This is a genomic window from Pseudomonas sp. TMW 2.1634 (assembly GCF_001703595.1).
GTDB classification, from domain to species: Bacteria; Pseudomonadota; Gammaproteobacteria; order Pseudomonadales; family Pseudomonadaceae; genus Aquipseudomonas; species Aquipseudomonas fragi.
This window is the reverse complement of sequence record NZ_CP016849.1, coordinates 1,198,811-1,256,481: the sequence shown is the minus strand read 5'-3', so window position 1 is coordinate 1,256,481 and position 57,671 is coordinate 1,198,811. Positions and strand designations below refer to the sequence as shown.

The following is a 57,671-nucleotide window of genomic DNA, read 5'->3' as shown; positions in this document are numbered from 1 at the left end:
ACCCAAGTACTGAGGGCTGACAACAAAAAGGTCATCCGGCTTTGCGAGAAAAAAAGCGATCCCGGTCGGGGGGCAACAATGGCCCTGGTGAACCAGCTCGTCAGATATCCCGACCGGGAATTGGAGTTACGGGTTTGCGAGCGCCTTGCCGATAGCCGTAGCTGGATTTCCCGGCACGTATTGGCTAAACAGCCCTCAGACAGCATCATCCTGATCGATCGCTGGTACCCGTCTGATGCCGCGTTTCGCCGGCTAACCCCGTTTGCAGAGATTCTGCAGTTGAACATCGATCGCAACGTGCAAGTCCCGGACCTGCATGTCGGGGTGGTCACGGCCCCTGAAATATCATGGGCGAGGGCCGCGGCACGGTCACGTGGGTTGGGCAGTACGGTGATGCATAAGCTGGAGGAACATGTCGCTTCTACTCAGGCGTTCGAACGGGCGATCACCGATCACGACTGGGTTTTATGCCGCAATGAAGGAACCGTTGAAGAAGCAACGATGCAGGTGATTTCGCAGATTTATCGGGTGCTGCGATGCCCCGCAGGCGAAGTTTGCAGCGCCGCGGTTGATACGGCCGGGATGGCCGTTGCACGGAGCTGAGCCGGCCTCATGGGTTGGCGAGGCCGGTTTTCACCGCAAAGCGACTATTTACAGTTGCCTGCCTTTCGATATCCCGCCGCCTGAGCCTCTGATTCAGAGCCGAACGCTATCTGGTTTTTCGCGGACACCTGAGCATAACCAGGGCACCCCGTAGACAGGTGGTAGATCTGGCTCTTGCGGTTGCCCTTGATCGTAGCTACGCCACTCGCACTCGCCAGGGTTGGCTGCACGGGTACACGTTGAGGATCAAGCGCAATGGCACTGACGACCCCGTCACCCACCGCCTTGTACCCTTGGCTCCACCGACGCTCGCCCGTTACGAAAGGATTGGAGTGCCCCATGACGGCTGCAATGCGCCGATCTCGCTCTTTCTCCCAGGGCGACACCGGGTATTGCTTGTCCCAGGCCATCAGTAGCTGTTGCTGCTGGCGAGACATACTCAGCCGGTATCTGTCGAACATGTAAAAGGTGGTTCTGGCGACCAGCCCCTTGACCTCGTCACGCGGCTCCGCAGCCCGCTGAGCAAAATCAACCCGTGTCTTGCATTGCCCATACTGTGGCGCGACCCCGCTGGCCATGCCGTAGTTGAAATTACTGCGATCGCCGTTCACCTCGCCAACAGAGGGGTAGAGGTTGAACAGATCGGCTTCCATCGCCCGGAACACGGGATCATCATCCACGCACTGTTTTCGCCCGCCGTTCTGCCAGCATTGGCGTTGGTTACCGAAAGTCCAGGCAGGAACGATGTGCTCCCATTCTGTACGTTGCGCGCGGCTTTGTTGTTTCCTGGTTTGATAGCCGCAAGATTCGGCATCGATTCGGCCACCTGACTTGCCTACCCATGTCCATTTGCAGCCGCAATACAGCTCACCCGTAGCACTGTTGGCCTGGTCGAGATAGATCTTCTGCTTTGCGATGACCTTGGCTTCGGAAAATGTCGATGGAGGGCTTGAAAAGGCAGGGGTAATGACCGCGAGGGACAGCGCTACTACAGCAAGCAGTTTTTTCATTGGACAGCTTAAGTGTTTGAGAGAAAACACATTATACGCACGACTACATGGCCACCGATGGACAACGAGAGGGCCTGGATGCGCTGTCCGGGCTATTGTGCAGAAGCGCCCGGCCACGGCCGGGCGCCATTTGATTCACCCCGTGTGGTGGCTCTTGGCAAGACCGTAGACGCAGGGGTTGAGCCCTTCGAAGCGCGCTTTTAACTGCAGCGCCAGATACAGCGAATAATGCCGTGACTGATGCAGGTTGCCACCGTGGAACCAGAGGTTTGCCTGCTGCGTGGGCTTCCACATGTTGCGCAGTTCGCCCTCGTACGGGCCGGGATCATTCGTGGTTCCAGACCCCAGGCCCCAGCAGCGCCCGACCTTGTCCGCTACTTCCCGGGAAATCAGCTTCGCCGCCCAACCATTCATTGAGCCGTAGCCCGTGGCGTAGACGATCAGGTCTGCCGGCAGTCGACTGCCATCGGTGAGTACGACGGCATCGGCTTCGATACATTCGACGCCAAGGCCAGGTGCGCTTTTGAGCTTGATCGTACCGTTAGCAATCAGCTCGCTGGCGCCGACATCGATGTAGTACCCGGAACCACGGCGTACATACTTCATGAAAAGCCCGGACTCGTCGTCACCGAAGTCGAGCATAAAGCCTGCCTTGGCCAGGCGCTCGTAGAAGTCCTTGTCACGTTCCTTGATCGCGGCAAAGATGGGTTGATGAAAGCCTGGCATCACCTTGTAAGGGATCGAGGCAAACAGCATGTCGGCCTTGTCCGTGGTCAAACCCGATTCCAGGGCATCTTCCGAGTAGAGCCCGCCGAACACCAGTTCCATCAAACTGTCGGAACGCACGATATGGGTGCTGGAGCGTTGCACCATCGTCACCTCGGCGCCGTTCTCCACCAGGTCGGCGCAGATGTCGTGAGCCGAATTGTTCGCGCCGATCACCACCGCGCGCTTGCCGCTCCAGGCGTCACCACCGGGATGGCGGCTGGAATGATACTGCTGGCCATTGAAAACCTCGGCTCCCGGATAACTTGGCACATTGGGTACGCCAGACATGCCGGTGGCGAGAATCAACTGGGTCGGTTGTAACGTCACACGTTCGCCATCACGCAGCACTTCAACCGTCCAGGTGCCGCTTTGCTCGTCAAAGCTGGCGCTGACGCATTCGGTACGCGGCCAATAATTGAGCTCCATGACTTTGCTGTACATTTCCAGCCAGTCGCCAATCTGGTCTTTAGGGGTGAAGACCGGCCAGTGATCGGGGAAGGGCAGGTAAGGCATATGGTCGTACCAGACCGGGTCGTGCAGGCACAGCGACTTGTAGCGCCCGCGCCATTGATCGCCAGGCCGGTCAGCCTTGTCGACGATCAGGGTGGGTACGCCCATTCGCTTGAGCCGCGCAGCAAGTCCCAGCCCCCCTTGGCCGCCGCCCACGATCAGGCAATAGGGTTGCGTGGAGATACCCAGCGTTGCTTCTTCATCACGTCGACGCTCCTGCCAGTTGCGTTTGTCAGCGTGGGCGTGACCATGACTGGCACCCATCGGGCGACGGCGACCGCTGGGTTCTTCAAACCCCTTGAGTTCCCGCATGGTGGTCAGCAGCGTCCAGCACAGGCCATCCTTCAGGCGTACATAGCCTTTACCTCGCGCCGCTTGTGTTTCCAGGCTGATCCAGCCTTCGAGCACACCGTTATTGAGCGTCGCTTCGCCTTCCACTTGCCACCGTTCAGGGCGCGTCTGGTCGAGGCGTGTTTCGAGCATCTCGCGGATGGCAGGCTTGCCTTCCAGGGTCAGCAGGTTCCAGCTGAACAGCAGCAGGTCACGCCAGTGACACTCGCTGGCGAACAATTCCAGCGTAGCGTCCAGATCACGTTGGGCAAGACGCTCGTTGAGGCTTTCGACCCAGGCCGCAAGCTGAGCCGTTGGCGTGTGCAGAGGTGTTTCGACAGCGATGTTCATGGGGTTTCTCCCGATCTTGTTGTTTTGGTAACAACCAGACCAGAGCAAGGCCCGGGCCATCTTTGTCAAAGTCCCGTTGCAGAGCGGCGGCTGCTGTACTGCTCAGGCCCGGACGCGAATCTGTGTCACGTTTTTGGAAAGGGCGGATGACAGAGTGTCACCCGGTACGAAAAGCGCCCGTTGCGAGCTTTTGATATAAGCTGCAAACAGCCCCGTATCCTGACCGTAACGGAGAACAAGAATAATGAAACCGGCCTTGATCAACGCCCATGCACAACAAGTGCTACAAGCCGTGCAGGGCACTATCGCCAGCCACAGCCCCGATGCTGACCTGGCCATCACCCGATCCTGGCGCCGCTGCCTGGATCAGCATCAGCTCGACCCTGCCAGTCGCCGCGCACCCAACGTGCTTGAGCATCCACGCTTGCAGGACCACCGTGCGCCCCTGGAACACATCATCGCTGGCGCTCATTGGCAGATGGGCAACCTGCACCAGCAACTCGGCCGTGATGGCCACGTTGTGCTCCTCACCGATGCCCGCGGCGTAGCAATCGACAGTGTGTTCAACGAAACCGAGCGAGCGCAGCTTCAGCGTTCCGGGTTGTGGCTCGGATCGGTATGGAGTGAAGAATATGAAGGCACCAATGGGGTCGGCACCTGCCTGGTCGAGCGACAGCACGTCACCATCCGCCGTGATGAACATTTCCGTGGCAAGCACGTCGGTCTAACCTGTTCGGCGAGCCCGATATTTGATGCCAGTGGAGAGTTGCTGGCCGTGCTTAACCTCTCTTCTGTGCGGGATGACCTCAGTCTTCAGCAACACTTCCAGGCCGTGGCATTGACCAACCTGTCAGCCCGGCTGATTGAGAGCTGTTTTTTCCTGGGCCAGGATCCGCAGCGCTATTTGCTGCGTTTTCATCCTGAAGCTGGCTTCGTCGGACTGCTGGGTGAAGGGCTGCTCAGTTTCGACGAGAGTGCCCGTATCTGTTCAATCAATCATGCTGCGCTGGATCTGCTGGGCCTCAGCCGTGACCAGGTGGTTGGGCAATCCCTGACCATGCTGCTGGAAACACCCGTCGATCAGTTGATGAGCCAGGCCAGCGCCCAGTCGAGTGTCTGTTGGCCCATGCGCCTGGTAGACGGACGCCTGCTCTACGCACAATTGCGCGAACCCACGCAGCCGGTGCCTTTGGTCACGCCACCAGCGCCCATGATCAACGACGTGCACGTGTGCCTGGAAGACCCGCGCCTGCAACGCGGCTTCACCCGTGCATTACGTGTTCTGGAACATGACGTACCGGTGTTTTTACAAGGCGAAACCGGTACCGGCAAAGAAGCTTTTGCGGCAGCGCTGCACCGAGCCAGCTGCAGGGCGAAGCAGCCGTTTGTGGCGATCAACTGCGCGGCCATTCCGGAAACGCTGATCGAGAGCGAGTTGTTCGGCTATCGCGGCGGCAGCTTCACCGGCGCACGCAAGGACGGGATGATCGGCAAACTGGAGCAGGCCGATGGCGGCATCCTGTTTCTCGATGAGATCGCCGACATGCCACTGGCGTTACAGACTCGCCTGCTGCGAGTGCTGGAGGAACGCCAGGTGGTGCCGCTCGGTGGCGCGACGGCACGTCCGCTTGACCTGCGCCTTATCAGTGCCAGTCACCAGGATCTGCATGCCTGTGTGGCCGAAGGGCGTTTTCGCGAAGATCTTTTTTATCGCATTGCCGGGTTCACCGTGCAGCTACCGCCGTTGCGCGACCGATCAGACAAGGGCCGTTTGCTTGACCTTCTGCTGCTCGAAGAGAGCAAAGGTTCAAAAATTCGGCTGGAGGCGGGCGTCAGGGAACGCCTGCTGAAACAACCCTGGCCGGGCAATATCCGGCAACTGCGTACATGCCTGCGCACGCTGGTCGCCTTGTCGCTGGAGGGGCGTGTCACTCAAGACGACTTGACGGAGTTGCTGCCAGCAGTACCCGCGACAGTCGCATTGGCCGAAGACCCACTTGGTGTATCCGAACGGCAGACGCTGCTGGCGTTGATCGAGGCAGAGCATTGGCATATCGCCCATGTGGCCGCGCGCCTGGGGATTAGCCGCAATACGCTCTATCGCAAACTGCGCCACCACGGTATTTCACGGCCCGGTTGAAGCCGCGTGACAGTGCCGCGCTGCCAAGGAATGTGCGCTTTTCGATCAGTGTTTTTAATTCGATCTATAGTCTCTGTTCCTGAAAATGCTTACGGAACGCTCGATATGAGGCTTAAATCGGCCAGGGCCAATGCGCGTTTTACACCCTGTCATCCTGTTGAACCTGAAGTACATGACCTGTGCACCTGTAGCTCGCCGGCTATACAGGATTTCCACGCCAGAATGATGCACGATCTGTCTCGACGTGACGTTTATGGCGGTATCAAACCCAAAGCTGCGCAGCTTTCTCAAGTGCGCCCATCGAGTACTTCAGGGCAAGGTACCAACGCTGAATTCAACGCGAGTACGCTGTTGCTCAAGAATCTTCGCTTGTTCAACGGCAGCGCTGTGCTCGACGATAGCCTCTGCATCCTGATCAAGGATGGCGTGATCGACTCACTGCTCCCCGCCCATACAGAGGTTGCAGGCGCCGTGGTTATCGATTGCGGGCGAAGGGTGGTGATGCCGGGGTTGATCGATGCCCATTGGCACACTACGTTAGCGGGCATCACGCAACTTGACGCCATGAGTGCAGACCCGGGCTATATCCATTTAATCGCCGCCCGCGAAGCAGAAAGCACCTTGATGCGCGGCTTTACCACGGTACGCGACCCTGGAGGACCTTCGTTTGCATTGAAGCGTGCCATTGATGAGGGCGTTATTGCAGGGCCCCGCATTTATCCTTCCGGCGCCATGATTTCACAGACCTCTGGCCACGGTGATTTCAGGATGCGATCAGAGATTCCCCGCGGCTCACTCAGGCCGCTGAGCGTGACTGAGCAACTGGGGGCTGCAGCCATAGCCGATGGCGATGCCGAGGTGCTCAGGCGGGCCAGGGAGCAGCTTATGCTCGGGGCATCACAGCTGAAACTGATGGCCGGGGGCGGCGTCGCGTCGACTTATGATCATCTCGATAGCACCCAGTTTCTGGAGTCGGAATTAAGAATGGCGGTTGAAGCCGCTGCCGATTGGGGCACCTATGTGATGGTGCATGCGTATACGCCCAGAAGTATCCAGCGTGCCATTCGCGCCGGGGTGAAATCGATCGAGCACGGTCAACTGGCTGATGAAGACACCGTGCGCATGATGGCCGACAACGATATCTGGTGGAGTCTTCAACCTTTTCTGCAAGATGAAGACGCCAATGTTTACCCAGATCCTGTACGGCGTGAGCGCCAGCGCGTGGTGGCTGAGGGCACCGCGAGAGCTTATGAGTTTGCTCAGCGCTTCAATATAAAAACGGCCTGGGGGACTGATGTTTTATTTAATCCGCAAAAGACATCCACTCAGGGAAGACAGCTTGCAAAGCTGACCCGGTTTTACCCCGCACACGACGTCGTGAACATGGCGACAAAAATGAATGGAGAACTGTTGGGGCTGTCGGGAGCCCGCAATCCATATCCCGGTAAAATTGGCCGGATAGAACCAGGCGCATTGGCCGATCTGTTGGTTGTCGAGGGTGACCCCACGGTAAGCCTGGCGTTTCTGGAGACCCCGGATGCAACCATCAGCCTGATCATGAAAGGCGGGAAAATATTCAAGAAGCAGTTCTAATTATCAGCAGCTGCAGGCAATAGCGGCGCGACGCCGGCGCACAGGTGACTCACGGTCCTTGAATAACAGCGTTGGTTGTTGCACGTATTCAAGAAATCTGTGGTCGTACATAGTCAGGAAACTGCAACCAGCCTAATCAGAGAGAGCCTTCATGATCACACTTCACCACCTCAACGCGTCCCGATCGCTGCGTATTCTTTGGCTTCTCGAAGAAATGGGAGAGCCTTACACCCTGGTTCGCTATCAGCGCGATCCTGCCACTCGTCTTGCTCCGGCTTCACTGAAAAACATTCACCCGCTGGGCAAGTCACCGGTGATTGAGCTGGACGGGCAGGTGCTGGTTGAATCCGGCGCCATTGTCGAATACCTGATCCGCCGGTTTGCGCCCCGGCTGGAACCCGCGTTCAGCTCACCGGATTACCTTCAATACCTGCAATGGATTCACTTTGCAGAAAGCTCGGCGATGGTGCCGGTGCTACTCAAGCTGTTCACCCAGTTTGAGTCCAATGCAGGGACTCAGCTCAAGTTCCTGGACGGCTACACCCGGACTGAGTTTGATAAAGTCCTGGGGTATCTGGACAGTGCGCTTGTGAACAAAACCTTTATTGTCGGGGACACATTGTCAGGGGCTGACTTTATGCTGGCCTTTGTTGCCATCACGGTGGTCGAGCAGATGAAGTGCGGGGCACAGTACCCGCATCTGCAGGCTTACCTGCAACGTCTGGCTGAACTGGACAGCTGGAAGCGAGCATTGAAGCTTGAGCGTGAACTCGACGAATAGCCAGGGGCTGGGAGTAGAAGCACTGGCCCAGGCAGGCACGCAGATGTAACGCAGACACCTTGGCATCTGCGCACGTCATTGTGTGGTCTTGGCCGATCCCGCTCAGTTACGCAAGGTTCAACCCAGTGAGCGGTCAGACAACTGGCCATCCACCAGGCGGTGAAGGCCCAGAGGGTTGGCGTTTTTCAATGCGTCAGGCAACAGGTTGTCGGGGTAGTTCTGCAAGCACACCGGGCGCAGGAAACGATCGATCGCCAGGGTGCCCACGGAAGTGCCCCTGGCATCGGAGGTGGCCGGGTAGGGTCCGCCGTGGACCATCGAGTCGCAGACTTCCACGCCGGTCGGGTAACCATTGAGCAATATGCGTCCGACTTTCTGCTCCAGCAGCGCAGTCAATTCGCCGAACTGTTCAATGTCAGTCACTTCGCCGATCAAGGTGGCCGTCAGTTGGCCATGCAAGCTGTTTATCGCGGCACTGAGCTGAGCCTGATCCTCAACTTCAACCACCACGGTGCTTGGCCCGAAGACTTCTTCCTGCAACACCTTATCCCCTGCGAGCAACAGGCTGACATCAGCCTTGAACAGCTGCGGCCATGCCTGGTTGCCCTGCTGGGCCTGCCCGGCCACGCGCTGGATAGCGTCATGGGCAAGCAGCTTGTCCAGGCCCTGGCCGTAGCTGCGCAAGGTGCCGGGGTTAAGCATGGTCTGCGCGGGTTGCTCACTGATTTGCCCGGCCAACTGTTCAATAAAGGTCGTGAACGCAGCCGAGCGCAGGCCAATGACCAGCCCCGGATTGGTACAGAACTGCCCGCAACCCTGCACAACCGAGGCGCACAGTTCCCGGGCGATGCTGGCGCCGCGTACCACAAGAGCCTGGGGCAGGACGATCACCGGGTTGATGCTGGACATCTCGGCAAAGACAGGAATTGGCCGGGGGCGTGCCGCTGCCATGTCACACAACGCGCGGCCGCCCTTGAGCGAGCCGGTAAAGCCGACGGCATGAATTGCCGGGTGCTTGACCAGCGCCTCACCCACGCCAGCGCCGTAGATCATGTTAAAGACACCGGCGGGCATGCCGGTGCGTTCGGCGGCACGCAGCAAGGCATCGGCGACCCATTCTGCAGTAGCCATGTGCCCGCTATGGGCCTTGAACACGACCGGGCAGCCGGCTGCCAGTGCCGAGGCGGTGTCACCGCCCGCTGTGGAGAACGCCAAAGGAAAGTTGCTGGCGCCAAACACCGCCACCGGCCCCAGGCCAATGCGGTACTGACGCAAGTCGGGACGAGGCAGGGAAGTGCGATCCGGCAGGGCCTGATCGATGCGTGCACCATAAAAATCACCACGGCGCAGCACCTTGGCGAACAGGCGCATTTGTCCGCTGGTGCGCCCGCGCTCACCCACAATACGACCCGCAGGCAATGCCGTTTCCCGGCAGACAACCGCCACGAAGTCATCGCCCAGGGCATCCAGCTCATCGGCGATTGCATCCAGGAAGCTGGCGCGGCGCTCCGCACTCAATCCGCGGTAAGCCGGGTATGCCGACGCCGCAGCCGTGGCGGCATGGTCAACTTCCTCGGCGGTGGCCTGGTGAAAGTCGTAGGCGAGGGCCTCGCCGGTGCTGGCGTCGACACTCTTGACGATGACGTTGCCCAGGGCGCTGCGTTGGCCACCGATGTAGTTGTGACCGAGAATCTGAGTCATTGGGGGTCTCCTTTAAAGTGTGCCCATGCCGCCGGGCGCGAACACCCCATCGACCGGGGTGATACCGTTGATCAAAGGCGCGCCGAACTCGGCCTGGCTGATTTCGAAGCGATCCCCCGGTTGTGTGCGAATGCCGTCGGCGAACGACAAGGTCGCCGTGCCGAAAAAGTGGATATGCACATCACCCGGGCGCAGGAACTGGCTGTACTTGAAGTGATGGTATTCAAGGTTTTCCAGGCTGTGGCACATGTTGGCTTCGCCACTCAAGAACTCGTTGTCCCACAGCACCTCGCCATCGCGCAGGATCCGGCTGCGGCCCGACAAATGCTGGGGCAATGCACCGACCCGCAGTTCCGGACCAAACGAGCAGCTGCGCAATTTGGAATGTGCCAGATACAGGTAGTTTTTGCGTTCCATCACGTGATCGGAGAATTCATTGCCTACCGCGAACCCCAGCCGATAGGGTTTTGCATCATGGCCGATGACATACAGGCCGCCGATTTCCGGCTCCTCGCCTGCGTCCTCGGCAAAGGGTGGCAGCGGGAATGCAGCGCCAGGCCGTACGACGATGCTGCCGTCGCCCTTGTAGAACCATTCCGGTTGCACCCCCGCGTGACCGGCGGCGGGCTTTCCGCCTTCCACTCCCCATTTGAAAATTCGCATGGTGTCGGTCAGCGCCGCTTCGTCACCGGCCTGCTGGTGCATTTTATCTCGCGCAGACGCGCTGCCCAGGTGGGTCAGGCCCGTACCGCTAATCAGCATATGGGCCGGGTCCGGGTGATCCAGAGGGGGCAGGATGCGCAACTCGGCCAACAACGCCGGATAGTCATGGGTAAGGCCCAGGCCGTGCTGGTCGACCTGCTGTGCCAGGCTCACACCCGCTTCGATGGCCGCGAGGGCCAATTCACGCACGCTGTTGGCTCCCGGCACTTCATGTACCAGGTCACCGTCTACCAGGCCGACGCGGCGCTCGCCGGTGTTGAGTTCAAATTGTACTAAACGCATATCGGGTGTCCCTTGATTAAAGATGGGTCGCCGCGCGGGCGCTGGCGGCAAATTCGCTCGACTGGAGCACGTGTTTACGCTCGAGGGTGCGATACACCACGAACGTCAGGAAGAGCCCGAACAGCATCACCCCGCTCAGGAAGTACAAGCCCGAGGCCAGGTTGCCGGTGTATTCCTTGAGCGCACCGATCACAAACGGTCCGATGTAGCCACCCAGGTTGCCCACGGAGTTGATCAGGGCAATGCCGGCGGCGGCACTGGCACCGGCGAAGAAGCGTCCCGGCAATGTCCAGAAGATGGCGGTACAGGAAAACAGCGAGAACGCCACCAGGCTCAAGGCCGCCAGTTGCAGCATCGGCACCGTCAGCCAGGCGCTGAAGAACAGCCCGATGGCGCCCAGCACATAGAGCACAGCCAAGTGGCCATAGCGATCATTGAGGCGGTCGGAACTGCGAGGGATGATGAGCAAGCCGATAATGCCAAAGACATAGGGCACCGAAGACACGAACCCGGTGCTCAAGTCACTGCCGCCAAACTGTTTGATCAACGTTGGCAGCCACAGCCCCAGCCCGTAAATACTCAGGGTGACGGGCAGGTAGAACAGCGCAAGCAGCAATACGCGCTTGTCTTTCAGAGCATGCAACGGGTTGCCATGACGGGTCTGGCCGTAGGCCTGCAAGTCCTTTTCCAGCTCGCCTTGCAGCCAGTCCTTTTCAGCCTGGTCCATCCACTTGACCTGTTGCGGGCCGTCCGGCAAGTAACGCAGTACGGGCCAGGTCAACAGAATGGCGGGCATGCCGATCACAATAAACAGCCATTGCCAGCCATGCAGGCCAAGGATGCCATCCATGCCAAGCAAGCCGCCGGACACGGGCCCGGTGATCATCATGGCGATAGGTTGCGACAGGATAAACAGGCCCAGGATCTTGCCGCGATGGCGGACCGGGAACCATTGGGTGATGTAGTACAGCACGCCAGGAAAGAATCCCGCTTCGGCGACCCCCAACAGGAAACGCATGACATAGAAGCTGTGCGGCCCCTGCACAAAAGCCATGCCAATGGTGATGGCGCCCCAGGTGACCATGATCCGGGCAAACCAGCGCCGGGCGCCGAAACGCTCGAGCATCAGGTTGCTGGGGATTTCCATCAGGAAGTAGCCAATGAAAAACAGGCCAGCGCCCAGGCCATAGGCGGCATCGCCAATGCCGATATCCGCGCCCATGTGCAGCTTGGCAAAGCCCACCGCGGAACGATCTACATAAGCAATCAGGTACAGCAGGATCAGGAAGGGAATGAGTTTAAGCGTAATGCGACGAATAAGCCGGAGTTCCTGGCTCATGAGACGGTCTCCCATTGTTTTTGTTATGGCACCTCTGGAGTGGCCTCAAGCGGGTTATCGCCAGGATCAGCTCTCAGTGAAAACGACTATATAGTATTACTATTTAACCAACAACACTTCCACATTGGCTTTTTTAAGGCTAATTTAGCGGCACGGAAACCAATTAGTCATACAATAAGAGCCCGTTATCATGTCAGACAAATTTCCTCCCCTGCGTTCTGCCCAATGGTTTGGCAGCGCTGATAAAAACGGTTTCATGTACCGCAGCTGGATGAAGAACCAGGGCATTGCCGATCATCAGTTCCAGGGCAAACCCATCATCGGTATCTGCAACACCTGGTCGGAACTGACGCCTTGCAATGCGCACTTTCGGACCATCGCCGAGCACGTCAAACGCGGTGTGATCGAGGCCGGTGGTTTCCCGGTCGAGTTCCCGGTGTTTTCCAACGGCGAATCCAATCTGCGACCTACCGCCATGCTGACGCGCAATCTGGCGAGCATGGATGTGGAAGAAGCGATTCGCGGTAACCCGATCGATGGGGTAGTGCTGTTGACCGGTTGCGACAAAACCACCCCGGCGCTGTTGATGGGCGCGGCCAGCTGTGATGTCCCGGCCATTGTGGTCACCGGTGGGCCGATGCTGAACGGCAAGCACAAAGGCAAGGACATCGGTGCCGGCACCATCGTCTGGCAGATGCACGAGTCTTACAAAGCCGGCACCATCAGCCTCGACGAATTCCTCTCGGCCGAGGCCGGCATGTCGCGCTCGGCCGGTACCTGCAACACGATGGGTACGGCCTCGACCATGGCCTGTATGGCTGAAGCCCTTGGGACCTCGCTGCCCCATAACGCGGCCATCCCGGCGGTGGATTCGCGCCGCTATGTGCTGGCCCATATGTCGGGCATGCGCGCCGTCGAGATGGTCCGCGAGGATTTGCGCCTGTCCAAAGTGTTGACCCGGGAAGCCTTTGAAAATGCGATCAGGGTCAATGCCGCCATTGGCGGTTCGACCAACGCCGTGATTCACCTCAAGGCCATCGCCGGGCGGATCGGTGTGGACCTGGAGCTGGATGATTGGACCCGCATAGGGCAGGGCACACCGACTCTGGTGGACTTGCAGCCGTCGGGTCGTTTCCTGATGGAAGAGTTCTACTATGCCGGGGGCCTGCCGGCCGTGTTGCGGCGCCTGGGTGAGAACGGCCTGATACCCAATCCACACGCGTTGACCGTCAACGGCAAGAGTTTGTGGGATAACGTTAAAAACTCACCGATCTATGGTGACGACGAAGTTATCCGCGCAATCGATAACCCGCTGGTCGCCGACGGCGGTATCTGTGTATTGCGCGGCAACCTGGCGCCTCTGGGCGCGGTACTCAAGCCATCCGCTGCGACCCCGGCCCTGATGAAGCATCGCGGACAGGCCGTGGTATTCGAGAACTTCGACATGTACAAGGCCCGCATCAATGACCCTGAGCTGGCAGTCACTGCCGACTCGATTCTGGTGATGAAGAACTGTGGGCCAAAGGGTTACCCGGGCATGGCCGAAGTGGGCAACATGGGCCTGCCCGCCAAGCTGCTGGCTCAGGGCGTGACCGATATGGTGCGTATTTCCGATGCCCGCATGAGCGGCACGGCGTACGGCACAGTGGTGCTGCATGTGGCACCGGAAGCCGCGGCCGGCGGGCCACTGGCGGCTGTGCAGGAAGGTGACTGGATTGAACTGGACTGCGCCACTGGACGCCTGCACCTGGATATCTCCGAGGCCGAACTGACCGCACGCCTGGCCGATATCGAGCCACCAAAAAACCTGTTGATTGGCGGCTATCGCCAGCTCTACATCGACCATGTCATGCAGGCTGACCAAGGCTGCGATTTCGATTTCCTGGTGGGCTGCCGAGGATCGCAAGTACCCCGTCATTCCCACTGAGTGGCGACACTGGCCAAGCGCACCCGCCATGACAATCATAGCGGGCGCGATTCAACCCGCGCCTGCTATGATCCGCGCTTTCAACCGAAAGGATCGACCTGCGCCCCATGGATTATCGTCAGCCCTCCGACCGCAAAAGCATGCACACGCGCATCGTTCAGGAACTCGGCCTGCAGATTGTCTCCGGGCGTTTCAAACCCGATGACAAACTGCCTGCCGAAGCCTTGCTCTGCGCCGAATATGCGGTCAGCCGCCCGGTATTGCGCGAAGCCACCCGGGTGCTGGTTGCCAAAGGCCTGGTGTACTCCAAGCCGCGCGTGGGCACCGTGGTCAAGCCACGCCGCGAGTGGCACATGCTCGACCCTGATGTGTTGCACTGGTTGCTGCAGGCCTCGCCCCAAAATGAATTTTTTGGCTTGCTGACCACCGTGCGCAGCATTATTGAGCCCGCCGTGGCTGCGCTCGCAGCCCAGCATGCAACAGCAGAAGATGTGGCATCGATCCATGAAGCCTACCAACGCATGGAAAGTGCCTCCAGCCCTGAAGAGCTGCTGCAACCCGACCTGGACTTTCACAGCCGGATTGCCGACGCAACCCATAACGACTTGCTGGCCAACTTGTGCAACATGCTGTCATTGGCCTTGCGCGAAGCCATGAAACACTCCAACCGTCGACCCAACCTGCACGAACTTGCTCTGCCACGGCACAAGGCAATCTTGACCGCGATCGAAAGCCGCGACGCTTTGGGCGCGCGTCAGGCCACACTGGTACAGCTCGAAGACGCGCGCATGGCGCTGGATGTGGTACTGAGCCAAGGGTGAGGGCGGTTGATTTGCCCCGCCAGCATTTGACCGAGGCATAGAGGGCGGGCAGGGCGCGGCCTGGGCCCAGTATGGATCGTCCCGGTTGATACCTGCGACTTCACAAAGCTTCACATTTGCACGGCGGGAAAGGGCGGGGATATGGGTTAGCATCGCGGCGCTGCCTAGGGGCGCAAGCGTGCTGACAGCAACGGCTTAAAATGCCTGACAAGCGTTTTAAAGCCGGGATCCCGGTTAAAAGGTCTCTTTATTGTGCGTACAGGCAAGTCAAACCGTTGGTTAGTCCTCATGTCGGTCATTCTGGCTTTTATGCCGATTGTCCTGGATTACACCATTCTTCATGTCGCGGTTCCGTCACTGACCCTTGCTTTGCAAGCAACGGGTACCGAGATTCTGTGGATCATCGACATCTACCCGTTGTTGATGGCCAGCCTGCTGATTCCCATGGGCACGCTTGCGGACAGGGTGGGCCATCGCCGAATGCTGCTGGCCGGGCTAGTTATCTTTTGCGCAGGCTCCGTACTGGCGGCCTTTTCTCCCAATGTCGCAGCGTTGATCGGGGCACGGGCGTTCATGGCATTTGGCGGCGCCATGATCATGCCCAGTGTCCTCGCGATTATTCGACAGACGTTTGAAGACCAGAGCGATCAAGCCGTAGCGCTGGGTATCTGGGGTGCTGTTGCCTCCACCGGAGCCGCCATCGGGCCCTTGGTAGGGGGCGCATTGCTCGAGCATTTCTGGTGGGGAGCGGTCTTCCTGATTAATGTGCCCGTGATGCTGCTGGTCATCCCCTTGGTGATCGCCTGGATACCGCGACGCAGTGTGGTCGGCGATGGAAACTGGACCATCGGCCAGTCCGTGATTCTGATCCTGGGTGTCATGGCAAGTGTCTACGCCCTTAAATCGGGTTTCAAAACCAACAGCTCTCATTTCGTAACCGGTGCCTGTTTTGTATTCGGAGCACTGATGCTGGTGTGGTTTGTACGCAAGCAACGTCATACCTTGACCCCGATGCTTGACCTGAGCCTTTTTGCCATTCCGGCGGTCAGCACGGGTATCGTCATGGCGCTGGTCACCATGGGTGCGCTTGCCGGGTTCGAATTGCTGCTGGCTCAAGAACTGCAGTTCGTCATGGGCCGTACCCCCCTGGAGGCCGGTATTTTCATGATGCCACTGATGATTGCAGCTGCAATCGGTGGGCCTCTGGCAGGCGTTATCCTGCGGGCGATTGGCCTGAGGTGGGTTGCGAGTTGCTCGTTGCTGGTGTCCGCTGCAAGCCTGGTCGGATTGGCCCAAATACACCTGGGCAGCGCCGGGGTGGCCGTTATTGTGATGCTGGTGGCTCTGGGTCTTTCCCTCAGCATTGGCTTGACCGCCTCGTCGGTGGCGATCATGAACAGTATTCCAATGGAGAAGGCGGGCTCGGCCGGAGCCCTTGAGGCCACCAGTTACGACCTTGGCACCGGATTGGGCATAACCGTTTTCGGTATTCTGCTCGTATCCACTTATGAAAAATCCATACAGCTGCCTGACGGCATTCCAACTGCCATTGCCGAGACAGCCGTGCGGTCTATTGGTGAAACGATGATTGCGGCAAAAGCACTGGGAGGCATACAAGGCCAGCAGCTTGCTGCAGCGGGGCAAAAGGCGTTTAGTGCCTCCCACAGCATGGTTTTACTGACGGCGGCTGCACTGGTCGGCGCATTGAGCCTGTTGGTCTGGTTTGTGTTGAGGCATCACAAAAGCAAATCGGGTGCAGTGAGTTCAGATTTCGAATGAACGTTAATCCAGGTTTTATTCCATTGGTTTAATCGCTCAAGGATGAGCGTCGTCAACGCACTATGAACATGAAGGGCATGGCCCGTGACAGAGTGGACATCAGAAGCAGATTTTTCGAATCAGCGCATTAAGATGCTCAAGGGCATTCCAGGATAATTCACGATTTAACATAATATACATTATGCGTAATAACGTATTACCGTATCAGGGCCAGTGGAGGTCAGATTTCAAGGCGTCGAATCGCGCTTCAGGTCAATCCTGAATCTTTCGCAAACCCTACCGAACAATTCGCCCATTCTGTACCGATCCCTGATTGATTGCGTTACGGCATAATCACCACCTTCGTACTGCACCCGCCACAATGGAATGACAAATGATCAGAGCATTTGAACAGCACGACATGGAGCGTGTTTTGGAAATCTGGCTAAGCGCATCGATCAAGGCCCATGACTTTATCGACGCGGCTTACTGGCAATCCCATACAGCCACGATGCGTGATGTTTATATCCCTGCATCAGAGACCTATGTGCTCGAAGACCCATCCGGCGTCCTGGGATTTTGCTCCTTGCTGGGCAATCAACTGGCCGCGCTGTTTGTTGACCCGGCCCATCAAGGCAAAGGTCTGGGCAAGCAGTTGCTTGAGCACGCGAAAAACCTTCGTGGCGAGCTGACCCTTGCGGTTTATAAAGAGAATGCGCCCAGCCTGGCCTTTTATCACTCACAGGGCTTTGCGGTGCTGCGCGAGCAAGTTGACGCGCAGACAGGCCATGCTGAATACCTGATGGCGTTAAGTAATTGATCCTCCCACAGCCTTTGCTGACAGCCATCGAGACCCTGTATTTGCCCGCAGCATTGGCGTATCCGGCTGATTACTCGGTAGAGAGTGCCGCCCGGGAATATGGCGGTGTGCGCTTTACCCTTGCAGGTCGCAAAGTCGTCTTCAGGGTCGCCAAAGTCACGCCAACCAAGGTCGGCCAGTTCGTCACCCTGTGGAAACGGCCCTGTCCAGGCGGTGAAATTACGCCGCTGGATAGCGCGGATGATATCGATTTCGTGGTGGTTCATGTGGCTACTGAAGGACAATGTGGGCAGTTCATTTTTGATCGTGAGACCTTGTTGTCGCGCGGTGTCTTTGCCATAAATGGTCGCGGCGGCAAGCGCGCATTACGGGTTTATCCGCCCTGGAGCAGGCCTTCAGCCCGCCAGGCCGTGCAGTCTCAAAGATGGCAAACCGAGTGTTTTGTGGCGGTCACTCCCTGTGAACCGGCCTCAATAGTCCGTATTCGCGACCTTTTCCACTGCGTGTAATCTTGGGTTATATGCATTTTTGATATAACTAAACTAAAGAACTATTTAGTAGAGTTATAATTAGGGGCTTTTCTGTGTGCTGATTCTCACCCTGCACACTGGCCAAAGCCATGCCCTGCCCATTGCGGCTTGCCTGTGCTCGACGACATTGCTAGTGTCGGGCCATGACTTCTTATCGCCTTACCTCGACCACTACCACCACGACCGCTGAATGCGGAGCGTGCGAAGTGTCGTGAGCCGATGGCAAACGAATTTCAAAGGCCCGCCAGCGATGGACAGGGCCTTTTTTTATGCCCTTGCCTCGCTGGTTCTCACGCAAGGAGATGCACCCATGTACGCCCTCTTGGTTCTTGATATGCAGGTTGGACTTGTTCACGGCCCGGACCGCCCCTGGCGCGGCCCTGAGTTGCTGGAAACCGTTAATGCCCTGCTGCACAAGGCGCGCAGTGCCGGTGCGGGAATTTTTCTGGCTAGGCATATCGGCCCCGTTGGCTCGCCCATTGAGCCAGGCAGCCCGTTGACCCTGCTCGCACCGGAACTGATGTTGCTGGGCAGTGAAGTGGTCTTCGAAAAACACAGGCCCAATGCCTTTGCCATGACCGGGCTGGCCGAGCAGTTGCGCGCTTGCGGCGCGACCGGGGTGGTGATTACCGGGATGAAAACCCAGTATTGCATCGACAGTACCTGCCGGGCGGCTCGAGACCTGGGCTTTGATGCCGTGCTGATAGCTGACGGTCATACATGCTCGGATACCGCCGAGCTCAAGGCCGAACAGATTGTTGCTCATCACAATGCCAGCCTTGTCGGGCCCTTCTGCCAACTGGTCCAGGCACAGGACTGGCGCTTCTAGCCCCACTCCCCCTCAGGCACGCCCTGCACTGACAATTTGTCGCAGGGCTGTGTTTTTGTTAAAGTTATAAAACTAACCGTTTAGTACATTCCAATTCCGGACGTTTCCCGCGCTGTCGTTCCTGCCTGCACAAGGCCTGGGCGGCGGGCAGAAACGCCGGCTGCGTCTAGGGCTGCGCTGCAAACAGCTACAGTCAAAGGCGATGCCCTCCTTCCAACCGTTCATGTATCAATAGGGTCATGCACCATGAATAAGCCTCAACCTTCGGCAGCCGTAAGCCGTTGGCCCATCTGGGTCGCCGCTCTCGGTGTGCTGGTCTTCGGATTGCTCTTTATCGCCGGTGGTGGTTACCTCGCCACGCTCGGTGGCAGCCTGTACTTCCTGATCGCAGGCCTGGGCATGCTGGTCTCGGCCGTGCTGCTGTTCAAGCGCCGCCTGGCAGGTGCCTGGCTGTTCGCAGCCGTGATGGTCGCCAGTGTTGTCTGGGCGCTGGTCGATGCCGGGCTGGTGTTCTGGCCGCTGGTGTCGCGCCTTTTTGCCCTGGCCGTGCTGAGCCTGGTCGTGGCGCTGGCTTACCCGACACTGCGCAAGGCCAATGGTCTGGGCGGTAACGGCGGTTATGCGCTGGGCGCGGTACTGGCCGTGGCCATCGCTGCCGGCTTCTGGGGCATGTTCCAGCCCCACGCTTCGATCGCACCCACCGGTGACGGCCCAGGCCTGACCCAGGTCGACCCGGCCAAGGCCCAGAAAGACTGGGCACACTACGGCAATGACGAAGGTGGCAGCCGTTTTGCTGCACTGGACCAGATCAACCGCAGCAACGTGTCGAAGCTGGTACCGGCGTGGACCTACCAGACCGGTGACGTTGCTATCAGCGATGGCAACGGTGCCGAAGACCAGATGACGCCGCTGCAAATCGGCGACAAGGTGTTTATCTGCACCCCGCACAACAACCTGATCGCACTGGATGCCGACACCGGCAAAGAGCTGTGGAAGAACAACATCAATGCCAAGGCCGCCGTCTGGCAGCGTTGCCGTGGCCTGGCGTACTTTGATGCCAGCGCCCCTGTCGCCGCACCTACCGATGGCAGCACCCCGGCCGCAGCGGTCACCGTTGCACCGGGCGCAGCCTGCCAGCGTCGCCTGCTGACCAACACCATCGATGCACGCTTGATTGCCGTCGATGCGGACACCGGCGAGTTCTGCCCGGATTTTGGCAGCAATGGCCAGGTTGATCTCAAGGCCGGCCTGGGCAATGTGCCTGATTCCTACTATCAGTTGTCGTCGGCACCCTTGATGGCAGGCACCACGGTGGTGGTTGGCGGACGTGTTGCCGATAACGTGCAAACCGATATGCCTGGCGGCGTTATCCGCGGCTTCGATGTGATCACCGGCGCCATGCGCTGGGCGTTCGACCCGGGCAACCCGCAGGACAAAAAGGCTCCGGTAGACGGCAAGACCTACGTTCGCAGCACGCCCAACAGCTGGGCGCCGATGTCCTATGACCCGCTGATGAACACCGTGTTCTTGCCAATGGGCAGCTCGTCCACCGACATCTATGGTGTTGAACGTACCGAACTGAACCACAAGTACGGCGCCTCCGTGCTGGCACTCAATGCCACTACCGGTGACGAAAAGTGGGTCTACCAGACCGTTCACAATGACCTGTGGGACTTCGACCTGCCGATGCAGCCCACCCTGATGGACTTCACCGTCGCCGACGGCAGCAAAGTGCCTGCGCTGGTGATCGGCACCAAGGCCGGACAAATCTATGTGCTGGATCGCCACACGGGCAAGCCGCTGACCAAGGTTGAAGAAGTACCGGTCAAGGCATCCAATATCCCCGACGAGCCTTATTCGCTGACCCAGCCAAAATCCGTGGGCATGCCACAGATTGGCGCGCAGACCCTGACCGAATCGGACATGTGGGGCGCCACCCCGTTCGATCAGATGCTGTGCCGTATTTCCTTCAAGAAAATGCGTTACGAAGGCCTGTACACCGCGCCGGGCACCGATGTGTCGTTGAGCTTCCCGGGTTCGCTGGGTGGCATGAACTGGGGCAGCCTGTCGACTGATCCGGTACACGGTTTTATCTTCGTCAACGATATGCGCCTGGGCTTGTGGGTGCAGATGGTACCGCAGCAAAAAGACGCCAAGGCCTCTTCCGGCGGCGAAGCGCTGAACACCGGCATGGGTGCCGTGCCGCTTAAAGGCACGCCTTATGCCGTGAACAAGAACCGCTTCCTGTCGATTGCGGGTATCCCCTGCCAGGCGCCGCCTTTCGGCACCTTGACCGCCATTGACATGAAGACCCAGAAAGTCGCCTGGCAAGTACCGGTCGGTACTGTGCAGGACACTGGCCCGCTGGGTATCAAAATGGGCCTGCAACTGCCGATTGGCATGCCGACCCTGGGTGGTACGCTGTCAACCCAAGGTGGTTTGGTGTTTATCGCCGGCACCCAGGACTACTACCTGCGCGCCTTCAACTCGGCCAACGGTGAAGAAGCCTGGAAAGCCCGTTTGCCGGTGGGCAGCCAGGGTGGCCCGATGACGTTTGTATCGCCTAAAACAGGCAAGCAATATGTCGTCATCACGGCGGGCGGTGCGCGTCAGTCGGCTGATCGCGGTGACTATGTGATCGCTTACGCGTTGCCTGACAACAACTAAGCAGTGCCCTGCCCTGTGGCTGCAGGCTTGCCCGCGATGGCAGCGCCTCGGTCCTTCAGACAGACCGGGTTGCCTGCATCGCGGGCAAGCCCGGCTCCCACAATGGCCGTGCAAGCTTTTTACCCTGGGTACACCCCCTAATACTGTGGGAGCGGGCTTGCCCGCGATGGCAGCGCCTCGGTCATTCAGACAGACCGGGTTGCCTGCATCGCGGGCAAGCCCGGCTCCCACAATGGCCGTGCAAGCTTTTTACCCTGAGTACACCACCCAAAACTGTGGGAGCGGGCTTGCCCGCGATGGCAGCAGCTCGGTCATTCAGACAGACCGGGTTGCCTGCATCGCGTGCAAGCCCGGCTCCCACAATGGCCGTGCAAGCTTTTTACCCTGGGTACACCCCCTGAAACTGTGGGAGCGGGCTTGCCCGCGATGGCAGCGCCTCGGTCCTTCAGACAGACCGGGTTGCCTGCATCGCGTGCAAGCCCGGCTCCCACTATGGCCGTGCAAGTTTTTTACCCTGGGTACACCCCCTGAAACTGTGGGAGCGGGCTTGCCCGCGATGGCAGCGCCTCGGTCATTCAGACAGGCCGGGGTGCCTGCATCGCGGGCAAGCCCGGCTCCCACAATGACCGTGCAAGCTTTTTACCCTGGGTACACCACCCAAAACTGTGGGAGCGGGCTTGCCCGCGATGGCAGCGCCTCGGTCATTCAGACAGACCGGGTTGCCTGCATCGCGGGCAAGCCCGGCTCCCACAATGGCCGTGCAAGCTTTTTACCCTGGGTATACCACCCAAAACTGTGGGAGCGGGCTTGCCCGTGATGGCAGCCCCACTCCCACAATTTCTAACCAGCCTTGCTCAGCAATACCCTCGTCACCCTGCGCTCTTCCACCTCGACCACGGTCAGGTTCCAATCTTCCCACGTCAGTTTGTCGCCAATCATTGGCAGACGGTCCAGCAAACTCATCACCATTCCGGCCATCGTCTGATAGTCGTCTGTCGCCTTGGCTAAAAAGCCGGTGTGCTGGCGAATCTGGCTCAGGTTCAAGGCACCACTGACCAGATACCCGTCCTCCCGGGCCACGATATTCGGTCCTGCTATCTCACTGGCATCCGGCAACTCGCCGGCGATGGACTCCAAAATGTCGGTCATGGTCAACAGGCCGATAAAGTCACCAAATTCGTTGATCACAAAGGCGATATGGGTCGACTCTTTGCGCATCTGCTCCAGGGCATTGAGAATCGTGAAGCTGTCCAGCAGGTTGATGGCCTTGCGCGCCATTGCCTCCAGGTCCGGCTCATGCCCCGCCAGCAGCTCCTTGAGCAACTCCTTTTTATGCACAAAGCCCAGCGGCTCATCCACACGTCCGTCCCGGATCAGGGGCAATCTGGAGTACGACGAATGCATCAGTTTTGTACGAATGACCTCAGGTGAGTCGGCCAAATCAATATGGTCGATCTCGGCGCGTGGCGTCATCACCGAACGAATCGGGCGCTCTGCCAATTGCAGCACGCCACTGATCATCACCCGCTCGCGTCGATGAAAGACTTCCTGGTCATTGCCGCCTTCCAGCATATCGGCAATGTCTTCACCGACTTCATCAGCACTCAAAGTCCGACCGCCAAGCAAGCGCATCACCGCATGGGCGGTACGTTCGCGCATCGGGCGCAGGCCCTGCACGCTTTTTTTGCGGCGAGCACGGGCAACCTGGTTGAGCACTTCAATCAGGATCGAGAAGCCGATGGCCGCATACAGGTAGCCTTTGGGGATATGGAACCCCAGGCCTTCGGCGGTCAGGCTAAAACCGATCATCATCAGGAAGCCCAGGCAGAGCATGATCACCGTCGGGCGGCTGTTGACGAAGTGGGTCAGCGGTTTGCTGGCCAGAATCATCAGGCCAATGGAGAACACCACCGCAATCATCATCACCGACAGGTGTTCAACCATGCCCACGGCGGTAATCACCGCGTCCAGGGAAAACACCGCGTCGAGCACCACGATCTGCGCCACGATTGGCCAGAACAGGGCATAGCCCAGCGCCGATGAGCGTTCGGCCACATGCCCTTCGAGGCGCTCATGCAGCTCCATCGTGGCCTTGAACAGCAGGAACAGACCACCGAACAGCATGATCAGGTCGCGGCCCGAGAAGGACTTGTCGAACACCTCGAACAGCGGCGCAGTCAACGTCACCATCCACGAGATGCTGGCCAGCAGGCCCAGGCGCATCACCAGTGCCAGGGTCAGGCCAATCACCCGGGCACGGTCGCGCTGCTCCGGCGGCAGTTTGTCGGCGAGGATGGCGATAAACACCAGGTTATCAATGCCCAGCACCAGCTCGAGCACAATCAGGGTCAACAGGCCAAGCCAGGCCGTGGGATCTGCAATCCATTCCATAGGTATCAGTTAATCTCACGAAGGTGCCGGGTTAACGGCGAGCGCGCACAGACAAGCGCAGCAGCAGAGGTGCTGGCGCAGAACAGAGGGCTGGGAATGGGTAACGCGTGCTCGATGGCGAGGATCAAGCCAGGGGGAAGCGCAGGTTCAAAACTGCGACTGGGTGGTTCCTGAAGGGTGTTCATACAAGCCTTTAGTGAATTGGGGATGCAATCCTACAGCGATTAACCTCAATTCCTGCTAGCGGACTTATTACAAAATTTAACAAGTCCTCCCTGCCCCACCGTGCTCGACCTGCCTGGCAAACCATTGCAGCACCGCGGTACACGCAGGGTGCGAGGCTGCAGCAGGTTGCAGGCACAACGAATAGTTGCCACCGGTTTTCAACGGTTCACCAAACGGAATCACCAGAACCCCGCGTTGAATGGACTCGGCCGCCAGGGTCATGTCCGTGACTGCAACCCCCAGGCCTCGCGCGGCAGCATCGAGGGCCAGTTCATCGAGATTGAACGGGATATGCCGGTAACTGTGCAACGGCTTGCCGTCATTGGCGGCGAGCCAGTCGATCCAGGCTTGCTGGTCGGCCGAGCGATGCAACAACGCGAAGCACACCAGGTCCGCCATTGACGTCAGCGGCCCCAGATCGGGGGCACACACCGGTACCAGAGCCTCGTCGAATAAAGCCATGCAGGCCGGATCAGTGGAGGGTCGGGGCAAGTACAGGATGTAGGCATCGCTGTCGCTGGCCGGCTCGACGATCTCGGTGGCCACCGTTTCAATCGACAGGGCGATGTCCGGGTGCTGTAAGTAGAAGTCACTGAGCTTTGGCAGTAACCAGCGCACGGCCAGCGACACATGCATGCGGATGCGAAACGGTCGCTTGTGCGGCGACAAGCGATCCTCCAGCAGCTTCAACTGCTCAAGCATGCTGCGGGCACTGGCCAATACCTGCTCGCCTTCGACCGTCAGGCGCACGCTGCGACTGGTTCTGGCCAACAACGTCACGCCAAAGTGAGCTTCCAGTTGCTGGATTTTCCGGCTGATTGCGCTTTGCGTCAGGCACAGCGTTTGCGCGGCCAGGGTGAAGCTGCCCGATTCGGCCACCTCAACCAGTGCCTGCAAGCCCTGCAATGACGGTACATGACGAAGTTTATCCATGTGTTTTATGCATCAATCAATGAATTAATAGCGTTGGTTATATCACCTGCCACAGCATAAATTCCATCCATAACCCGCGCCAGCAGCGGCCAGGCATGCATATAGCGCATGTATGCGAACGCCGCGCAGCGCCCTGACAGGCAAATGAGGTGAAAGGTGAAAAATGAATGTGGCTGGATTGCCTTGGCAGGAAGTTCCCCTGTGCGCGATCACCTCAAGGGCGTTGAAAAAACCGACTGGTTGATTATCGGTGCGGGCATTACTGGTCTCAGTGCGGCCCATTCCCTGGCGCAATTGCACCCTCAGGCACGGATCGTGATTGTTGACAGGCAACGGGCTGCCCAAGGGGCATCGGCACGCAACTCCGGTTACGCGGTGTCTCATGAAAACCCGGCTGATGACGAACTCATCGGCAAGAGCGGTTTTGCCGGCTATGCCGTGGACTCGACCATCGGCCAGGCGGCCGCTGATGAAGTGCGCATGCGCATTGCGCGCCACGGCATTGACTGCGAATACCGGGATTCTGGCTACTACTTCGCCGTTAACGACCCGGGCAAATTGACCCGGGTTGAGGCCAAACTTAAAACCCTGCACGCCGTGGGCGCATCTGCGCACTTTCTGGAAGGCGCGCAACTGGCACAGACCCTCGGTACCCGGCATTACCAGGCGGCCATCTGGTGCGGCAATGGCAATGCATTGTTGCAGCCGGCGAAATACGTCAAGGGCTTGCTGGATGCCTTGCCCGCTAATGTCAGCCTGTTTGAAAACACCGACATCAGCGGGCTTGAACGCCTGAGTGGCGGGCGCATCCGGGCCAGGGGCAGCCAGGGCAGCATTGAAGCCGCGCAGGTACTGGTATGCCTGAATGCCTTTATCCCCCGCGCCGGGATCGACACTGGCGCAACCTTCCCGATGGAACTCAGCGCCAGCCTCACCCGCCCCCTGACAGACAAGGAGTATGAGGCCATCGGCAGTGTCGAGCCCTGGGGTGTGCTGTCGACCCGACCACTGGGTGCCACGGTACGACTGACCCCGGATCGTCGGGTAATGATCCGCAACACCGCGGAATACCGCACCAGGGACCTGTCCAACCGTGACCTGCTGCAACGGCGCAAGCACCATGTGCTGGGCTTGCAACGGCGTTTTCCAGGGCTTGACGAGCAGGATATTGCCTACACCTGGACCGGCCATCTAAGCGCCAGCCGTAGCGGCCAGCCCTACTTTGCCAAGGTCGAGGAAGGTATTTACGCCGTGGCCGGCTGCAATGGCTCCGGCGTCGCACGCGGCACGCTGTGGGGCCGTCTGCTCGCCGAATTGGCATCCGGCGCCAGCTCTGCCCTGCTGCAGTCGGTTATGGCGCGTGCCAAACCGGGCTGGCTGCCACCCCGTCCGTTCTTTGATATCGGCGCCGTACTGCGCATGCGCATGGAAGCCATCAGGGCCAAAACAGAAATCTGAACACGCTCACACCACAAAAGAATAAAAGCTCCTTGAAAAGGTGATTGAACATGCACATCAACACGCTATCCCTTGCGGTCATGCTCGCAACATTTTCGGCGGTCAGCCATGCCGACGAGAGTGTGAATATTTTCAACTGGAACGGCTATATCGCCGACGACACCTTGACCAGTTTCACCAAGGACACAGGGATCAAGGCTACCTACGATATTCACGACAGCAACGAAGTGCTGGAGTCCAAGTTGATGACCGGCAATACCGGCTATGACGTGGTCAGCCCTTCGAACCACTTTATGTCGCGCCTGATCAAGGCCGGTGCCATCCAGAAGCTGGACAGGAGCCAGTTGCCCAACTGGAAAAACCTGGACCCGGTGCTGATGAAAAAGCTGGAAGTCAACGACCCCGGCAACCAGTACGGCTACCCCTATATGTGGGGCACGGCGGGGATCGGCTACAACGTCGAGAAGATCAAGGCGATTTTTGGCACCACGGATGTCACCCAGTCCTGGAGCTTGTTTTTCGATGAAAACAACATCAAAAAACTGAGCCAGTGCGGTGTGGCGATCATCGACAATCCGACGCAAGTACTGCCGATCACCCTCAATTACCTGGGCTTGCCGCACCATAGTCATGAGCCTGAGGACTACAAGAAAGCCGAAGCGGCGCTGCTGAAAATACGGCCTTATGTGCAGTATTTTCACGCGTCCAAATACATCAGTGATCTGGCCAACGGCAATATTTGCGCGGTGATCGGTTTTAACGGTGATGTGGTCCAGGCTGCGGCCAGTGCCCGGGAAGCCAGGAACGGGATCGATATTGCCTATTCGATCCCCAAGGAAGGTTCGACGTTATGGCTGGATATGGTGGTCATGCCTAAAAGCGCGCCCCATGAGAAGAATGCCTACCGCTACATGAACTACCTGCTGACCCCGCAAGTGATTGCCAACATCAGCAACCATATCCACTACGCCAACCCCAACCAGGCGGCAGACGCGTACCTGGCGCCTGATGTGAAACAGGACCCGGCGATCTACCCGGCCAGTGCCGTGATCGACACCCTGTTCACCGTGGAAGACCTGCCGGCCAAGATCGCCCGCCTGAGCACCCGCTTGTGGACCAAGCTCAAGACCAATACCTGACAGACCGCGTCGGGATCATTGTGGGAGCGGGCTTGCTCGCGATGCAGGCACCTCGGTCTGTCTGAATGACCGCGGTGTGCGCCATCGCGGGCAAGCCCGGCTCCTACACTACTTCTGCTCCCCACCCCCACGAGGGTCACAACAAGAATCGGTCTGTCACATTGCGCCGCTCATTGTCATCACGCACGTCATAGCTGACCGTGGTAGCAATGTTGGCGTGGTGCGCCAGCTTTTGTGCGATTGACACGTCGTACTCTTCGATCACCCGGGTAATAAACGACCGGCGAAAGTCATGGGGCATGATGTCGACGCCTACCTGCCGGCCCCGCTGCTTGGCGATGTAGTAAATGGCGTGTTTGGTCAGGCGGTCACGGGTAATGTGGTTGCCACGACGGATGCGATTGAACAGGAAGCTGTCATCCTCGACTCCATCTGGCAGATTGGCCCGGCGAAAGGCCAGCCAGGCTTCAAGTTTTTCAAAGGCCCAGGCCGGGGCGAACTTGATCAGTTCCTTGTTGCCCTTGCCCAGTACCTGCAAGCTGCGCTGTTCGACATCGACCTGCCACAGGTCCATGTTCACCGACTCGGACTTGCGCATCCCCGAGCCATACAGGATCGCAATGATCGCCGCATCCCGCAGCCCCTGGGGACGCGGGTCTGCCGCACAGGCATCCATCAATTCGCGAATCAGGTTGCGCCGCAGGTTACGCCCCTTGACCAGCCGCGAGCCACCGCCTGCCTTGACCGCGCGGATCTTGAGCAAATGATCCTGGGTAATCAGGCTTTGTTGCCAGGCCTGATTCATCACCCCGCGAATGGCATTCACATACAGCGATGAGGTATTGGGCGCGTAGCCGTCCTCACGCAACGCGGCGACCAGCGCGGTGATATGCCCCGGTTGCAGTTGATGCCAGGGGAATTCATCAATCGCCACATCTTCAGCGCCCAGGCGGTCCGCCGCTTCCTGCAAGACATAACGCATGGTCTGGCGGCTGGAGGGGGCAAGACGCTGCAGGTACAGCGCAACAGGGTTTTGCACCGGGTTTAACACCGAGGGCGAAAGCGACGGTAGCGGGGAGTCAATCGTAGACAAAACCAATCTCATTACAGGCAGAAACAGTTCGCAATATACCCCATGCGCCGGGGATTTCCGCGTTTAGCGCATCAACGCCCACCCACTCGCGATTTGCATGGCCCGGGCATGGCATACATGCATTCTGCACGAATAAAAATGTCAGCCTTAAAGCCTAACCGATTGATTTATATTGAATGTATATCGTTCATTCAAGTTGGTACAGCTAATGCAACGTTCATCCCTGAGGGTCGTATGTAAAAAGGCCTATCCCCATCCGTGAAAGAGACAGGTGAGTGAATATGAATGCCATCGATTTGCTGTTGGAAGACCACAAGCGCGTCAAGGCTATCTTGGGCCAGCTCAGCGATTCCACCGAGCGGGCCGTGAAAAAACGCACTGAACTGCTCAACAAGCTGGAAATGGAAATTACTATCCACACCCGCCTTGAAGAGGAAATCCTCTACCCGGTCTTCAAGAAAGCCGGTGGTAAAGAGCAAGCCGTCATGTACCACGAAGCGAAGGAAGAACACCGTACGGTGGATTCCCTGGTATTGCCTGACCTGAAGAAAACTGCACCCGATTCTCTGGAATTCTCCGGACGGGCAAAGGTGGTCAAGGAGTTGCTCGAGCACCATATCGAAGAAGAAGAAACCGAGATGTTTCCCCAGGCCCGCAAGTTGCTTGGCAAGGCAGTGCTCGAGGAACTGGGCAAACAGATGGAGGCGATGAAAGCCGAGTACAAGAAGTCCCTGAACAGCAAGCCCCTGGCGGCGTGATGGCGCCAGCGCCTGGCAGGGTCAGCCCTGGCTAAAACCTCGCGCCAGCATTACTGCAACCCCCAGTAACATGCAGGCTGTAGCCCGTTGCAACAACACCTGTCGCGACGGGCTTTGCAGCACCCGGCGAATACGCTGGCCGAAGTAGCAGTACAGGCAACCGCTGGCGAACTGCAGCAGCAAAAAGGCCAGCCCCAGTATCAGCAAGTCCTGTGTGTGGGTGGCACTGCCCTGCCCGGCAAACTGCGGGAACACGGCACTGAACATGACGATGGTTTTCGGGTTGGAAAACCCGGTGAGCAAGCCTTTGCCAAAGCGCCCCCGCACACCGCTGTCCAGGGTGGCGGTACGCTCCAGCGCCAGCCCGCTGCTGTTCCATTGGCGCCAGGCCAGATACAGCAAGTAGGCAACCCCGATGTACTGCAGGGCGCGACTGATCTGCGGGTTACCCTGGATCAGCCCGGCAAAACCCACGGCAAAAATCAGGATCGATACCAGATACGCAGCGCTGGCACCCAGCTGTACCGGCATTGACCGTTTCAAGCCTTCCTGCATGCCAAACCCCATGAGCAGCAGGGTCATGGGGCCGGGACTGAAAGTCATGGTGGCGCAGAACATCAGAAAATACACAAAGGAAGCGAGTGTCAGTTGCGTGGCCATTACGGTGGTTCAATCCAGTCAATGCGGTCGCGCAGTCTAGGCAGGCCCTGCCGGCTATTGGCAGATCAAGCACCGGCAAACTTTACCGACCTTTACTGGTAGCATGACCGGTAAAGTACGAGGCCCTGCATGCACTTACCTACCGTTGTGTTCCAACCCGGCCTGTCCAAGGTCCAGCAGATTGTGAATGCCTTGAGCCAGGCTATCGATCAGGGCCAGCTTGGCCCCGGCAGCAAGTTGCCCTCTGCGCGTGAGATGACAGCGCACTGGGGGGTCAGCAAATTCACCCTTATCGAGGCGCTGGATCGTCTGCGTGGGCAGGACAGGATCACATCCAGTCAGGGCCTGGGCTACTTTGTTGCAACGACCACACCGCCAGCCAGGCGCGCCGTCGGCCTGGACCTGTTGCCGCAAGACTTGAACAGCGTCTTGCGCCGCTCCCTGACCGGTGCCAGCGGGGCCCTGCGACCCGGTAGCGGGCATTTGCCGGAGAACTGGCTGCAAGACAGCGCCCTACGCACCAACCTGCGCCAGCTCAGTCGCTCGCCGGCCTTGCGCCTGACCGGCTATGGCGACCCGGCGGGCTATCTGCCGCTGCGTCAGGCCTTGCAGCAAAAGCTCCTGGGCCAGGGCCTGGATGTGGGGGTCGAACAGATCATCACCACGGCCAATACCGTGCTCGCCCTGGACATGCTGTTACGCCTGCATTTACGCCCCGGCGACACGGTGCTGCTGGACACGCCCTGTTACTTCAATTTTCACGCCAATCTGGCCTTGCACGGCGTCAACGTGGTGACTCTGGCCCGCACTGCCCAAGGGCTGGACCTGCATAACCTGGAAGCAATGTTGATCCAGCACCGCCCCGTGCTCTACCTGACCACCGGGCTGCTGCATAACCCCACCGGGCACTCCTTCACACCCGGCCAGGCCTACGGGCTGCTGGAACTGGCCAAGCGCTATGGCTGCTCGATTATCGAAGACGATCTCTACGGTGACTTGCACCCTGAGCCGCCACCCCGGCTGGTCGCGCTGGCCGGCGTTGAGCAAGTGACCTACCTGAGCGGATTTTCGAAAACCCTCAGTGCCAACCTGCGCGTCAGCTTTGTCGTGGCACCGCCGCAGCGGGCCGCCGAGCTGACCCAGATGAAACTGATCTGTGGCGGGATTACGTCGGAGATGCTCGAACAGGTGGTGGGTTCGATGCTCACTGACGGCACTTATCACAAACATCGCAAGCGTGTGGTGCAAGGCCTGCAGGCCAGTGGCGCACGGGTGTCGAGCTGGCTGCAGGGCCTGGGCTTCACCCTGGATGTGCCTTATACCGGCGGCATGTTTATCTGGGCCACATTACCTGCCGGGCTGGATGCCGAAACATTGGCGCAGCAGGGACTTGCCCGTGGCCTGGTACTGGCGCCGGGGATCTTGTTCGGCCTCGATCCCCGGTTGCGTAACTGCATGCGTTTCAACGTCGCTCACACTGACACCCCTGCCGTCATGGCGGGCGTTGAGGCGCTACTGGCTAACGCAACCTGAGCGGATCAACCAGCCCGGCAGCAATGGCCATGCCCACCAGATCAGGCAAGTGCTGAGCCTGCATGCGTTTCATCACCCGGGAGCGGTACAGGTCGATGGTCTTGACACTGACCCCCAGCAACTGGGCAATTTCCCGGGTGGTGTAACCCTTGACCAAGGGCATCAATACATCACGTTCACGGGGGGTCAGGCTGTGCAGGCGAGCGTCAAGTTCAGTCTGTTCATGGCTGGCCGTGTGCTGCGTGCTGCCACCGCTCAGGGCTTGCTGCACGCTGTCGAGCAGTAACTGCTGGTTGTAGGGCTTTTCGATAAAGTCATAAGCCCCCGCCTTGAAGGCCCGCACTACGATAGGCACATCGGCATGCCCGCTGACAAAGATCACCGGCATCTTGACCCCGCGTGCTTGCAGCGCCTGCTGCACATTCAGGCCGCCCATGCCCGGCATGCGCACATCCAGCACCACACAGGCACTGAGCGCCGGGTCGCAAGCGTCCAGAAAGGCCTGCCCGCTGGTGAACGCCAGCGCATTGAGGCCCACGGACTCCAGCAGCCAGACAGTCGAATCGAGCATGCCCTGATCGTCATCCACCACATACACCACAGAGCGGGTCGGGGTTGTCATTGTTATTCTCTTGTCGGGTTGAGTGAAGCCATCACGGGCAGGCAGCAGCACATCAGCAAGCCGCGGGTTTGCGGGCGGGCGTCGAGTTCACCGCCGAAGCCTTCGACGATGCTGCGGCTCATCGACAAGCCCAAGCCCAAACCATCGGCCTTGCTGGTGTAAAACGGCGTGAACAAGTGTTCAAGCTGCCCGGCGCTAACCCCCGGGCCTTGATCCAGCACGCTGATTTGCAGGGTGGCGGCGTCAAGGGCCAGCGCCTGCAGGATGATCCGCGAAGGCTGGCCCGGCAGTTGTTCGTTATTGGCGTCTATAGCATTACGCAGCAAGTTGAGCAGCACTTGCTCAAGCAGCACTCGATCGGCGTAGACCCGTGGCAGCGAGCCGGGCAATTGCAGCTCGATGGTGACATGCCGTTCGCGGGCTTCCCAGGCACACAGGCTGACGGCCTGACGTGCCACCTCGGTGATATCCAGCGCTTGCAAGTTACGCCGCCCTTTGCGCAAAAAGCCGCGCAGCCGCTTGATCACTTGCGCGGCGTGATTGGCATGCAGGTTGATCCGCTCAAGGCCCTGGGCCACGCGCTCGACGGCCGCAGGATTGCTGCCCAGGGTTTGCAAGTAACGTTGGCTGGCATTGGCATAATTGACCACTGCCGCCAGCGGCTGATTGATTTCGTGGGCAATCCCGGAGGCCAGTTCACCCAGGGTCACCAACCGTGCGGTATGTGCCAGCTCGTCCTGATGATGGCGCTGCTCAGCTTCGCGTAATTCACGTTCGCGCATGTCCCGCGCCATCAGCGAAAAAAACCGTTCCCCGGCCGTCGAGCGATGGGCCAGCAGCAGCAATGACACTGGCACCGAAGGTTCGTCATTGAAGGGCAGCAACCGTGTTTCGTGACTCCACATACCCTGCTCCTCGGCACTGCGCCAGCCACTGGCCTCCAGCGTGGCCAGCACCTGGGCGGTCAAGAAACCGGCCAGTGCCGGCATGCCCTGTGCCGGGCGCAAGCCCAGCAGGCGGCGCGCTGCCGGGTTGAGGTACGACACCCCGCCCGCCGGGTCGATAAACAACACCGGATCTGGGTTGGCCTCTACCACCTCGGCCAGGCGCCGCTTGTTCTCTTCGGCTTGAATGCGCGCGGTGATGTCCCGCGATACACAGACCACTTCCACCACGGCCCCGGTATAGGTTTCCCGTATGGCCCGGCTGGCGATCTCAAACCACAGGTAATGCCCCGCCTGATGGCGAATGCGGCAGGTCATGGTGTGATAGCCATCCAGTTGCAGAGCATCACGGGCCTGGCGCAGCGCCAGCTTCAGGTCGTGGCTGTGGAACAGGCGCTGCGCCAGGGTGCCACGCAGGGTTTCGGGCCAATAACCAAGCAGCGTCCAGGATGCCGGGGAAGCATCGAGAAAGCGTCCGTCAGGGCTATGGCGGGAGATCAGGTCCGTGGTGTTCTCGGTAATCAACCGGTACAGGCGCCGCGCCCTGGCGGCCTCGCGCTCGGCCAGCAACTCGGTACTGGCTTCACGCCCCCGGGCGATAACCCGTTGGTTGACGGGATCGGGGATCAGGGTCCACAACCAGATCTGCTGCCCGTGCCGTGCCTCGACCTGCTCAATGGCCCTGCCCTGTTGCAGGCAGGCGCGCACCAGCGCATACAGATTGCCCGGCAGCCATGCGCGGGCATCAGCCAGCGCCCTGCCCTCCAGCAACCGGGTCAATGCCCGGTTCGCTTGCAGCGGCAAGGCCTCTGCATCAAGCACTACGGTTGGCTGGGGATCATGGAGCAGCAGAGTGAGCGGCATGGGGTATCCTGGCGTTTGGCTACGCTTTTTTATCTAGTATAACTACTATAGTGCTTAGGTATTACTTCCATATCAAACCCTGAGTGGGCTATAAGTCAAACCGGACATCAAACTGACCCGCTCGCCACCGGCAGAGCAGGCAGCCATAGAGCTAACAATCAGCCACCGGAATGACCTTCATGTCGATTTTTGAGCACGGCCTTGAGCCGACTGCCGTAAACCATATTGCCCTGTCCCCGCTGAGCTTTATTGAACGTACGGCCAGCGTCTACCCAGATTACCCTGCCGTGATTCATGGCTCCATTCGCCGCACCTGGGCACAGACCTACAGCCGTTGCCGCCGCCTGGCCTGTGCCCTGGCCGGACGCGGGATTGGCCAGGGCGATACGGTCGCGGTCATGCTGCCTAATATCCCGGCCATGCTCGAAGCCCACTTTGCCGTACCCATGATCGGTGCGGTGCTCAATGCCCTCAATGTGCGCCTCGATGCCGAAGCCATCGCCTTTATGCTCGCCCACGGCGAAGCCAAGGTGCTGATTGCCGACCGTGAATTCCATGACGTGGTGCATGCCGCCGTGGCCATGCTCGATCACCCGCCGCTGATCATCGATGTGGATGACCCCGAGTACGGTGAAGGCCAACCGGTGAGCCTGCTGGACTATGAAGCGCTGTTGGCCGAAGGCGATCCCGACTATGACTGGCAATGGCCCGCAGATGAGTGGCAGGCCATTGCCCTGAACTACACCTCCGGCACCACCGGCAACCCCAAGGGTGTGGTGTACCACCATCGCGGCGCTTACCTCAATTCCCTGGGCAACCAGATGGTCTGGGCCATTGGCAATCACCCGGTGTACCTGTGGACCTTGCCGATGTTCCACTGCAACGGCTGGTGCTACCCGTGGATCATCACGGCGCTGGCCGGCGTGCATGTGTTCCTGCGCCGGGTTGACCCGCAAAAGATCCTCACGCTGATTCGTGAGCACCAGGTCACTCACCTGTGCGGTGCGCCGATTGTGCTCAATGCTCTGGTCAATATGCCCGAGTCCGCCAAGGCCGCCATCGACCACCCGGTGCATGCGATGGTTGCCGGCGCGGCGCCGCCGGCCAAGGTGATTGGTGCAGTGGAAGAAATGGGCATCAAGGTCACCCATGTGTATGGCCTGACCGAGGTCTATGGCCCGGTGACCATCTGCGCCTGGCATGCCAAGTGGGATGAGCAGCCTCTGGCCGAGCGCGCACAGATCAAGTCCCGCCAGGGCGTACGCTACCCCACGCTGGAGGGCGTGATGGTGGCCGACCCGAAAACCCTGCAGCCCACCCCGCGCGACGGCGAAACCATGGGCGAGATTTTCATGCGCGGCAATACGGTAATGAAGGGCTACCTGAAGAACCCCAGCGCCACGGCCGAAGCCTTCGAAGGCGGCTGGTTCCACACCGGTGACCTTGCCGTATGCCACCCCGACGGCTACGTCGAGATCCGTGACCGGCTCAAGGACATCATCATTTCAGGTGGCGAAAACATATCCACCATTGAGGTCGAGGGCGTCCTCTATCGCCACCCTGGCGTGATGGAAGCGGCGGTGGTGGCGCGACCCTGCGAAAAATGGGGCGAAACCCCCTGTGCCTTTATCACCCTCAAGGCCGACCACCCGCAGGTGCGCGAGGCCGAGATCATTGCCTTTTGTCGCGATCACCTGGCCGGATTCAAGGTGCCGCGTACGGTGGTGTTTACCCTGCTGCCCAAGACCTCCACGGGCAAGATCCAGAAGTTCGTGCTGCGTGATATGGCCAAAAACCTATAGCAACACCCGTACTCCTGACTAAAACTACACCCGTAGTCGCTGACGAGGAACGAAGGCTGCGAGCTCTTGATTCGCATCGCTGCAAGTTAAGAGCTCGCAGCCTTTGTTCCTCGTCAGCGACTACATGATTGAAGAGTTCCTGAAATGCCTGAATTCAACGCCCCCCTGCGCGATATGCGCTTTGTCCTGCACGAAGTCTTCGAAGCCCCGGCACTCTGGGCCCGGCTGCCAGCCCTGGCCGACCATGTGGATGCCGATACCGCCGACGCCATTCTCGAAGAAGCCGCCAAGGTCACCGGCCAATTGATCGCCCCGCTCAACCGCAGCGGCGACGAGCAAGGTGCGCAGTGGCAGGCCGGAAAGGTCAGCACCCCCGAAGGTTTCAAGGCGGCCTACCGCACCTATATCGAAGGTGGCTGGGTGGGCCTGTCGGGCAACCCCGAATTCGGCGGGCTGGGCATGCCGAAAATGCTCGCCGTGCAATTCGAAGAAATGCTCTACGCGGCCAACTCAAGCTTTGCCCTGTATTCAGCGCTGACCAGCGGCGCTTGCCTGGCCATCGACGCTCATGCCAGCGAAGCGCTTAAAAGCCGCTACCTGCCGCCCCTGTATGAAGGGCGCTGGGCCGGCTCCATGTGCTTGACCGAGGCGCATTCCGGCACTGGGCAATGTGTGCCGCCTGCCCTGGCGCGACATGTTCAGCCAGCGGCGCATGCTCAGCGGCTTGTCCGATCTGCCGGCTGACGCCTTTATGAAAGCAGGTGCCGTACCGGCACACCTGCATATCCCCGTCGAGACCCATGCCACGCAGGCGGTATCGGCCACGGGCGAACGTGCACCGTTAAACCCGCAAAGATTCACCCTGCCTATCAGTGAGCCACAGTCATGACGTTCCTTGAACTACTCGATGTCATTGCATTGACCTGCGTGGTGACCGTGCTGCTGACGCTGTTTTGGCAGCGCATGCGCCTGTACTTGAAAAATCATTTCGAGCAGTACCTGTCACCCCGCTATTTGAAATCGTGCGGCGTTCGCCGTCGCATGCCAGCCAGCCCTGCTCAGAGAACGCCTGATGAGTCTGTTTAAGTCCGACGCACCGGCGCAAAAAGTTGCCGGATCCTGGAGCGGCCTGGGCGCCTGGAACCTGTATTTCCTGGCCAAGTTCTTGCTGGCCTGGACGGGCCATCTGAATATCCAGATTTTGCCCAACCTGATATTTGCTGCCGTGTTGCTGATCCCGATCGCCAGCCCGGCGCTGCGCCGCCTGCGCACCTTGATTGCCATCCCGGTGGCCGTGGCCCTGCTGTATCAGGACACCTGGTTCCCGCCCTTCAGCCGTCTGCTGGCACAACCGGGTGTGCTGAACTTTTCGTTCGACTATATCGTCGAGCTGCTGGGGCGCTTTATCGACTGGCAAGTGTGCGCCCTGTTGCTGCTGCTGTTTGTCGCCTATCTGTTCCTTAACCAGTGGCTGCGCCTGACCACCCTCACCCTGCTGGGTTTTGCCTGGCTGGGCATGGGCAATGTGCAATGGTTGTTGCCACCTTCCGCAGAGCCGCAACTGGCGGGCACACAGAGCGCTACAGGCGGGCAAACCACCAGCGTGGGCGAGCCGGACGATGCAACGCTCAATGGCTACCTGGAAAAGTTCTACCTCAACGAATCCACGCGCAAGGTCGAATTCAAGGAGCCGGCCGTCAAGCCGCCGCCGTTCGATCTGCTGGTGATCAATATCTGCTCGATGGCCTGGGATGACCTGGATGCCGTGGGCCTGCGCGACAATCCATTGTTCAGCCAGATGGACGTGATCTTCGACAACTTCAACTCGGCCACCGCCTACAGCGGCCCGGCAGCGATTCGTTTGCTGCGCGCCAGTTGCGGCCAGACTTCCCATACGCAGCTGTACAAGCAACCGGCCGACCAGTGCCTGCTGTTCGATGACTTGCGCAAGCTGGGCTTTGCCAATGAGCTGATGCTCAACCACACCGGCGAATTCGACGGCTTCCTGCAGGAAGTGCGCGAACAGGGCCAGTTGCCGCCTCCTGCCCTGGGTGTGGTACCCGCCGGGCTGCCACGCACCTATGTCGGTTTTGATGGCTCGCCGATCTGGCGCGACCGGGATGTATTGAGCAAGTGGTGGCAACACCGCATGGCTGAAGACGCACCCAATATGGCGCTGTTCTACAACACCACCAGCCTGCACGACGGTAACCGCCAGGTGCAGTCCGACGGCGGCACCCAGTCGGCCGACTACCAAAGCCGGGCGCAGGTCCTGCTCGACGACCTTAATGCCTTCCTCAAAGAGCTGGAAAAAAGTGGCCGTCGCGTGGTGGTCGCCATCGTGCCCGAACACGGCGCAGCATTGCACGGTGACCGCATGCAGATCGCCGGCATGCGCGAAATCCCCAGTGACTCCATCACCCATGTACCGGTGGGTATCAAGCTGATCAATATGGGCGACAACGCGCAAACCCAGCCGATTCATGTCAGTGAGCCAAGCAGCTACCTGGCCGTGGCAGAGATCATTGCCCGCCTGTATGCCGACCCGGCGCTGAGCAATGGGCAGACCGTGGACTGGTCGAAACTGCTGACCGATCTGCCCAAAACCCCGAAAGTCTCGGAAAACTCAGGGACCGTGGTGCTCGATTACAACGGCAAACCCTATGTGCGAATCAAGGAGAACGGCGGATGGCTGCCTTACCCACAGCGGTTCAAATAAGCGCCGATATCCTTTCGCGCAAAGAGCGGGCCGATGATATTGCCCGGCTTAAATCCATGATGGAGCTGCACGCCCTGGAATATGTCGATGTGTCGGCACATATGGAGCTGTTGCAGGCCTTCGAGCGCTGGCCGTTGCTGGCCTATCTTGAGGCGCAATACAAGCAGCCCCTGGATCTGGCCAAAGACCCGGAGCAAACCCCATGATCGCCATGAGTTTGCGTGGTGTTCGCGGTGGCGTGGGCACCAGCTCCACGGTGGCGGCCTTGGGCCATGCGCTGCATGCGCTGGGACAGAAAGTGCTGCTGGTGGACATGTGCCCGGAGAACTCCCTGGGCCTGCATTTCAATATGGACCTTGCCCCCCGCGAAGGCTGGGCACGGGCGACCCTGGACCAGCAACCCTGGCACGAACATGCCTGGGTGGTAGAACCAGGCCTGTGCGTGCTGCCCTATGGGCAATTGAAGCCCAGCGAAGTGTTTGCCCTCGATGCCCTGCTGATCGAGCAGCCCAAACTCTGGACCCAGCGCAAGGCTGCGCTGGCGAACGGCTTCGACTGGATTATCTTCGACGTGCCACAACGCCTGCCTGGCCATATAAGCAACCCGCATTGCAGCCTCGCGATGATGGTGATCAACGCGGACGCGGCCTGCCATGTGCTGTTGCAGCCGCAGCTGGCGCAGACCCCGCTGTTTCTGGTCAATCGCTTCGATGCCGCCAGCCAGTTGCAGCGCGATCTGCTGCTGATCTGGCAACAGCGTTACGCCCACGCCCTGGTACCCGTCAACCTGCATGCCGATGAAGCGATGGGCGAAGCCCTGGCCAGAAGCGAGCCTGCCGGGCGTTATGCGCCTGCCAGCCTGATTGCCCTGGATATCATCAGCCTGGCCAGTTGGTGCCTGCTGCGCGGCAGGAGGCTTGAATGATCAGGCACTGGTTTCCCTATACACGCTTGCGCCGTGAGCAGAACTGCACCCGTTTTACCGCCTTCACCCTGGCCTTGATTCAAGCGCTGGGCTGGATGTTCCTGCGCCTGGAATCGCCCCGCTGGCAAGCCTTGCGGGCACAGCATCGGCGCCTGTATCCGCACCTGGCCGACAAGCCCTCGACCATTGGTGACCCGCTGCGCTACACGGTGCAAACCCTGTGGTTGCTGCTGGTGCGCACGCCCAACCAGAACCAGATCGGCCGCCAGCGCTTTCGTCAGCGCACCGCGGGCCTGCTGTCGGCCCTGCTGATGATCGTGCAAAAGCCGTGGAACCTGCTGTCCAATACTTTTGCCCATTTGCCCACCACCCTCAGCCCGCAAGTGACCAAAGGCTCACACTGGTGGGACAACATTCACTGGCCGCTGCGCAAGGGCCTGTATATCGCAATGGGCGTGCTGGCCCTGGCGCTGATTGTGCTGTGCATTACCGAACCCTTCGGCTTCCTCGCACAACTGGTATTTGTGGTGTTGCTGTGGATGCTGGCGATGCTGGTGCGGCGCATGCCGGGGCGCTTCCCGACCCTGTTGCTGATCGTGTTGTCGGTCATCGTGTCGTGCCGTTATCTGTGGTGGCGCTACACCTCGACCCTGAACTGGAACGACACCTTCGACCTGGTTTGCGGCCTGACCTTGTTGGTGGCCGAAACCTACACCTGGCTGATCCTGCTGCTGGGGTATGTGCAAACCTCATGGCCGCTCAATCGCAAACCGGCCCAACTGCCGGCCGACACTGATCAATGGCCGGTGGTCGACCTGCTGATTCCCACCTACAACGAAGAGTTGTCCGTAACCCGTGGCACGGTGTATGCGGCGCTGGGCATCGACTGGCCGAAAGACAAGCTGCGCATCCATTTGCTCGACGACGGCAACCGCCCAAGCTTCAAGACGTTTGCCGAGGAAGTAGGCATCAACTACATCGCCCGTACCGACAACCGTCACGCCAAGGCCGGTAACCTCAACCATGCGCTGAAATTGCTCGACGGCGATCTGGTGGCGATTTTTGACTGCGACCACATGCCCGCCCGCTCCTTCCTGCAATTGACCGTTGGCTGGTTTTTGCGCGACCCGAAACTGGCGCTGGTGCAAACCCCGCACCACTTCCTTTCGCCGGACCCTTTCGAGCGCAACCTGGGCACTTTCCGTAACCGTCCCAACGAAGGCGAGCTGTTCTACGGCCTGATCCAGGACGGCAACGACATGTGGAACGCTGCGTTCTTCTGCGGCTCTTGCGCCATCTTGCGGCGTACCGCGATTGACTCGATTGGCGGCTTTGCGGTGGAAACCGTGACCGAAGATGCCCACACCGCCTTGCGCCTGCACCGCAACGGCTGGACTTCGGCCTACCTGCGCATTCCGCAGGCGGCAGGGCTGGCGACCGAGAGCCTGTCGGCGCATATCGGCCAGCGCATCCGCTGGGCGCGGGGCATGGTGCAGATTTTCCGCACCGACAACCCGCTGCTGGGCAAGGGCCTGACGATCTTCCAGCGCATCTGCTACACCAACGCCATGATGCACTTTCTGGTGGGGCTGCCGCGGCTGGTGTTCCTCACCGCACCCCTGGCCTTCCTGTTCTTCCATGCCTATATCATCTACGCCCCGGCCGTGATGATCCTGCTCTACGTATTGCCGCACATGATCCACGCCAGCCTGACCAACTCGCGGATGCAAGGCGCCTATCGCCAGACCTTCTGGGGCGAGGTGTACGAAACCGTACTGGCCTGGTATATCGCCCGGCCCACCACGGTGGCCTTGTTCAGCCCGTCGCGGGGCAAGTTCAACGTCACCGCCAAGGGCGGCATGATGGAAGAAAACCAGTTCGACTGGCAGACCGCCAAGCCGTACCTGATCTTGTCTGTGCTGAACGCGCTCGGCCTGGGCTTTGCCGTCTGGCGCCTGTTCTATGGCCCCCGGGATGAAATCTTCACCGTGATCGTCAGCGTGCTGTGGGTGATCTACAACCTGCTGATCATCGGGGCTGCGGTGGCCGTGGCCGCCGAAGTGCGCCAGGTGCGCAACACCCACCGCGTGCTCGCACGCTTGCCGGGTGCGGTGAAGCTGGCTGACGGGCACAGCTACCCCTGCGAACTGGTGGATTACTCCGACGGTGGCGTTGGCCTGCAACTGAGCCAGGCCCTGCAACTGCCGGTGGGCAGCCCGGTGTCGCTGATTCTGCAACGTGGCAACCGTGAGTTTGTGTTCACCGGCACCCTGACCCGCGCCAACGAGCGCTTTATCGGCTTGAGCTTTGCTCAGTTGCCGGCTGACGAAAAGATTGCTTTTGTGCAATGCACCTTTGGCCGCGCCGATGCCTGGCTTGACCACAACAGCGGGTTTGAAGCCGACAAGCCCATCCAGAGCCTCAAGGAAATCCTGGCCCTGGGTATCAAGGGCTATTACCGCTTGTATGAATACCTGCCGGCGTGGATCCGCGTATTGGCAAAACCCTTTTTGCACATCTTTCAGTGGCTGGGCAGTTTCCTGCCGCGCATGCCCACCTCCACCCCTCTTACTTCCCGGCCAGTGAGCAGATCATGAGTCGTATAACCAAAAAATCCTTATTCGCCAGCCTTGCGCTGATGACCTTCGCCTCACAGCTGATGTCGGCCACCCTGCCTTTACCGGGGAGTTCCCCGGTGGCCGAAACGCTGCCCAAACCTGCTTTCGCCCAGACCGATCAGGTGCTGCCAAGCTGGCCGGTGACCTATACCTTCGAGCAACTGGGGCGCCCCGGCGATTCATTGCTGCTGGGTATCAATAGCGCCGACCAGGTGGAATTCGGCATGCGCCGCGACCGGATTGCCAGCGACGCCAGCCTGCAACTGGAATACACGCCCTCGCCTTCGCTGATCCCGACGGTCTCCCATATCCGGGTCTACCTCAATGATGTGCTGATGGGCGTGCTGCCGATCGAAAAAGACCAGCTGGGGCGTAAAACCACGCAAAAGATGGCCCTTGATCCGCGACTGATTTCGGACTTCAACCGCGTGCGCCTGGAGTTTGTCGGTCATTACACCGAATTCTGCGAAGACCCGGCCAACAGTACCCTGTGGGTCAATATCAGCCGTGGCAGCAGCATTACCCTGCAAGAACAGGCGCTGAGCCTGCAAAACGACCTGGCATTTTTCCCGCTGCCGTTTTTCGACCCGCGCAACAGCGGCAAGCTGGAACTGCCGTTTGTCTTCGCTGCCAACCCGACCCTGGGCGAGCAAAAAGCCGCTGCGATCCTGGCCTCCTACTTCGGTAGCCAGTCCAACTGGCGCGGGGCTAATTTCCCGGTCGTGTTCGATAGCCTGCCCAGCGTGCAGAACAAGGACGCCGTGCAGCCCACCGTGGTATTTGCCACCAACGATCATCGCCCTGCGTTCATGAGCGACCTGGAGAAATTCCCGGCCGTAACGGCGCCGGTGGTGGAGATGATCAACCACCCGGATGCGCCTTACAGCAAAATCCTGCTGGTTATGGGCCGCAACGAAGACGACCTGGCCACGGCCGCCAAGGCCCTGGCCCTGGGCGGCAACCTGCTGCGCGGTTCGCGCGTGACCATCGACAAGGTCCAGGAGCTGCAGCCACGCAAACCCTACGATGCACCGGCCTGGATGCGTACCGACCGCCCGGTTCGTTTTGCCGAACTGGTCAGTTACCCGCAACAGCTGCAAGTCAGCGGGCTGGTGCCACGCGCCATCACCCTGGACGTCAACCTGCCGCCTGACCTGTTTGTCTGGCGCAACCAGGGCATCCCGCTGCGCACCCAGTACCGCTACACCGCACCGTCGGCCAATGATGATTCGCGCCTGAATATCAGCCTCAACGACCAGTTCCTCACCAGCCTGCCGTTGCTGCGCAAAGACACCAGCAACCTGGAAGAACTGCGCCTGGCGGTCCTGTCCAACGACTCGGCCAACGTCAACGACAAGCTGATCGTGCCTTCGCTGAAAATTGGCGACCGTAACCGCCTGCGCTTTGACTTCAACTTTGCCAGCACGATGGGCAGCTCGCAGAAAGATCGCTGCCAGACCATCCTGCCGGCCAACACCCAGGCAATTATTGATGAAGACTCCACCATCGATATGTCCGGCTACTACCACTACATCAGCATGCCCGACCTCAAGGCCTTTGCCCGCAGTGGTTTCCCGTTCAGCCGCATGGCCGACATGTCGGAATCCATCGTGGTCGTCCCCAAAGACACCACGCCAACCCAAATCAGCACCCTGCTGGAAACCGTGGCCAGCATTTCTGCACGTTCCGGCTACCCGGCTTTTGGCCTGCGCCTGACCGATGACTGGCAAGCAGCCTCCAAGGCCGATGCCGACCTGCTGGTGCTGGGGCAAATGGCGCCTGACCTGCGCGACAACCCTGACCTGAGCGTGCTGCTGCAACGTCAGCGCGACATGCTGGTTCAACCTCATGGCACCAGCGGGATCGACGCCAACAACCGCCGCACGCCGTCAACCGATGCGCGCAACGTGCCAGCCAACAAAGTGGAAGTCACCGCCCAGGCGCCGATTGCCGCTATTTTGGGCATGCAGTCGCCCACCCATAACCAGCGCAGCGTCGTCGCCCTGCTGGCCAATGATGATGCGGACTACAACCTGCTGCGAGAAGTCCTGTCCGACAGCGGCAAACTGGACGCCGTAGCGGGTTCTGCGGCCCTGATCCGCAGCAGCGGTGTGTACAGTCAACTGGTCGGTGATCAGTACTTTGTCGGTAACCTGCCGTGGTACCTGCTGCTGTGGTACCAACTGTCCGAGCACCCGGTATTGCTCACCATATTGGCCGTGATCAGCGTTCTGCTCAGCGCCTTCCTGCTGTGGCGTGCCCTGAGCTGGGCTGCCAACCGTCGTCTGCACAAGCATGACTAAGGCCATGAAGCGCCTGGCGGTCCTCGCCATCACCTCCACCCTGGGGCTTTTGCCCCAGGGTGCGAGTGCGCAATCCTGTAACTGGCCCGCCTGGGACAGTTACAAGAAGGCCATGATGAGCAGCGACGGGCGCATTATCGATGGCTCGTCGGCGCAAATGATCACCACCTCGGAAGGTCAGAGTTACGGGTTGTTTTTTGCCTTGTTGGGCAATGACAAAAAAAGCTTTGCCACCATTCTCGAATGGACCCGCAATAACCTTGCCGGTGGCAGCCTGGAGGCGCACCTGCCGGCCTGGCAATGGGGCCTGGCGAAAAACGGCAAGTGGCAGATCCTGGACAGCAACAATGCCAGCGATGCCGACCTGTGGATCGCCTACAGCCTGCTCGAAGCCGGGCGGCTGTGGCAGTGGCCCGAATATGTGGCACTGGGGCAGAACATGCTCTGGCGCAGCGCTGCGCAAAGCCTGCGCAAACTGCCCGGGCTGGGCCTGATGCTGTTGCCGGGTGACGTGGGTTTCGACAGCCCCAAAGGCTGGCGCCTGAACCCCAGTTATTTGCCACCGCAACTGCTGGCCCGCTTTGCCCGTATTTCACCGATCTGGGCCGAACTGGCGAGCAACCAGCAACGCATGTTGATCGAGACTTCACCCAAGGGCTTTGCCCCGGACTGGCTCGTGTGGAAAGCCGCTGGCGGTTGGGCTGCGGACAGCAAGGAAGGTTCGCTGGGGGACTACGATGCCATTCGTGTCTACCTGTGGGTCGGCATGCTGGCCCAGGACGCGGCCAATCGCCAGACCCTGCAACAACACTTTGCACCGATGGCCAGCCTCACCCAAACCCTGGGGTATGTGCCGGAAAGCGTCAATGCCGTCACCGGCAAATACACCGGCACGGGGCCGGTAGGGTTCTCTGCCGCCCTGCTGCCACTGCTGGCCAGCCTGGACTCTCCCGCCCTGGCCATACAAAAAGCCAGGATTGAGCAACAGCCGCCAGCGGCCGATGCTTATTACAACCAGTCGCTGCTGCTGTTTGGCCAGGGCTGGGATGAACAACGCTATCGCTTTGACAAGGATGGACAGCTTTTACCTTCGTGGATCAAAACATGCCAAAAATAACAACATGGGCGTTCCTGCTCGGTGGATTGTCCACTGCAGCCATTGCACAACCGACCACGGTGCAGGAACAGCAACAATGGCTACTGGAGCAGGTGCGCATTGGCGAGGCCATGTACCGCGAAGATCTGGTGCGTGACTCGCTGGCACGCCTGCAATTGATCTCACCCAACAACCCGCAAGCGCTGGTGGCGTCCATACGCCAGGCCTTGCTGGAGAAAAACCCCGAGCTGGCCAAGCAGCGCCTGGCCCAGCTGCAAAGTGTCGCCCCGGATTCGGCTGCATTGCGTCAGGCCCAGAGCCTGATGAAGCTGCAGGACCCGCAAAGCCAGAAAGACCTGCAACAGGCGCGCCTGTTTGCCGCTGCCGGCCGCCCTGAAGAAGCCGCCGCGATCTTCGAGCGCCTGTTTGGCAATGCCCCGCCGGATTTCGCCACGGCACTGGAATACCTGCGTATTCGCAGCAATATCCAGGGCCAGCGGCCGCAGGTTATCGAGCAATTGCGTACCCTCGACAAGCAGTACCCGGGCAACCCCGGCCTGCGTCAAACCCTGGCCGACCTGCTGTTTCGCGAAGACCGGGCGCCCGAAGCCCTGGTCGTCCTGCAGCAACTGGCCAAAGACCCGGTCGCCAGCAACCAGGCAGCCGAGCGTGAGTTCACCTACCTCAACACCCTGCCGGTGGAACGCAGCTCGGCGCAGGCCTGGAAGGGCTTTATTGACCGCTACCCGAACTCGCCACTGATCGCCCAGGCCAACCAGAACCTGAAAAAGCAGGAGCAGTTGCTCAATGACCCGGCGTGGACCGCCGGTGCCCAGGGCAAGCAGATGATCGATCAGTCGCGCAACCCGGCGGCGGCCGAGGTGCAATTGCGCCGCGCCCTCAAGCAATACCCCGACGACCCGACCCTCTACGGTGCCCTGGGCATGGCCCAGTTCCGCCAGAGCCGCTATGCCGAAGCCAACGCCAACTTCACCACGGCACGCGCCAAGGAGCAGGACACCTCCAACATCAGCAAGTGGCAAGACCTGATGGACGCCAGCCGCTACCGCATGCTGCTCAGCCAGGGTGACAAGGCCCTGGAGCAGAACAACCTGACGGCGGCGCGCAACGCTTTTGCCCAGGCCCGCAAGGCCAAGCCTGGCGATGCCGACCCGCTGATCGGCCTGGCCGGTGTCGCTCGCGCCGAACACGACGATATCCAGGCCGAAGCCCTGCTGTTGCAGGCCCGGCGCCTGGAGCCGAACAATGGCAGTGTCGTGCGTGGCCTGGTGCGCTTGTACAGCGCGCAAGACCCGCAGAAGGCCAAGGCATTTCTCGCCAGCCTGCCCGCCTCCAGCCAGAAGGAATTCGCCGGGCTGCGCCAGAGCATGGAACTGGACGACCTGAACAAGCAAGCCGACGCCGCGACCGAGCGCAAGGACTGGCCGCAAGTAGTGGCCTTGCTTGGCAAGATTCGCAACCTGAGCCCCGACGAACCCTGGGTGACCTACCGCTTGGCCAACGCCCAGCGCCAGATCAACCAGCCCGCAACGGCCGACGACAGCTTCAAGCAACTGATGGCCCGCCAGGGGAAAAACCCCGAAGCGGTGTATGCCTACGCCCTCTACCTGTCCTCCAGCGACCGCGACGCCAGCGCCCTCAACGTGATGGCGCAATTACCCCGGGCGCAATGGACCGCCTCCATGCATGAACTGGACGCCCGCCTGCAGCGCAACGTCCTGGTGGCCCGTGCCGAAAGCCTGCGTGCCGCGGGCCAGGAACCCCAGGCCATTGCCTTGCTAATGCAGGACAACAGCCCCGACGACCAGATGACCATTGCCGGCTGGGCCCAGGAGCGCGGTGACTATGTTCAGGCGCAAAGCCTGTACAGCCAGGTGCTGAAAAAAGACCCGGGCAATACCGAGGCGCAACTGGGGCAGATCGAAACCCTGATTGCCAGCAAGCAGTTGCCTGCTGCGCGTCAGCAACTGGTGCAGTTCAGCCCTGCCGCCGGCACGCCGTTGACCCCGTCCCAGCAACGGCGCGTGGCCAATGCCTGGGCTGGCGTAGGCGAGCCCGACAAAGCTCAGGCCATCTATGCTCAGCTGCTGCAGTCACCCCAGGTTGACCCGCTGATGTACCGCGATGCCGCGCGGCTCAATGCCGCCAAGGACCCGCAACAAGCGCTGGATTACTACGCCAAAAGCATGGCTGCCGCCGGCCTGATCGAACCTGGGCAGGCCAACCCCCGGGACAACCGTGCCATGACCCTGGCCAGTCGCGAAAAAGACGATGACCAGTGGCTGGCCCGCAGTCTGCGCAGCGATGTAGACGAGCTTTACCAGCGGCAAACCCCGACCCTGCATCTGTATACCGACTATGGCTGGCGTTCGGACAACGCTTCGGCCGGCACGTCGGACACCGATACCCGCACCACCATTCTGCAACTGGATTTGCCGGTGGCCGATGGCACCGGGTTTCTGCGCGCAGAACAGCTGAATATGGATGCGGGCAAGTTCAAGGCTGACTCCGATGGTCAGGTGCGCGAGAACTACGGCACCTGCAACGTCAAATACAACCGCAAGGGCACCGACGGGCCGGACTTCTCGGGTTGCGCCGACAGCTCCCAATCCGCCAATGGCACCATGATGGCCGCGGGTTGGAAGAATGAAGTCTGGAACGTCGATATCGGCCGCACCCCGGACAACTTCAAAGTGCCCAACTGGCTGGGTGGCGTGGCCTACAGCAGCAAAATCGGCTCGCTGGGCTGGACCCTGACCGGTTCGCGTCGGCCCTTGAGCAACTCGATCCTGTCCTATGCCGGTGCCACCGACCCCAATACCGGCATCACCTGGGGCGGCGTCACTTCCAACGGCGTGACCCTGAGCCTGAGCCACGACGAAGGTGGCGTGGACGGTGTGTGGGCCAGTCTGGGCCAGCACTGGTTGCGCGGCAAGAACGTGGAAAACAACCACAAGAGCACGGCAATGGCCGGTTACTACTACCGTTTGGTGGAACGTGCCGATGAGCGCATGCGCACCGGCCTGACGCTGATGTACTGGGGCTACGACCACGATTCGAGCGAATACACCCTGGGCCAGGGCGGTTACTACAGCCCGCAGAAGTATTACTCGATTGGTGTACCGCTCAATTATGCGTTCCGGACTGCCAACTGGTCGGTGTCACTGGAAAGTTCGGTGAGCTGGTCGTATGCCAAGACCGACGCCCACGACCTCTACCCGCTTAGCGGGTTGAACGACAAACTGATCCAGGGGCTGGATGAACAGGGTTTCAAACTGGCTGACGGCCTTGGGCAGTCGTCCAGCGGCAGCAGCACGGGCATTGGTTACCGTCTGCAAGGGCTGGTGGAGCGCAGGTTGTCGGATCATCTGGTACTGGGGGGCGGTTTGCTCTATCAGCACAGTGACAGCTACGCACCGAGCCGGGCAATGCTGTACCTGCGCTACACCTTTGATGTATGGCAAGGCAACTTGCCGATGCCGGTGCAGCCTTTGATCCCGTATGCGGACTTCAGGTAGTCGTTAACTGTGGGAGCGGGCTTGCCCGTGATTGGATCGACGCGGTTTTATCGATAGACCGCGCCGCCTGCATCGCGAGCAAGCCCGCTCCCACAGTGCCAATCAGCGTTTGACCGGTGCGCGCATGGTCACGAACTCTTCGGCAGCCGTCGGGTGTACCCCAATGGTGTGGGAGCGGGCTTGCCCGCGATTGGATCGACGCGGTTTTACCGATAGACCGCGCCGCCTGTATCGCGAGCAAGCCCGCTCCCACAGTGAATAATCAGCGTTTGACCGGCGTGCGCATGGTCACGAATTCTTCGGCTGCCGTCGGGTGTACCCCGATGGTGTGGGAGCGGGCTTGCCCGCGATTGGATTGGCGCGGTTTAACCGATAGACCGCGCCGCCTGTATCGCGAGCAAGCCCGCTCCCACAGTGAAAAAATCAGCGTTTGACCGGCGTGCGCATGGTCACGAATTCTTCGGCTGCCGTCGGGTGTACCCCGATGGTGTGGGAGCGGGCTTGCCCGCGATTGGATCGACGCGGTTTTACCGATAGACCGCGCTGCCTGTATCGCGAGCAAGCCCGCTCCCACAGTGAATAATCAGCGTTTGACCGGTGTGCGCATGGTCACGAACTCTTCGGCTGCCGTCGGGTGTACCCCGATGGTGTGGGAGCGGGCTTGCCCGCGATTGGATCGACGCGGTTTTATCGATAGACCGCGCCGCCTGTATCGCGAGCAAGCCCGCTCCCACAGTGAAAATCAGCGTTTGACCGGTGTGCGCATGGTCACGAATTCTTCGGCTGCCGTCGGGTGTACCCCGATGGTTTCGTCGAAGTGCTGTTTGGTCGCCCCGGCCTTCAAGGCAATCGCCAGCCCCTGCACGATCTCCCCCGCCTCCGGGCCGACCATATGGCAACCCAGCACCTTGTCGGTGTCGGCATCCACCACCAGCTTCATCAGCGTACGCTCCTGGCACTCGGTGAGTGTCAGTTTCATCGGCCGGAAGCTGCTTTCGAAAATCTGCACCTTGTGCCCGGCTTCAACCGCCTGTTCTTCACTCAGGCCCACGGTGCCGATGTTCGGCAGGCTGAACACTGCCGTCGGGATCATCCGGTAATCCACCGGGCGATATTGCTCGGGCTTGAACAGACGGCGCGCCACAGCCATACCTTCAGCCAGTGCCACCGGCGTCAGTTGCACGCGACCAATCACATCGCCAATGGCCAGGATCGATGGCTCGGCGCTCTGGTACAAATCATCCACTTCGACAAAACCGCGCTTGTCGAGTTTGACTGCAGTGTTTTCCAGGCCCAGGTTGTCGAGCATCGGCCGGCGGCCCGTGGCGTAGAACACACAATCGGTGATCAGCTCGCGGCCGTCCTTGAGCGTGGCCTTGAGGCTGCCATCGGCCTGCTTGTCGATCCGCTCGATATCGGCGTTGAATTGTACGTCCATGCCGCGCTTGACCAGCTCTTCATGCAAATGCTTGCGCACCGCACCGTCGAAGCCGCGCAGGAACATCTCGCCGCGATACAGCAAGGATGTTTTCGCACCCAGACCGTGGAAAATCCCCGCGAATTCGACGGCAATATAGCCACCGCCCACCACCAGCACACGCTTTGGAAGTTCCTTGAGGAAAAACGCCTCGTTGGAGCTGATGGCGTGTTCATGGCCCGGAATGTCCGGGATCTGCGGCCAGCCGCCAGTCGCGATCAGGATATGGTTGGCAGTATGGCGCTGACCGTTGATTTCAACTTCATGGGGGCCGGTAATTTTCGCGTGGCCCTCGATCAGGCTGACGCCGCTATTGACCAGCAGGTTGCGATAAATACCGTTGAGACGGTTGATCTCGCGGTCCTTGTTGGCAATCAGGGTCGCCCAGTCGAAATCGGCCTCCCCCAGGCTCCAGCCAAAACCCGAAGCCTGTTCGAAGTCTTCGGCAAAGTGTGCGCCGTAAACCAGCAGTTTTTTGGGTACACACCCCACGTTGACGCAGGTACCGCCCAGATAGCGGCTTTCTGCTACAGCGACTTTTGCACCGAAACCTGCGGCAAAACGTGCAGCACGCACCCCACCGGAACCCGCACCAATTACAAACAGATCAAATTCGTAGGCCATTTCACTCTCCTAAGCAGGCCATCAGCATAATCGCTCCTGCGCGATTGACCAGCGCAGGAGGTTGCCGACAGCAAAAAAACGAAAAAGCCACCCGAAGGTGGCTTTGTCTTGAAGCGTTCTACAACGGGCTGCTATCAGTAAGCTTTGCCGGTTTTGTAGAAGTTTTCGAAGCAGAAGTTGGTTGCTTCGATGTAGCCTTCGGCGCCGCCGCAGTCAAAGCGCTTGCCCTTGAACTTGTAGGCAATCACGCAACCGTTTTGCGCCTGTTTCATCAGCGCGTCGGTGATCTGGATTTCGCCGCCTTTGCCCGGTTCGGTCTGCTTGATCAGGTCGAAGATGTCCGGGGTCAGGATGTAACGGCCGATGATGGCCAGGTTGGAAGGTGCATCTTCCGGAGCCGGTTTTTCCACCATGTTGCGTACACGGTAAAGGTCGTCGCCAATCAGGTCGCCAGCGATCACGCCGTACTTGTTGGTTTCAGCCGGGTCAACTTCCTGGATCGCGATGATGGTGCAGCGGTACTGGTTGTACAGCTTGACCATTTGCGTCAGCACGCCGTCGCCTTCCAGGTTGACGCACAGGTCGTCTGCCAGAACTACGGCAAAGGGTTCGTCACCGATCAGCGGGCGGCCGGTCAGGATCGCGTGGCCCAGGCCTTTCATTTCGGTCTGGCGAGTGTAGGAGAACGAGCACTCGCTCAGCAGGCGGCGAATACCGACCAGGTACTTCTCTTTGTCAGTACCCTTGATCTGGTTTTCCAGCTCGTAGCTGATGTCAAAATGGTCTTCCAGCGCGCGCTTGCCGCGGCCCGTTACGATGGAAATTTCAGTCAAGCCAGCGTCCAGTGCTTCTTCAACCCCGTACTGGATCAGTGGCTTGTTCACCACCGGCAGCATTTCTTTTGGCATGGCCTTGGTCGCTGGCAAAAAGCGAGTGCCGTAACCGGCTGCTGGGAACAAGCATTTCTTGATCATATGAGTCCTTTAAAGGGCTGTACGTTCCAAATTTGGCGCAGTCTAATCAGGCAGCATCGACGTTACAATGCTTCTCGATAGCAAACTGATGCCAACCTAGATAAATATTTTGCCCATTAGTTCCTTGGCGATTGAATTTGATGGGTACTCCATCGTGTTTAGCACTACCCGTGATGCCCTTGCGCTATTATCACGCCATTAATCCAGCCAATCAGGCAGCTTTTCGATGTCAGCAACAATCAGCGTTAACGGTTACGAGATCAAACCCGATGCATCGGGCCAATGGTGCGTATTTTCAGCCAGCGGCGAAAACGTTGCCGGGCCTTTCAGCTCGCAACAGGCCGCAGCAGAAGTTGCCTCGGTGTTTCAAGACCAACCTGAGCCAGCAGCACGCCGCGGTAAAAAATAACTTCAATTCCCCTTATGTAATGGTTACCCAGATGAACAAAGTTCTGACACTGCTCGCATTGGTAACCTTGGGTGGCTGCGCGACTGCTTCCAATACATACCTGGCCGATGGCAAACAAGGGTTGAGCATAGACTGTTCGGGCGAGGCCATGTCCTGGGCCAAGTGCTACGAGAAAGCGGAAGCGTCTTGTGCCGGTACGGGCTACAACATCATTGCCACCGATGGCACGCCTGCGCTTGCAGACAGCGAGAAAACCCTGGGTGCAGATGTAGGCAATTTCAAAAGCCGCACGATCGTGGTGGCCTGCAAGTAAGTGGATACCGCTAAAGCGCGTGGCTTTAGCGGTATAGACGGTTACTCGGTACCCTGGCCGATCAACACACCCTTAACGGTTTGCCCGTAGACGTTGACGCCGTCATTGGCGTGGAACTTCACCCGGGTTTTTTCCACTGAGCCCTCGACCAGTCGCGGGTCCTGTGGCCGTTCGTGGGTATTGACGTAGGCCGCTACATCCCACGCCTGCTCATCACTCAAGCTATTGGCCTTGCCCAGTGGCATGTTGTGCTTGATAAACGATGCTGCTGTATTGATCCGGTGCATGCCGGCGCCCCAGTTGTAGGAATCCTTACCCCACAGCGGCGGCATTACGTAATCCGCCCCCACCTTTTGCCCCTGCCCGTTGTCGCCATGACAGATGGCACACTGATCCTTGTACAGCGCCGCACCACGGGTCAGGTTGTAGCCGCCCTTGGGCGCGGGCACATCGGGATAGCCCCGTCCCGGCAACTCAACCCCTGTAGGCGCCTTGGTTGATAACCAATAGGCATAGGTTGAGAGCGCCGTAATCTCACGGCTATCGGCAGCCGGCGGGGTACCGCCATTCATGCTGAACTGAAAGCAGCCCTGCAGGCGTTCGGCAAAGGTATTGACCTTGTCGTTTTTCTTGCGGTATGCCGGGTACATCGGGTACGCCCCCCACAGCGGGGCCGAGTTAGCCAGCCGGCCCTGATCCAGATGGCAGTTGGTGCAGTTAAGGCCATTGCCGACAAACTGTGGCGCCTGGCGCTTGGTGTCGACAAACAGGGCGTAGCCATCCAACACCATTTTGCCGTAGGCGTTGTCAGGCAAATCACTCTGTTGCGGCGGCTGAAAGTAGGTGATGTGCTCGGCAGGCGCAGGCACTTTTATCTGCGATTGGTCCTCCATCGCGATGGTCGCCGCATGAACTGCGCCGCTGAGGAGCACGGACGCCGCGCAAGTAGATATCAGACGCTTCATGGCTTGGCCTCCGTGTGCCCCACAGTGCTGAAATAGTCGGCAACCTCCTTGATTTCATCCTCGGTCATGGCCTTGGCGATATGGCCCATCAGGTCATTGGGATCGTTGTGCCGGGTGCCGTCGCGCCACGCATTGAGCTGCGCCGTCAGGTACAGGGCCGGTTGATTGGCCAGTGGCGGGAAGGCGCTCCCCACGCCCACCCCGCCCGGGCCATGACAACTGACGCATTCGGGGATCTGGCGCTCCCAGGCGCCGCGCAGGGCCAGCTTTTCACCCAGGCCTGCGGGCAGGCTGCTGCGGTTGATGGCTGGCACTGCAGGGGCCGGCATGGCGGCAATGGTGGCCGTGACCGAGGCAATTTCCTGATCGGAAAGGGCCTTGGCCAGCGGTTGCATCACCGGGCTGACTCGCTTGCCACTTTGAAAGTCGTGCAGCTGCTTGCTCAGGTAATCGGCAGAAATACCGGCTAATCGCGGAAACCCGGCGGGTGCCAGCCCCATGCCATCTGCCCCGTGGCACGCCACGCAGGCCGTGGCGCCAGGCTGCGCCCCGCCTTGCAGGTAGATGTTGGGGGTCGGCTGCGCTTGGGCGTTGCTCACGGCGAGCAGTACAAGGCTGCTCAATAGCGTTCGCTTGAGTGGAATCATGACCAGCTCCATTATTGTTATATGCTTAGGCCTATAAAATATAAGCCTATAGATCCTAGGAGAATTCCTACACGGTCACAACACTACTTTGGATCCGATGCCGATATCGGGGCGAAAAAAAACCTGACGTTGCGCAGGGCAATCGTCAGGTCGGGGGGTGACCGAGATAAGCGTCAGTCACCGGAAATGCAGTGTGTAGCGGCTTTGCGAATATCGCCCGGGCGCACCGGTACATTGGACATGCTTTCGTAGACCTTGATGCTGCTGCCGCCGGAGCGTTCTTCAATATCAATGACCGCCGTTGGATTGGAGGTCAGTTTTTGCGGCACGATAATCCGAAAACCGTCTTTATGCGGTTCGATCTGCGGTGCCCTGCGTGTGCTGGACAGTTGTTGCACCACGCATTGAGCATAGGCATCGGGTTTCTTGCCCGAAATCACACTCATGGTCGGCAGCGTCTGCTCAATATCCGTCACTGATGCACAGCCACCCAAGGCCAGCAACGCCGCCAATAAGCCCCACTTCATAGACATTCTCCGTTAAAGACACTACGACAATGGATATCCGGAATTTCTCCCGGGCCATCGTGAATAAATACTCAATAGTGGCGGATTATCCACGTTTTACGTCAAACTCACCCGCATCACGGCATAATACCCGGCTTTAGCCCCCTGACAGGGCTAAAGCACATGCTATCGTGCTGATTATTCAGCAGATTCACGTTTTTGGAGACACCATGAAATTTATTCACCAGCGCGAGCACCTCAACGAAGACGACATTGTCGTCATCGAGTGCTCCCAGCCTTGCAACATCCGCCTGATGAGCGATGCGCACTTTCGCAGCTTTAAAAATGGTGGCCGCCACTCCTATCATGGTGGTGCCTTCAAGGACTTCCCGGCCCGTATCACTGCGCCGAGCACCGGTTTCTGGAATATCACCATTGATACCGTGACCACCCGGGCCATCAGCGTCACCCGCAAGCCCAGCTTCAAGCCGACGATCAAGATCGTGCGCCGCTCCAGCTCCAAACTTCGCTAAACCTCAGGCAGGAATTACCGTGCAAACCACCAAGTACGTCATCAAGTACAAGCTCAACGGCGAGCGTCGCTTCGAGTTTGCCCAGTTGCAGTCGGGCTCGGAAGAAGAAGCCCGCGCCGCCCTGGAGAAGATTCACGGCGATGCCGATGATGTGATCACTGAGATCAAGGCCAGCAAGGCACTGTAACAGTGGACCTGTTCACCGAGCAGGACCTGCAGCAGCCCGCTCGCGTCGAGCGCATCAGCGCCCAGGGGTTTGTGCTGCGCGGGTTTGCCTTGCCCCGGGTCGACGAACTGCTGGCAGCCCTGAGGGGTGTTTTACAGCAATCCCCCTTGCGCCAGATGCACACCCCGGGCGGCCTTGCCATGTCTGCCCGCTTGAGCAGCTGTGGCACCCTGGGCTGGACCACAGACCGCGACGGCTACCGCTACAGCCCCCTCGACCCCCTCAGCACCCGGCCCTGGCCGGCCATGCCCGAGGTCTTCCTGAGCCTGGCAGACGCCGCGGCCAGTGTGGCTGGCTTCAGTGACTTTGTGCCCGATGCCTGCCTGATCAATGCCTATGCCCCGGGCGCCAAAATGTCCCTGCACCAGGACAAAAATGAGCGTTCTTATACCACCCCCATTGTTTCCGTTTCCCTGGGCCTGCCCGCGATCTTTCAGTTTGGCGGCTTTGAGCGCAGCGACCCGACCCAACGTATTTCCCTGTTTCATGGTGATGTGATGGTCTGGGGCGGTGTTGACCGCTTGCGTTTTCACGGCGTGATGCCGATCAAACCAGGGCGGCACGGCTTGCTGGGCGAACAGCGAATCAATATCACTCTGCGCCAGGCTGGCTGAGCCAACGTTGATCGTTGCCCCCTCCTCTACGGCCACAGGTTTACAAAGCGCTGTAAATATTTATATATAGCGGCTATCTTCCCAGCGCCCGACACACACCAATAAAAACGGAGTTTTGCGATGAGTTCATGTGCCCGCATCTTTATTCCCACCGCGCTTGGCGCCCTGATCGGCTGTTTCGCGTTCGCTTCGGCCCAGGCCGATGAGGTGCAGGTGGCCGTGGCCGCCAACTTCACCGCGCCCATTCAGGCCATCGCCCGTGATTTTCAGCAGGACACCGGGCACACGCTGGTTGCTGCCTACGGGGCCACCGGCCAGTTCTATACCCAGATCAAGAATGGCGCGCCCTTTGAAGTGTTCCTGGCGGCGGATGACAGTACCCCCGAAAAGCTTGAGAAAGAAGGCGATATTGTCCCTGGCTCACGTTTCACCTACGCCATTGGCACCCTGGCCCTGTGGTCAGGCAAAGACGGTTACATCGATGGCACTGACAAGGCCTTGCTCGCCAATCAGTTCAAGCACTTGTCCATCGCCAACCCCAAGGCAGCGCCCTACGGGCTGGCCGCCACCCAGGTGCTGGCCAAACTGGGCCTGACCGACAAGGTCAAAGCCAAGATCGTGGAAGGCCAGAATATTACCCAGGCGTACCAGTTTGTTTCCACCGGCAATGCCGAACTGGGTTTTGTGGCCTTGTCGCAGATCTACAAGGACGGCAAAGTCAGCGAGGGTTCGGCCTGGATCGTCCCTGAGGCCATGCACGATCCGATCCGCCAGGATGCGGTGATCCTGAAAAAAGGCGAGCACAACCCTGCTGCCCAGGCCCTGGCCGAGTACCTCAAAGGGCCAAAAGCCACTGCCATTATCAAGTCCTACGGTTATCACCTGTAACCATGCCGCTCACCAGTGCTGACTTCGCGGCTATCTGGCTGACCCTGCAACTGGCGTCACTGACCACCGTGATTCTGCTGATTGTCGGCACTCCCATTGCCCTGTGGCTGGCCCATACGCGCTCGCGGTTGCGCGGGCCGGTCGGGGCGATCGTCGCCCTGCCCCTGGTGCTGCCGCCCACCGTTATCGGTTTTTATTTGCTGCTGGCGATGGGCCCGCACGGTTATGTCGGCCAGTTCACCCAGTCTCTGGGCCTGGGCACATTGACCTTCAGCTTTGCCGGGCTGGTGATTGGCTCGGTGATCTATTCCATGCCCTTTGTCGTCCAGCCTTTGCAGAACGCGTTTACCGCCATCGGCCCCAGGCCGCTGGAAGTCGCCGCCACCCTGC

Annotated in this window: 47 protein-coding genes and 1 pseudogene (2 of these 48 running past the window's edge); 32 read left to right on the top strand and 16 right to left on the bottom strand. The window is 59.6% G+C overall.

All coding sequences use genetic code 11. The features are described from left to right. Positions 1 to 603: the 3' portion of a dTMP kinase gene (locus BFC21_RS05940; protein ID WP_120265797.1), read on the top strand. It extends 72 nt beyond the left edge of the window; the window shows 603 of its 675 coding nt (coding positions 73-675); its start codon lies off the left edge, out of view; its stop codon occupies positions 601 to 603. A 44-nt stretch (positions 604 to 647) separates the two neighbouring features. Here BFC21_RS05940 and BFC21_RS05935 read toward each other — a convergent pair whose 3' ends face one another. Continuing rightward, a complete protein-coding gene (locus BFC21_RS05935; RefSeq protein WP_088377423.1) occupies positions 648 to 1,613 on the bottom strand; it encodes an endonuclease in 966 nt (321 codons plus the stop codon). 135 nt (positions 1,614 to 1,748) lie between these two features. Further along, positions 1,749 to 3,572: an NAD(P)/FAD-dependent oxidoreductase gene (locus BFC21_RS05930; protein WP_120265796.1), complete on the bottom strand. Its 1,824-nt coding sequence runs from the start codon at positions 3,570 to 3,572 to the stop codon at positions 1,749 to 1,751. 244 nt (positions 3,573 to 3,816) lie between these two features. Between BFC21_RS05930 and BFC21_RS05925 the strand changes: the two genes are divergently transcribed. From BFC21_RS05925 to BFC21_RS05915, 3 genes are all read left to right on the top strand, one after another. Continuing rightward, positions 3,817 to 5,712: a sigma-54-dependent Fis family transcriptional regulator gene (locus BFC21_RS05925; protein ID WP_088377421.1), complete on the top strand. Its 1,896-nt coding sequence runs from the start codon at positions 3,817 to 3,819 to the stop codon at positions 5,710 to 5,712. Between the two features lie 222 nt (positions 5,713 to 5,934). Continuing rightward, positions 5,935 to 7,305, top strand: coding sequence for an amidohydrolase family protein (locus BFC21_RS05920; protein WP_120265795.1), 1,371 nt, complete (start codon positions 5,935 to 5,937; stop codon positions 7,303 to 7,305). A gap of 151 nt (positions 7,306 to 7,456) precedes the next feature. Beyond that, positions 7,457 to 8,086, top strand: a complete 630-nt coding sequence (locus BFC21_RS05915) for a glutathione S-transferase family protein (protein WP_088377419.1) — start codon at positions 7,457 to 7,459, stop codon at positions 8,084 to 8,086. Between the two features lie 117 nt (positions 8,087 to 8,203). Here the strand turns inward: BFC21_RS05915 and BFC21_RS05910 are convergent, their stop codons facing one another. The 3 genes from BFC21_RS05910 to BFC21_RS05900 are packed head-to-tail and all read right to left on the bottom strand — an operon-like array spanning position 8,204 to position 12,131. Further along, positions 8,204 to 9,787 carry an aldehyde dehydrogenase (NADP(+)) gene (locus tag BFC21_RS05910; RefSeq protein WP_120265794.1) on the bottom strand — a complete coding sequence of 528 codons (1,584 nt, stop codon included), beginning with the start codon at positions 9,785 to 9,787 and terminating at the stop codon, positions 8,204 to 8,206. Between the two features lie 12 nt (positions 9,788 to 9,799). Then, on the bottom strand, positions 9,800 to 10,792 hold the full coding sequence (gene araD1, locus BFC21_RS05905) for an AraD1 family protein (RefSeq protein WP_088377417.1): 993 nt from the start codon (positions 10,790 to 10,792) through the stop codon (positions 9,800 to 9,802). 16 nt (positions 10,793 to 10,808) lie between these two features. Further along, entirely contained in the window at positions 10,809 to 12,131 is a 1,323-nt protein-coding gene (locus tag BFC21_RS05900) for an MFS transporter (protein ID WP_088377416.1), read from the bottom strand. Between the two features lie 190 nt (positions 12,132 to 12,321). Here BFC21_RS05900 and BFC21_RS05895 point away from each other — a divergent pair, with 190 nt between their 5' ends. The 7 genes from BFC21_RS05895 to BFC21_RS05865 all read left to right on the top strand — a co-directional run bounded on the left by BFC21_RS05895 (position 12,322) and on the right by BFC21_RS05865 (position 21,483). Further along, positions 12,322 to 14,058, top strand: a complete 1,737-nt coding sequence (locus BFC21_RS05895) for an IlvD/Edd family dehydratase (protein ID WP_088377415.1) — start codon at positions 12,322 to 12,324, stop codon at positions 14,056 to 14,058. A gap of 107 nt (positions 14,059 to 14,165) precedes the next feature. Beyond that, positions 14,166 to 14,879, top strand: a complete 714-nt coding sequence (locus BFC21_RS05890; RefSeq protein ID WP_088377414.1) for a FadR/GntR family transcriptional regulator — start codon at positions 14,166 to 14,168, stop codon at positions 14,877 to 14,879. Between the two features lie 288 nt (positions 14,880 to 15,167). Further along, positions 15,168 to 16,658 (top strand): MFS transporter, encoded by a 1,491-nt coding sequence (locus BFC21_RS05885; protein WP_120265793.1) that lies wholly within the window; start codon positions 15,168 to 15,170, stop codon positions 16,656 to 16,658. Positions 16,659 to 17,031: 373 nt separating this feature from the next. Continuing rightward, positions 17,032 to 17,457, top strand: a complete 426-nt coding sequence (locus BFC21_RS05880) for an N-acetyltransferase (RefSeq protein ID WP_088377412.1) — start codon at positions 17,032 to 17,034, stop codon at positions 17,455 to 17,457. Further along, entirely contained in the window at positions 17,454 to 17,966 is a 513-nt protein-coding gene (locus tag BFC21_RS05875) for a MepB family protein (protein ID WP_120265792.1), read from the top strand. Before BFC21_RS05880 ends, BFC21_RS05875 begins: the two co-directional genes overlap by 4 nt. A 331-nt stretch (positions 17,967 to 18,297) precedes the next feature. Then, positions 18,298 to 18,816: a cysteine hydrolase family protein gene (locus tag BFC21_RS05870; RefSeq protein WP_088377410.1), complete on the top strand. Its 519-nt coding sequence runs from the start codon at positions 18,298 to 18,300 to the stop codon at positions 18,814 to 18,816. Between the two features lie 246 nt (positions 18,817 to 19,062). Beyond that, positions 19,063 to 21,483, top strand: a complete 2,421-nt coding sequence (locus BFC21_RS05865) for a glucose/quinate/shikimate family membrane-bound PQQ-dependent dehydrogenase (RefSeq protein WP_120265791.1) — start codon at positions 19,063 to 19,065, stop codon at positions 21,481 to 21,483. A gap of 840 nt (positions 21,484 to 22,323) precedes the next feature. On the opposite strand, the gene BFC21_RS05855 is transcribed toward BFC21_RS05865, so the two are convergent. Both BFC21_RS05855 and BFC21_RS05850 read right to left on the bottom strand, forming a co-directional pair. Then, complete coding sequence (locus BFC21_RS05855) at positions 22,324 to 23,874, bottom strand: TerC family protein (RefSeq protein ID WP_120265789.1); 1,551 nt, start codon at positions 23,872 to 23,874, stop codon at positions 22,324 to 22,326. A 261-nt stretch (positions 23,875 to 24,135) separates the two neighbouring features. Then, positions 24,136 to 25,032, bottom strand: a complete 897-nt coding sequence (locus tag BFC21_RS05850) for a LysR substrate-binding domain-containing protein (protein WP_088377408.1) — start codon at positions 25,030 to 25,032, stop codon at positions 24,136 to 24,138. 156 nt (positions 25,033 to 25,188) lie between these two features. On the opposite strand from BFC21_RS05850, the gene BFC21_RS05845 reads away from it, so the two are divergent. Continuing rightward, positions 25,189 to 26,490: an FAD-binding oxidoreductase gene (locus BFC21_RS05845; RefSeq protein ID WP_088377407.1), complete on the top strand. Its 1,302-nt coding sequence runs from the start codon at positions 25,189 to 25,191 to the stop codon at positions 26,488 to 26,490. 50 nt (positions 26,491 to 26,540) lie between these two features. Then, positions 26,541 to 27,629 carry a polyamine ABC transporter substrate-binding protein gene (locus tag BFC21_RS05840; protein ID WP_088377406.1) on the top strand — a complete coding sequence of 363 codons (1,089 nt, stop codon included), beginning with the start codon at positions 26,541 to 26,543 and terminating at the stop codon, positions 27,627 to 27,629. A gap of 136 nt (positions 27,630 to 27,765) precedes the next feature. Here BFC21_RS05840 and xerC read toward each other — a convergent pair whose 3' ends face one another. Continuing rightward, the gene (gene xerC, locus BFC21_RS05835) at positions 27,766 to 28,722 is read right to left on the bottom strand and encodes a tyrosine recombinase XerC (protein WP_371914940.1); all 957 of its coding nucleotides are present in this window, start codon (positions 28,720 to 28,722) and stop codon (positions 27,766 to 27,768) included. 281 nt (positions 28,723 to 29,003) lie between these two features. Between xerC and BFC21_RS05830 the strand changes: the two genes are divergently transcribed. Beyond that, positions 29,004 to 29,480, top strand: coding sequence for a hemerythrin domain-containing protein (locus BFC21_RS05830; protein WP_088377405.1), 477 nt, complete (start codon positions 29,004 to 29,006; stop codon positions 29,478 to 29,480). Positions 29,481 to 29,501: 21 nt separating this feature from the next. Here BFC21_RS05830 and BFC21_RS05825 read toward each other — a convergent pair whose 3' ends face one another. Continuing rightward, entirely contained in the window at positions 29,502 to 30,140 is a 639-nt protein-coding gene (locus BFC21_RS05825; RefSeq protein ID WP_088377404.1) for a LysE family translocator, read from the bottom strand. A gap of 129 nt (positions 30,141 to 30,269) precedes the next feature. Here BFC21_RS05825 and BFC21_RS05820 point away from each other — a divergent pair, with 129 nt between their 5' ends. Then, positions 30,270 to 31,673 carry a PLP-dependent aminotransferase family protein gene (locus BFC21_RS05820; RefSeq protein WP_088377403.1) on the top strand — a complete coding sequence of 468 codons (1,404 nt, stop codon included), beginning with the start codon at positions 30,270 to 30,272 and terminating at the stop codon, positions 31,671 to 31,673. On the opposite strand, the gene BFC21_RS05815 is transcribed toward BFC21_RS05820, so the two are convergent. Further along, entirely contained in the window at positions 31,660 to 32,295 is a 636-nt protein-coding gene (locus BFC21_RS05815) for a response regulator transcription factor (RefSeq protein ID WP_088377402.1), read from the bottom strand. The genes BFC21_RS05820 and BFC21_RS05815 overlap by 14 nt on opposite strands. 2 nt (positions 32,296 to 32,297) lie before the next feature. Then, a complete protein-coding gene (locus BFC21_RS05810) occupies positions 32,298 to 34,103 on the bottom strand; it encodes a PAS domain S-box protein (RefSeq protein WP_120265788.1) in 1,806 nt (601 codons plus the stop codon). A gap of 179 nt (positions 34,104 to 34,282) precedes the next feature. Between BFC21_RS05810 and BFC21_RS05805 the strand changes: the two genes are divergently transcribed. From BFC21_RS05805 to bcsC, 10 genes and pseudogenes are all read left to right on the top strand, one after another. Further along, positions 34,283 to 35,905, top strand: a complete 1,623-nt coding sequence (locus tag BFC21_RS05805) for an acyl-CoA synthetase (RefSeq protein ID WP_095004961.1) — start codon at positions 34,283 to 34,285, stop codon at positions 35,903 to 35,905. Positions 35,906 to 36,049: 144 nt separating this feature from the next. Further along, positions 36,050 to 36,568, top strand: a pseudogene (locus BFC21_RS05800) (acyl-CoA dehydrogenase N-terminal domain-containing protein); the annotation flags it as partial. Between the two features lie 222 nt (positions 36,569 to 36,790). After that, positions 36,791 to 36,991, top strand: a complete 201-nt coding sequence (gene bcsF / locus BFC21_RS05790; RefSeq protein ID WP_016780950.1) for a cellulose biosynthesis protein BcsF — start codon at positions 36,791 to 36,793, stop codon at positions 36,989 to 36,991. Next, complete coding sequence (gene bcsG / locus BFC21_RS05785) at positions 36,978 to 38,624, top strand: cellulose biosynthesis protein BcsG (RefSeq protein ID WP_095004935.1); 1,647 nt, start codon at positions 36,978 to 36,980, stop codon at positions 38,622 to 38,624. The genes bcsF and bcsG overlap by 14 nt, the downstream gene beginning before the upstream one ends. Then, positions 38,594 to 38,830 (top strand): cellulose biosynthesis protein BcsR, encoded by a 237-nt coding sequence (gene bcsR, locus BFC21_RS05780; RefSeq protein WP_020467787.1) that lies wholly within the window; start codon positions 38,594 to 38,596, stop codon positions 38,828 to 38,830. Before bcsG ends, bcsR begins: the two co-directional genes overlap by 31 nt. Beyond that, entirely contained in the window at positions 38,827 to 39,549 is a 723-nt protein-coding gene (gene bcsQ / locus BFC21_RS05775) for a cellulose biosynthesis protein BcsQ (protein ID WP_088377399.1), read from the top strand. Before bcsR ends, bcsQ begins: the two co-directional genes overlap by 4 nt. Next, positions 39,546 to 42,146, top strand: a complete 2,601-nt coding sequence (gene bcsA, locus BFC21_RS05770; RefSeq protein WP_095004933.1) for a UDP-forming cellulose synthase catalytic subunit — start codon at positions 39,546 to 39,548, stop codon at positions 42,144 to 42,146. The genes bcsQ and bcsA overlap by 4 nt, the downstream gene beginning before the upstream one ends. Next, positions 42,143 to 44,470 carry a cellulose biosynthesis cyclic di-GMP-binding regulatory protein BcsB gene (gene bcsB / locus BFC21_RS05765; RefSeq protein ID WP_095004932.1) on the top strand — a complete coding sequence of 776 codons (2,328 nt, stop codon included), beginning with the start codon at positions 42,143 to 42,145 and terminating at the stop codon, positions 44,468 to 44,470. Before bcsA ends, bcsB begins: the two co-directional genes overlap by 4 nt. 4 nt (positions 44,471 to 44,474) lie before the next feature. Then, positions 44,475 to 45,587 carry a cellulose synthase complex periplasmic endoglucanase BcsZ gene (gene bcsZ / locus BFC21_RS05760; RefSeq protein ID WP_095004931.1) on the top strand — a complete coding sequence of 371 codons (1,113 nt, stop codon included), beginning with the start codon at positions 44,475 to 44,477 and terminating at the stop codon, positions 45,585 to 45,587. Then, positions 45,575 to 49,105, top strand: coding sequence for a cellulose synthase complex outer membrane protein BcsC (gene bcsC / locus BFC21_RS05755; protein WP_120265787.1), 3,531 nt, complete (start codon positions 45,575 to 45,577; stop codon positions 49,103 to 49,105). Before bcsZ ends, bcsC begins: the two co-directional genes overlap by 13 nt. A gap of 742 nt (positions 49,106 to 49,847) precedes the next feature. Here bcsC and gorA read toward each other — a convergent pair. Together gorA and galU are read right to left on the bottom strand one after the other, a co-directional pair. Next, positions 49,848 to 51,206, bottom strand: coding sequence for a glutathione-disulfide reductase (gene gorA / locus BFC21_RS05745; RefSeq protein ID WP_088377395.1), 1,359 nt, complete (start codon positions 51,204 to 51,206; stop codon positions 49,848 to 49,850). Between the two features lie 134 nt (positions 51,207 to 51,340). Then, on the bottom strand, positions 51,341 to 52,180 hold the full coding sequence (galU, locus tag BFC21_RS05740; RefSeq protein ID WP_016780941.1) for a UTP--glucose-1-phosphate uridylyltransferase GalU: 840 nt from the start codon (positions 52,178 to 52,180) through the stop codon (positions 51,341 to 51,343). Between the two features lie 226 nt (positions 52,181 to 52,406). Between galU and BFC21_RS27510 the strand changes: the two genes are divergently transcribed. Continuing rightward, complete coding sequence (locus BFC21_RS27510) at positions 52,407 to 52,589, top strand: hypothetical protein (RefSeq protein WP_088377394.1); 183 nt, start codon at positions 52,407 to 52,409, stop codon at positions 52,587 to 52,589. Between the two features lie 31 nt (positions 52,590 to 52,620). Continuing rightward, positions 52,621 to 52,902, top strand: a complete 282-nt coding sequence (locus BFC21_RS05730; RefSeq protein WP_016780939.1) for a hypothetical protein — start codon at positions 52,621 to 52,623, stop codon at positions 52,900 to 52,902. Between the two features lie 41 nt (positions 52,903 to 52,943). Here BFC21_RS05730 and BFC21_RS05725 read toward each other — a convergent pair whose 3' ends face one another. The 3 genes from BFC21_RS05725 to BFC21_RS05715 all read right to left on the bottom strand — a co-directional run bounded on the left by BFC21_RS05725 (position 52,944) and on the right by BFC21_RS05715 (position 55,041). Continuing rightward, a complete protein-coding gene (locus BFC21_RS05725; RefSeq protein ID WP_120265785.1) occupies positions 52,944 to 53,867 on the bottom strand; it encodes a c-type cytochrome in 924 nt (307 codons plus the stop codon). Further along, positions 53,864 to 54,514 carry a cytochrome c gene (locus tag BFC21_RS05720; protein ID WP_088377392.1) on the bottom strand — a complete coding sequence of 217 codons (651 nt, stop codon included), beginning with the start codon at positions 54,512 to 54,514 and terminating at the stop codon, positions 53,864 to 53,866. The genes BFC21_RS05725 and BFC21_RS05720 overlap by 4 nt, the downstream gene beginning before the upstream one ends. Positions 54,515 to 54,687: 173 nt before the next feature. Continuing rightward, the gene (locus tag BFC21_RS05715; RefSeq protein WP_016780936.1) at positions 54,688 to 55,041 is read right to left on the bottom strand and encodes a hypothetical protein; all 354 of its coding nucleotides are present in this window, start codon (positions 55,039 to 55,041) and stop codon (positions 54,688 to 54,690) included. A gap of 209 nt (positions 55,042 to 55,250) precedes the next feature. Between BFC21_RS05715 and BFC21_RS05710 the strand changes: the two genes are divergently transcribed. From BFC21_RS05710 to modB, 5 genes are all read left to right on the top strand, one after another. Beyond that, positions 55,251 to 55,553, top strand: a complete 303-nt coding sequence (locus BFC21_RS05710; RefSeq protein ID WP_016780934.1) for a DUF1883 domain-containing protein — start codon at positions 55,251 to 55,253, stop codon at positions 55,551 to 55,553. 19 nt (positions 55,554 to 55,572) lie between these two features. Next, positions 55,573 to 55,740 (top strand): hypothetical protein, encoded by a 168-nt coding sequence (locus tag BFC21_RS27145; RefSeq protein ID WP_016780933.1) that lies wholly within the window; start codon positions 55,573 to 55,575, stop codon positions 55,738 to 55,740. Between the two features lie 2 nt (positions 55,741 to 55,742). Beyond that, a complete protein-coding gene (gene alkB, locus BFC21_RS05705) occupies positions 55,743 to 56,393 on the top strand; it encodes a DNA oxidative demethylase AlkB (protein ID WP_120265784.1) in 651 nt (216 codons plus the stop codon). A gap of 120 nt (positions 56,394 to 56,513) precedes the next feature. Continuing rightward, a complete protein-coding gene (gene modA, locus BFC21_RS05700; RefSeq protein WP_088377390.1) occupies positions 56,514 to 57,281 on the top strand; it encodes a molybdate ABC transporter substrate-binding protein in 768 nt (255 codons plus the stop codon). A gap of 2 nt (positions 57,282 to 57,283) precedes the next feature. Next, positions 57,284 to 57,671, top strand: partial view of a molybdate ABC transporter permease subunit gene (gene modB, locus BFC21_RS05695; protein WP_088377389.1) — the 5' portion only. The gene runs 293 nt beyond the window's last position; the window shows 388 of its 681 coding nt (coding positions 1-388); its start codon is at positions 57,284 to 57,286; the stop codon falls past the right edge of the window.

Coding starts and splice junctions, on each gene's coding strand:
- BFC21_RS05830 (WP_088377405.1), top strand. CDS start 29,004: ATGAATGCCATCGATTTGCTGTTGGAAGACCACAAGCGCGTCAAGGCT.
- bcsQ (WP_088377399.1), top strand. CDS start 38,827: ATGATCGCCATGAGTTTGCGTGGTGTTCGCGGTGGCGTGGGCACCAGC.
- BFC21_RS05805 (WP_095004961.1), top strand. CDS start 34,283: ATGTCGATTTTTGAGCACGGCCTTGAGCCGACTGCCGTAAACCATATT.
- bcsR (WP_020467787.1), top strand. CDS start 38,594: ATGGCTGCCTTACCCACAGCGGTTCAAATAAGCGCCGATATCCTTTCG.
- BFC21_RS05715 (WP_016780936.1), bottom strand. CDS start 55,041: ATGAAGTGGGGCTTATTGGCGGCGTTGCTGGCCTTGGGTGGCTGTGCA.
- BFC21_RS05810 (WP_120265788.1), bottom strand. CDS start 34,103: ATGCCGCTCACTCTGCTGCTCCATGATCCCCAGCCAACCGTAGTGCTT.
- BFC21_RS05900 (WP_088377416.1), bottom strand. CDS start 12,131: ATGAGCCAGGAACTCCGGCTTATTCGTCGCATTACGCTTAAACTCATT.
- bcsZ (WP_095004931.1), top strand. CDS start 44,475: ATGAAGCGCCTGGCGGTCCTCGCCATCACCTCCACCCTGGGGCTTTTG.
- bcsC (WP_120265787.1), top strand. CDS start 45,575: ATGCCAAAAATAACAACATGGGCGTTCCTGCTCGGTGGATTGTCCACT.
- BFC21_RS05825 (WP_088377404.1), bottom strand. CDS start 30,140: ATGGCCACGCAACTGACACTCGCTTCCTTTGTGTATTTTCTGATGTTC.
- gorA (WP_088377395.1), bottom strand. CDS start 51,206: ATGGCCTACGAATTTGATCTGTTTGTAATTGGTGCGGGTTCCGGTGGG.
- BFC21_RS05820 (WP_088377403.1), top strand. CDS start 30,270: ATGCACTTACCTACCGTTGTGTTCCAACCCGGCCTGTCCAAGGTCCAG.
- BFC21_RS05720 (WP_088377392.1), bottom strand. CDS start 54,514: ATGATTCCACTCAAGCGAACGCTATTGAGCAGCCTTGTACTGCTCGCC.
- araD1 (WP_088377417.1), bottom strand. CDS start 10,792: ATGCGTTTAGTACAATTTGAACTCAACACCGGCGAGCGCCGCGTCGGC.
- BFC21_RS05855 (WP_120265789.1), bottom strand. CDS start 23,874: ATGGAATGGATTGCAGATCCCACGGCCTGGCTTGGCCTGTTGACCCTG.
- BFC21_RS05925 (WP_088377421.1), top strand. CDS start 3,817: ATGAAACCGGCCTTGATCAACGCCCATGCACAACAAGTGCTACAAGCC.
- BFC21_RS05895 (WP_088377415.1), top strand. CDS start 12,322: ATGTCAGACAAATTTCCTCCCCTGCGTTCTGCCCAATGGTTTGGCAGC.
- BFC21_RS05710 (WP_016780934.1), top strand. CDS start 55,251: ATGAAATTTATTCACCAGCGCGAGCACCTCAACGAAGACGACATTGTC.
- BFC21_RS05930 (WP_120265796.1), bottom strand. CDS start 3,572: ATGAACATCGCTGTCGAAACACCTCTGCACACGCCAACGGCTCAGCTT.
- BFC21_RS05890 (WP_088377414.1), top strand. CDS start 14,166: ATGGATTATCGTCAGCCCTCCGACCGCAAAAGCATGCACACGCGCATC.
- BFC21_RS05915 (WP_088377419.1), top strand. CDS start 7,457: ATGATCACACTTCACCACCTCAACGCGTCCCGATCGCTGCGTATTCTT.
- bcsB (WP_095004932.1), top strand. CDS start 42,143: ATGAGTCGTATAACCAAAAAATCCTTATTCGCCAGCCTTGCGCTGATG.
- BFC21_RS05910 (WP_120265794.1), bottom strand. CDS start 9,787: ATGACTCAGATTCTCGGTCACAACTACATCGGTGGCCAACGCAGCGCC.
- bcsA (WP_095004933.1), top strand. CDS start 39,546: ATGATCAGGCACTGGTTTCCCTATACACGCTTGCGCCGTGAGCAGAAC.
- BFC21_RS05815 (WP_088377402.1), bottom strand. CDS start 32,295: ATGACAACCCCGACCCGCTCTGTGGTGTATGTGGTGGATGACGATCAG.
- BFC21_RS05730 (WP_016780939.1), top strand. CDS start 52,621: ATGAACAAAGTTCTGACACTGCTCGCATTGGTAACCTTGGGTGGCTGC.
- BFC21_RS05840 (WP_088377406.1), top strand. CDS start 26,541: ATGCACATCAACACGCTATCCCTTGCGGTCATGCTCGCAACATTTTCG.
- BFC21_RS05885 (WP_120265793.1), top strand. CDS start 15,168: ATGTCGGTCATTCTGGCTTTTATGCCGATTGTCCTGGATTACACCATT.
- bcsG (WP_095004935.1), top strand. CDS start 36,978: ATGAGTCTGTTTAAGTCCGACGCACCGGCGCAAAAAGTTGCCGGATCC.
- BFC21_RS05920 (WP_120265795.1), top strand. CDS start 5,935: ATGATGCACGATCTGTCTCGACGTGACGTTTATGGCGGTATCAAACCC.
- bcsF (WP_016780950.1), top strand. CDS start 36,791: ATGACGTTCCTTGAACTACTCGATGTCATTGCATTGACCTGCGTGGTG.
- modA (WP_088377390.1), top strand. CDS start 56,514: ATGAGTTCATGTGCCCGCATCTTTATTCCCACCGCGCTTGGCGCCCTG.
- BFC21_RS27510 (WP_088377394.1), top strand. CDS start 52,407: ATGTCAGCAACAATCAGCGTTAACGGTTACGAGATCAAACCCGATGCA.
- BFC21_RS05880 (WP_088377412.1), top strand. CDS start 17,032: ATGATCAGAGCATTTGAACAGCACGACATGGAGCGTGTTTTGGAAATC.
- BFC21_RS05935 (WP_088377423.1), bottom strand. CDS start 1,613: ATGAAAAAACTGCTTGCTGTAGTAGCGCTGTCCCTCGCGGTCATTACC.
- BFC21_RS05865 (WP_120265791.1), top strand. CDS start 19,063: ATGAATAAGCCTCAACCTTCGGCAGCCGTAAGCCGTTGGCCCATCTGG.
- BFC21_RS05850 (WP_088377408.1), bottom strand. CDS start 25,032: ATGGATAAACTTCGTCATGTACCGTCATTGCAGGGCTTGCAGGCACTG.
- BFC21_RS05870 (WP_088377410.1), top strand. CDS start 18,298: ATGTACGCCCTCTTGGTTCTTGATATGCAGGTTGGACTTGTTCACGGC.
- galU (WP_016780941.1), bottom strand. CDS start 52,180: ATGATCAAGAAATGCTTGTTCCCAGCAGCCGGTTACGGCACTCGCTTT.
- BFC21_RS05725 (WP_120265785.1), bottom strand. CDS start 53,867: ATGAAGCGTCTGATATCTACTTGCGCGGCGTCCGTGCTCCTCAGCGGC.